The organism is Deinococcus metalli, from assembly GCF_014201805.1.
Classification (GTDB): domain Bacteria; phylum Deinococcota; class Deinococci; order Deinococcales; family Deinococcaceae; genus Deinococcus; species Deinococcus metalli.
Window position 1 is genome coordinate 217,946 of sequence record NZ_JACHFK010000001.1, and the last position, 56,107, is coordinate 274,052.

At 71.0% G+C, this 56,107-nt stretch carries 53 protein-coding genes, 1 tRNA gene and 1 pseudogene (2 of these 55 cut by a window edge); 30 read left to right on the forward strand and 25 right to left on the reverse strand.

The features are described from left to right. Positions 1 to 218, reverse strand: partial view of a hypothetical protein gene (locus HNQ07_RS01125; RefSeq protein WP_184109013.1) — the 5' portion only. The gene continues 40 nt to the left of window position 1, outside the view; 218 of the gene's 258 nt are visible here — the first part of the coding sequence; the start codon lies at positions 216 to 218; its stop codon lies beyond the left edge, outside the window. 83 nt (positions 219 to 301) lie between these two features. Between HNQ07_RS01125 and HNQ07_RS01130 the strand changes: the two genes are divergently transcribed. The 3 genes from HNQ07_RS01130 (at position 302) to HNQ07_RS01140 (ending at position 4,244) form a co-directional block, all read left to right on the forward strand. Next, positions 302 to 1,501 carry a 23S rRNA (cytosine(2499)-C(5))-methyltransferase gene (locus HNQ07_RS01130; protein WP_184109015.1) on the forward strand — a complete coding sequence of 400 codons (1,200 nt, stop codon included), beginning with the start codon at positions 302 to 304 and terminating at the stop codon, positions 1,499 to 1,501. A 91-nt stretch (positions 1,502 to 1,592) separates the two neighbouring features. Beyond that, positions 1,593 to 3,515, forward strand: coding sequence for a S8 family serine peptidase (locus tag HNQ07_RS01135; protein ID WP_184109017.1), 1,923 nt, complete (start codon positions 1,593 to 1,595; stop codon positions 3,513 to 3,515). Positions 3,516 to 3,545: 30 nt separating this feature from the next. Next, positions 3,546 to 4,244, forward strand: coding sequence for an HAD family hydrolase (locus HNQ07_RS01140; protein ID WP_184109019.1), 699 nt, complete (start codon positions 3,546 to 3,548; stop codon positions 4,242 to 4,244). On the opposite strand, the gene HNQ07_RS01145 is transcribed toward HNQ07_RS01140, so the two are convergent. After that, positions 4,224 to 5,252, reverse strand: coding sequence for a phosphotransferase enzyme family protein (locus HNQ07_RS01145; protein ID WP_184109021.1), 1,029 nt, complete (start codon positions 5,250 to 5,252; stop codon positions 4,224 to 4,226). The genes HNQ07_RS01140 and HNQ07_RS01145 overlap by 21 nt on opposite strands. Before the next feature lie 4 nt (positions 5,253 to 5,256). Beyond that, entirely contained in the window at positions 5,257 to 5,679 is a 423-nt protein-coding gene (locus HNQ07_RS01150; RefSeq protein WP_184109023.1) for an EamA family transporter, read from the reverse strand. 67 nt (positions 5,680 to 5,746) lie between these two features. On the opposite strand from HNQ07_RS01150, the gene HNQ07_RS01155 reads away from it, so the two are divergent. After that, on the forward strand, positions 5,747 to 6,235 hold the full coding sequence (locus HNQ07_RS01155; protein WP_184109025.1) for a DinB family protein: 489 nt from the start codon (positions 5,747 to 5,749) through the stop codon (positions 6,233 to 6,235). 44 nt (positions 6,236 to 6,279) lie between these two features. Here HNQ07_RS01155 and pgi read toward each other — a convergent pair whose 3' ends face one another. Together pgi and HNQ07_RS01165 are read right to left on the reverse strand one after the other, a co-directional pair. Further along, on the reverse strand, positions 6,280 to 7,917 hold the full coding sequence (pgi, locus tag HNQ07_RS01160; RefSeq protein ID WP_184109027.1) for a glucose-6-phosphate isomerase: 1,638 nt from the start codon (positions 7,915 to 7,917) through the stop codon (positions 6,280 to 6,282). Positions 7,918 to 8,316: 399 nt separating this feature from the next. Beyond that, complete coding sequence (locus HNQ07_RS01165) at positions 8,317 to 8,967, reverse strand: TetR/AcrR family transcriptional regulator (RefSeq protein WP_184109029.1); 651 nt, start codon at positions 8,965 to 8,967, stop codon at positions 8,317 to 8,319. Positions 8,968 to 9,225: 258 nt separating this feature from the next. Between HNQ07_RS01165 and hpf the strand changes: the two genes are divergently transcribed. From hpf to HNQ07_RS01185, 4 genes are all read left to right on the forward strand, one after another. Beyond that, a complete protein-coding gene (hpf, locus tag HNQ07_RS01170) occupies positions 9,226 to 9,792 on the forward strand; it encodes a ribosome hibernation-promoting factor, HPF/YfiA family (protein WP_184109031.1) in 567 nt (188 codons plus the stop codon). Between the two features lie 105 nt (positions 9,793 to 9,897). After that, on the forward strand, positions 9,898 to 10,980 hold the full coding sequence (locus HNQ07_RS01175; protein ID WP_184109033.1) for a butyrate kinase: 1,083 nt from the start codon (positions 9,898 to 9,900) through the stop codon (positions 10,978 to 10,980). A gap of 1 nt (position 10,981) precedes the next feature. Further along, positions 10,982 to 11,353: a hypothetical protein gene (locus HNQ07_RS01180; RefSeq protein WP_373297939.1), complete on the forward strand. Its 372-nt coding sequence runs from the start codon at positions 10,982 to 10,984 to the stop codon at positions 11,351 to 11,353. Between the two features lie 161 nt (positions 11,354 to 11,514). After that, positions 11,515 to 13,527 carry an elongation factor G gene (locus tag HNQ07_RS01185; RefSeq protein ID WP_184109035.1) on the forward strand — a complete coding sequence of 671 codons (2,013 nt, stop codon included), beginning with the start codon at positions 11,515 to 11,517 and terminating at the stop codon, positions 13,525 to 13,527. A 3-nt stretch (positions 13,528 to 13,530) separates the two neighbouring features. Here HNQ07_RS01185 and HNQ07_RS23910 read toward each other — a convergent pair whose 3' ends face one another. From HNQ07_RS23910 to HNQ07_RS01200, 4 genes are all read right to left on the reverse strand, one after another. Then, positions 13,531 to 13,662, reverse strand: a complete 132-nt coding sequence (locus HNQ07_RS23910; RefSeq protein ID WP_260322696.1) for a hypothetical protein — start codon at positions 13,660 to 13,662, stop codon at positions 13,531 to 13,533. After that, entirely contained in the window at positions 13,643 to 14,656 is a 1,014-nt protein-coding gene (locus HNQ07_RS01190; protein ID WP_184109037.1) for a WD40 repeat domain-containing protein, read from the reverse strand. The genes HNQ07_RS23910 and HNQ07_RS01190 overlap by 20 nt, the downstream gene beginning before the upstream one ends. A gap of 81 nt (positions 14,657 to 14,737) precedes the next feature. Beyond that, positions 14,738 to 16,777 carry an ABC transporter ATP-binding protein gene (locus tag HNQ07_RS01195; RefSeq protein WP_184109039.1) on the reverse strand — a complete coding sequence of 680 codons (2,040 nt, stop codon included), beginning with the start codon at positions 16,775 to 16,777 and terminating at the stop codon, positions 14,738 to 14,740. Then, positions 16,774 to 18,513, reverse strand: coding sequence for an ABC transporter ATP-binding protein (locus tag HNQ07_RS01200; protein ID WP_184109041.1), 1,740 nt, complete (start codon positions 18,511 to 18,513; stop codon positions 16,774 to 16,776). The genes HNQ07_RS01195 and HNQ07_RS01200 overlap by 4 nt, the downstream gene beginning before the upstream one ends. Positions 18,514 to 18,754: 241 nt before the next feature. Between HNQ07_RS01200 and HNQ07_RS01205 the strand changes: the two genes are divergently transcribed. The 5 genes from HNQ07_RS01205 to HNQ07_RS01225 all read left to right on the forward strand — a co-directional run bounded on the left by HNQ07_RS01205 (position 18,755) and on the right by HNQ07_RS01225 (position 23,011). Next, positions 18,755 to 19,768 carry a threonine aldolase family protein gene (locus HNQ07_RS01205; protein WP_184109043.1) on the forward strand — a complete coding sequence of 338 codons (1,014 nt, stop codon included), beginning with the start codon at positions 18,755 to 18,757 and terminating at the stop codon, positions 19,766 to 19,768. A gap of 200 nt (positions 19,769 to 19,968) precedes the next feature. After that, positions 19,969 to 20,982: a CPBP family intramembrane glutamic endopeptidase gene (locus tag HNQ07_RS01210; RefSeq protein ID WP_184109045.1), complete on the forward strand. Its 1,014-nt coding sequence runs from the start codon at positions 19,969 to 19,971 to the stop codon at positions 20,980 to 20,982. Between the two features lie 2 nt (positions 20,983 to 20,984). Next, positions 20,985 to 21,374: a YkvA family protein gene (locus HNQ07_RS01215; protein ID WP_184109047.1), complete on the forward strand. Its 390-nt coding sequence runs from the start codon at positions 20,985 to 20,987 to the stop codon at positions 21,372 to 21,374. A gap of 11 nt (positions 21,375 to 21,385) precedes the next feature. After that, on the forward strand, positions 21,386 to 22,126 hold the full coding sequence (locus tag HNQ07_RS01220) for a hypothetical protein (protein WP_184109049.1): 741 nt from the start codon (positions 21,386 to 21,388) through the stop codon (positions 22,124 to 22,126). Between the two features lie 219 nt (positions 22,127 to 22,345). Further along, positions 22,346 to 23,011: a Type 1 glutamine amidotransferase-like domain-containing protein gene (locus HNQ07_RS01225; RefSeq protein ID WP_184109052.1), complete on the forward strand. Its 666-nt coding sequence runs from the start codon at positions 22,346 to 22,348 to the stop codon at positions 23,009 to 23,011. 97 nt (positions 23,012 to 23,108) lie between these two features. Here the strand turns inward: HNQ07_RS01225 and HNQ07_RS01230 are convergent, their stop codons facing one another. Together HNQ07_RS01230 and HNQ07_RS01235 are read right to left on the reverse strand one after the other, a co-directional pair. After that, on the reverse strand, positions 23,109 to 23,615 hold the full coding sequence (locus tag HNQ07_RS01230) for a DUF456 domain-containing protein (protein ID WP_184109054.1): 507 nt from the start codon (positions 23,613 to 23,615) through the stop codon (positions 23,109 to 23,111). A gap of 91 nt (positions 23,616 to 23,706) precedes the next feature. After that, positions 23,707 to 23,783, reverse strand: a tRNA-Met gene (locus HNQ07_RS01235). A 227-nt stretch (positions 23,784 to 24,010) separates the two neighbouring features. Here HNQ07_RS01235 and fni point away from each other — a divergent pair. Next, entirely contained in the window at positions 24,011 to 25,012 is a 1,002-nt protein-coding gene (gene fni, locus HNQ07_RS01240; protein ID WP_221274713.1) for a type 2 isopentenyl-diphosphate Delta-isomerase, read from the forward strand. Here the strand turns inward: fni and ruvA are convergent. After that, positions 25,009 to 25,608 carry a Holliday junction branch migration protein RuvA gene (gene ruvA, locus HNQ07_RS01245; protein WP_184109058.1) on the reverse strand — a complete coding sequence of 200 codons (600 nt, stop codon included), beginning with the start codon at positions 25,606 to 25,608 and terminating at the stop codon, positions 25,009 to 25,011. The two genes, fni and ruvA, sit on opposite strands and share 4 nt — an antisense overlap. Positions 25,609 to 25,676: 68 nt before the next feature. Here ruvA and HNQ07_RS01250 point away from each other — a divergent pair, with 68 nt between their 5' ends. Next, entirely contained in the window at positions 25,677 to 26,282 is a 606-nt protein-coding gene (locus tag HNQ07_RS01250) for a GNAT family N-acetyltransferase (RefSeq protein ID WP_184109060.1), read from the forward strand. Between the two features lie 90 nt (positions 26,283 to 26,372). Here the strand turns inward: HNQ07_RS01250 and HNQ07_RS01255 are convergent, their stop codons facing one another. Continuing rightward, on the reverse strand, positions 26,373 to 27,581 hold the full coding sequence (locus HNQ07_RS01255) for an MFS transporter (RefSeq protein WP_184109062.1): 1,209 nt from the start codon (positions 27,579 to 27,581) through the stop codon (positions 26,373 to 26,375). Between the two features lie 297 nt (positions 27,582 to 27,878). Between HNQ07_RS01255 and metG the strand changes: the two genes are divergently transcribed. The 5 genes from metG (at position 27,879) to HNQ07_RS01280 (ending at position 33,863) form a co-directional block, all read left to right on the forward strand. Then, positions 27,879 to 29,873, forward strand: a complete 1,995-nt coding sequence (metG, locus tag HNQ07_RS01260; protein WP_184109064.1) for a methionine--tRNA ligase — start codon at positions 27,879 to 27,881, stop codon at positions 29,871 to 29,873. 44 nt (positions 29,874 to 29,917) lie between these two features. Then, entirely contained in the window at positions 29,918 to 30,757 is an 840-nt protein-coding gene (gene rapZ, locus HNQ07_RS01265) for an RNase adapter RapZ (protein ID WP_184109066.1), read from the forward strand. Further along, the gene (locus tag HNQ07_RS01270; protein WP_308430865.1) at positions 30,754 to 32,100 is read left to right on the forward strand and encodes a gluconeogenesis factor YvcK family protein; all 1,347 of its coding nucleotides are present in this window, start codon (positions 30,754 to 30,756) and stop codon (positions 32,098 to 32,100) included. Before rapZ ends, HNQ07_RS01270 begins: the two co-directional genes overlap by 4 nt. A 67-nt stretch (positions 32,101 to 32,167) precedes the next feature. Continuing rightward, complete coding sequence (locus HNQ07_RS01275; RefSeq protein WP_184109068.1) at positions 32,168 to 33,466, forward strand: glutamate-5-semialdehyde dehydrogenase; 1,299 nt, start codon at positions 32,168 to 32,170, stop codon at positions 33,464 to 33,466. 196 nt (positions 33,467 to 33,662) lie between these two features. Then, positions 33,663 to 33,863, forward strand: coding sequence for a hypothetical protein (locus HNQ07_RS01280; protein WP_184109070.1), 201 nt, complete (start codon positions 33,663 to 33,665; stop codon positions 33,861 to 33,863). A 50-nt stretch (positions 33,864 to 33,913) separates the two neighbouring features. Here HNQ07_RS01280 and HNQ07_RS01285 read toward each other — a convergent pair whose 3' ends face one another. The 5 genes from HNQ07_RS01285 to HNQ07_RS01305 all read right to left on the reverse strand — a co-directional run bounded on the left by HNQ07_RS01285 (position 33,914) and on the right by HNQ07_RS01305 (position 39,586). Beyond that, positions 33,914 to 35,128, reverse strand: coding sequence for an acyltransferase family protein (locus HNQ07_RS01285; RefSeq protein WP_184109072.1), 1,215 nt, complete (start codon positions 35,126 to 35,128; stop codon positions 33,914 to 33,916). Positions 35,129 to 35,219: 91 nt separating this feature from the next. Beyond that, positions 35,220 to 37,112: a 1-deoxy-D-xylulose-5-phosphate synthase gene (gene dxs, locus HNQ07_RS01290; protein WP_229831799.1), complete on the reverse strand. Its 1,893-nt coding sequence runs from the start codon at positions 37,110 to 37,112 to the stop codon at positions 35,220 to 35,222. After that, positions 37,109 to 37,801: a hypothetical protein gene (locus HNQ07_RS01295; protein ID WP_184109074.1), complete on the reverse strand. Its 693-nt coding sequence runs from the start codon at positions 37,799 to 37,801 to the stop codon at positions 37,109 to 37,111. The genes dxs and HNQ07_RS01295 overlap by 4 nt, the downstream gene beginning before the upstream one ends. A 128-nt stretch (positions 37,802 to 37,929) precedes the next feature. Continuing rightward, positions 37,930 to 38,607 (reverse strand): PspA/IM30 family protein, encoded by a 678-nt coding sequence (locus HNQ07_RS01300; protein WP_184109076.1) that lies wholly within the window; start codon positions 38,605 to 38,607, stop codon positions 37,930 to 37,932. Positions 38,608 to 38,779: 172 nt separating this feature from the next. Further along, on the reverse strand, positions 38,780 to 39,586 hold the full coding sequence (locus tag HNQ07_RS01305; RefSeq protein ID WP_221274665.1) for a hypothetical protein: 807 nt from the start codon (positions 39,584 to 39,586) through the stop codon (positions 38,780 to 38,782). A gap of 285 nt (positions 39,587 to 39,871) precedes the next feature. Here HNQ07_RS01305 and HNQ07_RS01310 point away from each other — a divergent pair, with 285 nt between their 5' ends. The 4 genes from HNQ07_RS01310 to HNQ07_RS01325 all read left to right on the forward strand — a co-directional run bounded on the left by HNQ07_RS01310 (position 39,872) and on the right by HNQ07_RS01325 (position 42,394). Continuing rightward, entirely contained in the window at positions 39,872 to 40,408 is a 537-nt protein-coding gene (locus tag HNQ07_RS01310; protein ID WP_229831798.1) for a TetR/AcrR family transcriptional regulator, read from the forward strand. 27 nt (positions 40,409 to 40,435) lie between these two features. Next, on the forward strand, positions 40,436 to 41,326 hold the full coding sequence (gene purU / locus HNQ07_RS01315) for a formyltetrahydrofolate deformylase (RefSeq protein ID WP_184109080.1): 891 nt from the start codon (positions 40,436 to 40,438) through the stop codon (positions 41,324 to 41,326). An 88-nt stretch (positions 41,327 to 41,414) separates the two neighbouring features. Continuing rightward, a complete protein-coding gene (locus tag HNQ07_RS01320; RefSeq protein WP_184109082.1) occupies positions 41,415 to 41,882 on the forward strand; it encodes a hypothetical protein in 468 nt (155 codons plus the stop codon). A 68-nt stretch (positions 41,883 to 41,950) separates the two neighbouring features. Beyond that, positions 41,951 to 42,394, forward strand: a complete 444-nt coding sequence (locus HNQ07_RS01325; RefSeq protein WP_184109084.1) for a hypothetical protein — start codon at positions 41,951 to 41,953, stop codon at positions 42,392 to 42,394. Here HNQ07_RS01325 and HNQ07_RS01330 read toward each other — a convergent pair. Together HNQ07_RS01330 and HNQ07_RS01335 are read right to left on the reverse strand one after the other, a co-directional pair. Next, positions 42,384 to 43,511 carry a semialdehyde dehydrogenase gene (locus HNQ07_RS01330; protein WP_184109086.1) on the reverse strand — a complete coding sequence of 376 codons (1,128 nt, stop codon included), beginning with the start codon at positions 43,509 to 43,511 and terminating at the stop codon, positions 42,384 to 42,386. The two genes, HNQ07_RS01325 and HNQ07_RS01330, sit on opposite strands and share 11 nt — an antisense overlap. Before the next feature lie 65 nt (positions 43,512 to 43,576). Beyond that, complete coding sequence (locus HNQ07_RS01335; protein WP_184109088.1) at positions 43,577 to 44,566, reverse strand: NADPH:quinone oxidoreductase family protein; 990 nt, start codon at positions 44,564 to 44,566, stop codon at positions 43,577 to 43,579. Positions 44,567 to 44,711: 145 nt separating this feature from the next. Between HNQ07_RS01335 and HNQ07_RS01340 the strand changes: the two genes are divergently transcribed. Genes HNQ07_RS01340 through tmk form a run of 5 tightly spaced genes read left to right on the forward strand, consistent with a single transcriptional unit; the run spans position 44,712 to position 49,762 of the window. Continuing rightward, positions 44,712 to 46,790 (forward strand): 3-hydroxyacyl-CoA dehydrogenase NAD-binding domain-containing protein, encoded by a 2,079-nt coding sequence (locus tag HNQ07_RS01340; protein WP_184109090.1) that lies wholly within the window; start codon positions 44,712 to 44,714, stop codon positions 46,788 to 46,790. Continuing rightward, a complete protein-coding gene (locus HNQ07_RS01345; RefSeq protein ID WP_184109092.1) occupies positions 46,787 to 47,074 on the forward strand; it encodes a DUF6959 family protein in 288 nt (95 codons plus the stop codon). Before HNQ07_RS01340 ends, HNQ07_RS01345 begins: the two co-directional genes overlap by 4 nt. A gap of 47 nt (positions 47,075 to 47,121) precedes the next feature. Then, a complete protein-coding gene (locus tag HNQ07_RS01350; protein ID WP_184109094.1) occupies positions 47,122 to 48,303 on the forward strand; it encodes an acetyl-CoA C-acyltransferase in 1,182 nt (393 codons plus the stop codon). A gap of 41 nt (positions 48,304 to 48,344) precedes the next feature. Next, on the forward strand, positions 48,345 to 49,139 hold the full coding sequence (locus HNQ07_RS01355; RefSeq protein ID WP_184109100.1) for a Nif3-like dinuclear metal center hexameric protein: 795 nt from the start codon (positions 48,345 to 48,347) through the stop codon (positions 49,137 to 49,139). Beyond that, positions 49,136 to 49,762 (forward strand): dTMP kinase, encoded by a 627-nt coding sequence (gene tmk, locus HNQ07_RS01360; RefSeq protein WP_184109101.1) that lies wholly within the window; start codon positions 49,136 to 49,138, stop codon positions 49,760 to 49,762. Before HNQ07_RS01355 ends, tmk begins: the two co-directional genes overlap by 4 nt. Here tmk and HNQ07_RS01365 read toward each other — a convergent pair. The 5 genes and pseudogenes from HNQ07_RS01365 to gnd form a co-directional block, all read right to left on the reverse strand. Next, positions 49,752 to 50,603 carry a glutaminyl-peptide cyclotransferase gene (locus HNQ07_RS01365; protein WP_229831797.1) on the reverse strand — a complete coding sequence of 284 codons (852 nt, stop codon included), beginning with the start codon at positions 50,601 to 50,603 and terminating at the stop codon, positions 49,752 to 49,754. The genes tmk and HNQ07_RS01365 overlap by 11 nt on opposite strands. 64 nt (positions 50,604 to 50,667) lie before the next feature. Then, positions 50,668 to 51,765, reverse strand: coding sequence for a tRNA epoxyqueuosine(34) reductase QueG (gene queG, locus HNQ07_RS01370; RefSeq protein WP_184109103.1), 1,098 nt, complete (start codon positions 51,763 to 51,765; stop codon positions 50,668 to 50,670). A 57-nt stretch (positions 51,766 to 51,822) separates the two neighbouring features. Then, entirely contained in the window at positions 51,823 to 52,767 is a 945-nt protein-coding gene (locus tag HNQ07_RS01375) for a glucose-6-phosphate dehydrogenase assembly protein OpcA (protein ID WP_184109104.1), read from the reverse strand. A gap of 70 nt (positions 52,768 to 52,837) precedes the next feature. Continuing rightward, a complete protein-coding gene (zwf, locus tag HNQ07_RS01380) occupies positions 52,838 to 54,580 on the reverse strand; it encodes a glucose-6-phosphate dehydrogenase (RefSeq protein ID WP_184109105.1) in 1,743 nt (580 codons plus the stop codon). Further along, positions 54,577 to 55,683: pseudogene (gnd, locus tag HNQ07_RS01385) on the reverse strand (phosphogluconate dehydrogenase (NAD(+)-dependent, decarboxylating)); the annotation flags it as partial. The pseudogene gnd and the gene zwf, both read right to left, overlap by 4 nt. A 149-nt stretch (positions 55,684 to 55,832) precedes the next feature. On the opposite strand from gnd, the gene mqnC reads away from it, so the two are divergent. Continuing rightward, a protein-coding gene (gene mqnC / locus HNQ07_RS01390; protein ID WP_184109107.1) for a cyclic dehypoxanthinyl futalosine synthase crosses the window boundary here: on the forward strand, positions 55,833 to 56,107 show its start. It continues 907 nt past the right edge of the window; the window shows 275 of its 1,182 coding nt (coding positions 1–275); it begins with the start codon at positions 55,833 to 55,835; the stop codon falls past the right edge of the window.

Here is a 56,107-nt window from a genome sequence, read left to right on the forward strand (position 1 = left end):
GACGTCACGTGGAACCGGCGGCGCAGGTCGTCGAGCTTGCGGTGGGCTTCGGCCGTGTGCGCGACCAGGCCGTGCGGCACCTCCGCCGTCTCGTGGGCGAAGGTGACCCCCTCGACCTCCACGCCGGGCGCGCCGCCGTCCAGGGTCACGAACCGTGCCGGCACCTGCCCGCCCGGCACGAGAAGCATGAAGTCGTCCATGCCGGCACTGTCGCGCATCGGGGCGCGGCGCACCACCGCCCGGCTGACGCTTCGCCTTGCGGTGTTCTGAAGGAACGCCCCCGCTGCGCTACCCTGACCGGATGCCGGACGCTTCCCCTCCCCGTTCCCGCCTGCGCCTGCGGGTCTCTCCGGCCGCCGAGGCGCACGTGCGCGCCGGCCACCCGTGGGTGTACGAGTCCAGCGTGCGCGAGCAGAACCGTGAGGGCGACGCCGGAGAGCTGGCTGTGATCTACGACCGCCGCGACCGCTTCCTGGCGATCGGGCTGTACGACCCGGACTCGCCGCTGCGGGTGCGCGTGCTGCACCACGGCTCGCCCGCCACCCTGGACGACGCGTGGTGGGCGGCCCGGCTGGACGCGGCCATCGCCCTGCGCGCGCCCCTGTTCGGTCCGGACACCGACGGCTACCGGGTCGTGAACGGCGAATCCGACGGCTTTCCCGGTCTGGTGCTTGACCGCTACGGCACCACGCTGGTCGTGAAGCTGTACACCGCCGCGTGGTTCCCGCTCCTGGAGCGCGTGCTGGAGCTGCTCGCGGCGCGTTTCCCTTACGCCGTGGTGCTGCGCCTGAGCCGCAACATCCAGGCCGGGGCGGCGCGGGAGGGCCTGTTCGACGGGCAGCTCCTGCGCGGCTCGGTCGGAAACGGCACCGTGGTCTTCCGCGAGACCGGCCTGGCCTTCGAGGCGGACGTGGTGCGCGGTCAGAAGACCGGCTTCTTCCTCGACCAGCGCGAGAACCGCCGCCGGGTGGAGACCCACGCGCGCGGGCGGCGGGTGCTGAACGCGTTCTCGTTCAGCGGGGGCTTCTCGCTGTATGCCGCGCGCGGCGGCGCGGCGGAGGTCGTGAGCCTCGACCTGAGCGCGCACGCCCTGGCGAGCGCCGAGCGGAACTACGCCCTGAACCCCCGCCTGACCGCGCCGCACGACACGGTGCAGGCCGACGTGTTCGAGTGGCTGGCCCACACGGAGCGCACCTTCGATCTGGTGGTCCTCGATCCGCCCTCGCTGGCGCGGCGGGAAGCCGAGCGGGCCGGCGCCATCCGCGCGTACGGGAAGCTCGCGGCGGACGGAATCGCCCGGCTGTCGCGGGGCGGCATCCTGGTCAGCGCGTCGTGCTCCGCGCACGTCAGCGCCGACGAATTCTGGGACGCGGTGAGGGACGCTGCGCAGCGCAGTGGGCGGGCATGGACGGAACTCCTCACGTCGCAGCACGCGCCGGATCACCACGCGGCATTCCCGGAAGCGCAGTACCTCAAGGCGATCTTTCTGCGGCTGGACTGACCGCCGGACCACCACGGATGAAGGCGACCTCAAAGCGTCGGTGCACACGGCGATTTCCGGTGTCTTACCGTGGCGGCATATGGTGCCCCATGTGGTTCCGACCCCCGCAGCGCGCCGCCCCAGTCCGCTCGCGCTGGGTGCGGCCCTGAGCGTGCTCCTGGCCGCATGCGACGGCGGCACCGGGACCACGAACCCCCCGCCGGCCGTGCCGCGGTCCACCATCAGCGGGACCGTCACGCTGCCCGGCGCGGAGGTGGCCGCCCTCCCCACCACCCGCGCCCTGCGGCCCGGCGAGGTTCTCCGCGACGCCTACGGCCAGCCGTGGCGCGTGCAGAGCGCGGCGCACGCGAGTCCGCAGTCCGGCGCGGCGATTCCCGGCGAGTACGTGATCGTGACCCGTCCCGGCCTGTCGGCGCAGGTCCTGACCACGGCCCTCTCAGCGCTGGTCGTGCCGACGGTCGGCCGGCTGGACCTGGCGCGGGTGGGCGGCGCTCCGGCCGTGGGCATCTGGCTGTACCGAGCCGGCCGCGCCCTGGACGCCGCGCAGTCGGCCCAGGTGCTGCGCACGCTGGCCGCGCAGCCGGGCGTCGTGAGCGTCAACCCGAACCGGCGGTTGGAGCCGCTGGCCACCCCAAACGACACGTACTACCCGGCGCAGTGGCACTACCCGGCCATGAACCTGCCCGAGGCGTGGAACCGCACCACCGGCCGGGCCATCACGGTCGCGGTGGTGGACACCGGCATCGTGGCGCACCCGGACCTCGCCGGTCAGGTGCTGCCCGGCATGGACTTCATCAGCGACCCCGCCCAGTCCGGCGACGGCGACGGTATCGACCCAGACCCCACCGATCCTGGCCCCGGTGAGTATCACGGCACGCACGTGGCCGGCACGGTCGCCGCGCGGACGAACAACGGCGTGGGCGTGGCCGGCGTGGACTGGGGCGCGAAGCTGCTGCCGGTGCGCGCCCTGAACAGTGCCGCCGGCAGCCTGTCGGACATCCTGATGGGCGTGCTGTGGGCGGCCGGCGAGACGGTGGACGGCGTGCCCGTGAACCCGAACCCCGCGCGCGTGATCAACCTCAGCGTGGGCGGGGCCGGGGAGTGCACGGCGGCCGAGCAGCAGGTGTTCACGCGGCTCGCGGCGCGCGGGATCGTGACCGTCGTGGCCGCCGGCAACGACAACGTGGACGCCAGCACCGTGTCGCCCGGCAACTGCGCGGACGTGATCACGGTCGGCGCGGCCGGTCCCGACGGCCGCCGTGCGCCGTACTCGAACTACGGCGCGCGGATCGACGTGCTGGCGCCGGGCGGAAACTCCAGTCTGGGCGTGACCGTCGGCGCGGACACCTACCCGGGCGGGGTGCTCAGTACCAGCTTCGACGACGCCACCCGGACCTCCCGCTACGCCTTCCTGGACGGCACCTCCATGGCCGCGCCGCACGTCTCGGGCGCGGTGGCGCTGCTGCTCGGCCAGGAGCCCGACCTGACGGCGGCCCAGGTGCGTGCCCGCCTGAAGGCCACGGCCGCGCCGCTCGGCAGCCGCTGCGATGTCGCGGACGGCTGCGGCGCCGGCCTGGTGGACGCCCGCGCCCTGCTGGTGGGCAGCCCGGCCACGCCCGCGCCGACCCCGACGCCCACCCCGGCCGCGCCCCGCGTGCCGCCCATCGTGGAGGCGCTGTATATCAGGACCGGTACGCCCACCCTGGAGTTCGACTACGCCCGCAGCACCTCGGTCCGGCTGCCCGTGGACACCCTGACGCCCCCGTATACCCTGTCGGGGCTGGAGTCGGGACCGTACGTGGTCGCTGCGTGGCAGGACCTCAACGGCGACGGGCTGGTGAACGAGGGCGAACCCTACGGCGCGTACCCGGACCCCGTGACCGTGACGGGCACGCCGCGCGACCTCACGGAGATCAATCTGACCCTGGGGGCGTACTCCGTGCAGGTGGCGGACGTGAAGGCGCCCGGTGCCCTCAGGGACGCGCTCGAGACGCTGGCCCGCGCCGGCCGCTGACGCCCGGCCGGTCCCGCTACACTCCAGCGCATGACCCCGCCGCAGGCCGTGATCCTCGATCTGGACGACACCCTCTTCGACGACACGCACTGCACGCGCGCTGGCCTGCGCGGCCTGACACGCGCACACGGCCTGACCTGCGACCCGGACGACGTGTTCCGGCGCCATGCCGCGCACTTGCGCGCCATTGACCCGCTGCTGTTCCGGGGCGAGCTGAACGCGCACGGTGCCCGCGTGCTGCGCTTCACCCGGCTGCTGACCGACCTGGGCGTGCCGGGGCCGGACGGTGAGGCCGCCACGGTCACGTACCGCACGGCCTACCGCGCCGCGTGGACGCTGCTGGACGGCGCGGCCGGGGTGCTGCACGCGCTGCGCGCCGCCGGCGTGACCACCGCGATCCTCACCAACTATGTCCGCGAGGTGCAGGTCGAGAAGCTGGCCCACTTCGGCCTGGACACGCTGGTGGACGCCGTGCTGTGCATCGAGGATGTGCCCGCCCCGAAGCCGGACGCGCGCTCGTACCACGCGGCGTGCGCGGCGCTGAGCGTTGCGCCGGCGCAGGCCGTGATGGTCGGGGATTCGTGGACGAACGACGTCGCGGGCGCGCGGGCGGCCGGCCTGCGGGCGGTGTGGCTGAGCCGCACGGCTGCCCCCGCCCCGGAGCCCGGCGTGCCGACGGTCGCTCGCCTGGCTGATCTCCCGGCCGCGCTAGGCCTCGTGATCGCGTGACGCGGTGGCCTCGGCGTCCGCCTCCGCGCGGTGCAGGGCAGGCAGCACGTACCGGGCGATGATCTCCAGCGAGTGCGCGGCCACCTGCGGCGCGGGGTGGTCGTGCAGCAGCCAGCGCACGTCCTCCTCAAGGTCCTCGAGCGGGCGGCGCAGCACGTAGTAGCGCAGCCGGTCCGCGTCCGGCGTGTACGGGCGGCCCAGACCGTATTCGTACGCCGGGAGCAGCGTCGGCAGGTGCGGTCCCAGCATCCACAGGTCGTGTTCCGGTGGGGCCAGCCGCGCCGTCTCCCAGTCGATCAGCCACAGCAGGCCGGCCGCGTCCCGCATCACGTTCCCGCCGTGCGCGTCGGTGTGGCACACCACCTGCGGCGCCGTCCGCTGCCGCAGCGCCGCCGCGAGGGTCACCGTGCGCTCCAGCACGCGGGCCACGGTGTCCAGATGCGGCGCCAGGACGTCGCGCAGCGCCCGCTGTTCCGGCCGCGCGTCCGGCGGCAGGTGGGGGAGGGCGTCGATGGCGGCCCGCAGCCCACCCTCGAAGGGCAGGCCGAAGTCCTCCGGGGGCATCGGCAGGACCGGAACCGCCCGCATCAGCTCGTCGGTGGCGCCGTGCAGGCGGCCCAGCAGCCCGGCGAGGTCCGGCCGCGCCGCGTCCCAGCCGTCCCCCACGGCCGCGCCTTCGATCCAGGCATAGGCGAAAACATGCAAGCCGCCCAGCGCCGCCATCCACCCGCCGTCCAGGGTCGGGAGCGGCATGGGCACGCGCGGCAGCACGCCCGAGGCACGGAGCGCCCGCAGCAGCGGTACCTCGGCCAGTGCCCGCGCCGTGACCCGTGCGCCGTACGGCGAGTCCGGCATCACCTTCAGAAAAAAACGGCCCGCCGGTCCCTGTGCCCGGTAGGCGTGCGCGGTGCCGGTGGGCAGGAACGTCACCGAGTCCACGTCCAGCCCGAAGGCCGAGCTCACCACCGACACGAGGGCGGCGGAGTCCAGGTCCGGCGGCGCGCTCACCGCTTCATCGCCGCGCGATCACCAGCAGGCCCGACACGATCAGGGCCGCGCCCATCAACATGCGCGGTGTGATCTGCTCGCGCAGCAGCCACCACGCCAGCAGCATCGCCACCACCACGCTGCCCTTGTCGATCAGCGCGACCGTCGCCACGTCGCCCACCTTCAGCGCCTTGTAGTAGAAGATCCACGACAGCGCCGTGGTGACGCCGGACGCCCCCAGCCACCACAGGTTCAGCGCCCGCACGCCCGCCACGTCCCGCCACGGCACGAACATCGCCGCGAACAGCAGCACGAACACGAAGACGAACACCGTGCGGATCGTCAGGCCCAGTTCCCCGCTGATCCCCGTCAGTCCCTGCTTGGCGATCACGGACGTGAAGCCCGCGAAGACCATCGACAGCACCGCCCACCCGATCCACTGAGGCATGCGGGCAGTGTAGGCCGGCACGCGCGGCCGGCACCCGTGCCCACCGCCGGGCGCAGTAGCCTGCGTCATGCCCACGCCGGACCTGCTGGACGCCCTGCTCGACTCGTGGGACCGCAATAACCGCATCCTCGTGAATGTGCTGCGCGCCCTGCCATCCGGCGGCCTGGAGGCCCGCGCGCTGCCCGGCCACCCCACCGTTGCGCAGCTGCTCACGCACATGAGCCACGTGCGCCTCGTGCTGGTCGAGGAGAACGCCCCGGAGGCTGCCCGGCCGGTGCCGGCCGACGAGTGGGCCGCGGAGACCGACCCCGCCATCATCGCGCGGGGCCTGGAGGACAGCGCTGCCGCCGTGCGCGGCGCCGTCCGCGGCCGGACCGCACAGGGCCGGATGCTGGACGACCGCTACGATCACCCGCTGCTGCTCCTCCAGCACCTGATCTGGCACGAGGGGTACCACCACGGCCAGATCAAGCTGGCCCTCCAGGCCGCCGGAACGCCGCTCCCGGACGACGTGGCCGGCCCGCTGACGTGGGGCGTGTGGATGCGGCGGCGCTGAACAGGGCCGGGCGTGATCCCCGGCCCTGCTGCGCAGTCCGCTGCTCAGCGCCGCGCGCGGTAGCGGCGGATCAGCGTGTTCGTGCTGCTGTCGTGCTCCAGATCCGGCTCGGTCCCGGTGGCCAGTTCCGGCACGATCTTGCCGGCGAGCACCTTGCCCAGCTCCACACCCCACTGGTCGAAGGAGTTGATGTTCCACACCGCGCCCTGCACGAAGACCTTGTGCTCGTACAGCGCGATCAGGGCGCCCAGGCTGCGCGGCGTCAGGCGGTCCACCAGGATGGTGTTGGTCGGCCGGTTGCCGTCGAACACCCGGTGCGGGGCGAGCCCCGGCGCCACGCCCTCGGCGAGCACCTGCTCCAGGCTCTTGCCGAAGGCCAGCGCCTCGGTCTGCGCGAACACGTTCGCCATCAGCAGGTCGTGGTGCGGCGCGCCGCCCTCCAGCGGCAGCGGGTTCAGCGTCTGGCAGAAGCCGATGAAGTCGCAGGGAATCAGCTTGGTGCCCTGGTGGATCAGCTGGTAGAAGGCGTGCTGCCCGTTCGTCCCCGGCTGGCCCCAGATGACCGGGCCGGTCTGATAGTCCACCGGCTGCCCGTCCAGAGTGATGTGCTTGCCGTTGCTCTCCATGTCGAGCTGTTGCAGGTACGCGGGGAAGTACGCGAGGTACTGGTCGTAGGGCAGCACGGCGTGGCTCTGGGCATCAAAGAAGTTGTTGTACCAGATACCCAGCAGGCCCAGCAGCACCGGCAGGTTCTGCTCCAGCGGCGCGCTGCGGAAGTGCTCGTCCATGTCGTGGAAGCCGGAGAGCAGGTCACGGAAGCCGTCCGGGCCGATGGCGAGCATCACGCTCAGGCCAATGGCGCTGTCCATGGAGTAGCGCCCGCCGACCCAGTCCCAGAAGCCGAACATGTTGGCGGTGTCGATGCCGAAGGTCTGCACCGCCTGTGCGTTGGTCGAGACCGCCACGAAGTGCCGCGCCACGGCCGCGTCGTCCTTCAGCGCGCCGAGCAGCCATGCGCGGGCGCTGCGGGCGTTCGCCATGGTCTCCTGGGTGGTGAAGGTCTTGGAACTCACGATCACCAGCGTCTCGGCCGGGTCGAGGTCACGGGTCTTCTCGACCAGGTCGGTGCCGTCCACGTTCGAGACGAAGCGCAGCGTCAGGTCACGCTGCGCGTAGTGCTTCAGCGCCTCGTAGGCCATGACCGGCCCCAGGTCGCTGCCACCGATGCCGATGTTCACGATGTTCTTCAGGGGCCGGCCGGTGTAGCCCAGCCACGTGCCGGCGCGCACCTGATCCGCGAAGGCCGCCATACGGTTAAGGACTTCATGCACGTCCGGGATCACGTTGTGGCCGTCCACGGTCACGCCCGCGCCGTCCGGGGCGCGCAGGGCGGTGTGCAGCACGGCGCGGCCTTCGGTCACGTTGATCTTCTCGCCGGCGAACATCGCGTCGCGCTTGGCGGCCACGCCGGTTTCGCGCGCCAGGTCGAGCAAAAGCGTCAGCGTCTCGTCGGTTACACGGTTCTTGCTGTAATCCAGGTAAAGGCCGGCTCCCTCGGCGCTCAGGCGCTCCCCGCGCGAGGTGTCCGCGTCGAACAGCGCGCGCAGCGTCAGAGAAGCGGTGTCCTGGGCGTGCTTTTTCAGGGCTTGCCAGGCGGTGGTCGTGGTGAGCGCTGCGGTCATGCGTGAACCTCCTGCGGAGTGTCCGGGCTGGACATACCCCCGAATCCCGTCACGATACCCCCCCGGCGAGGGCCACGGTTTTAATTGTCCACGCGGTGAGAGTGGCGTGTGAGCGCACTTCGTAAGGTGCCTTATGCAAAGGAACCGACCACTTCATCCCTGGGAGTCACGCGGCGCTTCGGCCTCCGCTTACCCTCACCGTCGCCCCGGTCAGTCTGCTCCGCAGCGCAGCACGTACACCCCGCAGACCCTGACCTCCGCCCTGATCGCCGAGGAGCAGCGTCAGGTGTTCGCGATCCTCAACCGCCTGCGTCAGGCCCGCCTGCGCTGAGCCCGGCGCCGTCTCTGCGCCCGCCACCGGACAGCGGCCGGTCGGCGGGCGCGCCGCACCACAGAGCCCTAGTCGCGGTGCTGTGCCGGGACGGGCGTGGGCGCCAGGGCGCCGTACATCAGCAGCGAGAAGCGGTCCTGCCAGTCGCGCTGCACCTCGCGCTGGTCGCGGTGCCCGCCGTGCAACAGCGCCAGCAGGCACGCGTCCACCAGCAGCGCGCTGAGCATGCCCACGTTCGCGCCGGGCCGCAGGCTGCCCTGGTGCTGCATGGCGAGCAGCACCGGTTCCACCAGCGCGCCCAGGGTCAGGGCGGTGCGCAGGCCGTCGCCCGGCAGGGCGCTGCGGGCCTGCGGGCTGTCCGGGGCGTGCGGTGCGCCCAGTACCGCCTGGCCGACCGCGCCCACCAGGTGGCGGTAGCGCACCCCCAGGTCCGCCATCCGCAGCGTGACCTTGTCCCACACCTGCTGCGGGTTCGCGCCGGCGTGCAGGCGCTCCAGGGCGTCGTCGCGGCTCTCGGCCACCGCCTTCTCGAAGTGCGCGAGCAGCATGTGCACCTTGCTGGGAAAGTAGCGGTAGAGGTTCGTGCGGCTCACGAACGCGGCGCGGGCGATGTCCTGCGCGCTGGTGGCCTCCAGGCCGCCGCGCGCGAACAGCTCGAACGCGACCCGCGCGATGCGGTCACGCCGGGCCTGCTCCTGCTCGAGACGGTCGACCTTCACGCGTCCAGCATACCGTCCGCGTCATGAAGGCGTACCCGGGCACCCTGATCAGGTGTTTAGATCGGGTGGGTCGTGCGGCCCTCCCCACGCCGGTCGGCGCGGCCTAGTACGGCCCTGCATTTCCAACCATACCCCCATTTCCCCCGGTTCGCTGTGAGGTCTTTGCCTGACAGCTCACGAACGCGGAGCCTAGAGTGGGCTACCGGCATCCGGAGTCCGCTTCCACAGTGTCCGGGCCGGAAAAGGTGAGGTGAATCCGTGCACATCTACAAGCTGTCTGGCCGGAACGTCGAAGTCACCGATGCGATGCGGGATTACGTGGAGGACAAGCTCATGCGGCTTGACCGCTACAACGATCAGATCACCGACGCGCGCGTCACCCTGACCGTGCGCGACGTCCGTGACGCTGCCCGCCGCAACCGGGTCGAGGTGCAGCTGAACGTCCCGCACGGCATCATCCGGGCCGAGGAGCACCACGCGGACATGTACGCCGCGATCGACAAGGCCAGCGACGTCCTCGAGCGGCAGCTGCGGAAGTTCAAGACCCGCTACATGAAGCAGCGCCACGACGCCGTGCCGCAGCCCGAACCCGGCCCTGCCGAGGCGGACGTGAACGCCGGCTACGACGACGTCAGCGAGTTCCGCGCCGAGATCGTGCGCACCAAGCGCTTCGAGCTGCGCCCCATGAGCCCCGAGGACGCCGTTGCGCAGATGGAAGCGCTCGGCCACGACTTCTACGTGTTCGTGCATATGAAGTCCGGGCACTCGGCGGTCGTGTACCGCCGCAAGGACGGCCATTACGGCCTGATCGAACCCAGCGCCTGACGCGCATGGGTGGGCGGGGGGAGATGGGCGCTGGCCCGTTCCCTCCGCCCTGTGTTTGCAGGCTCCGGGCGGCGCGACGGGCAATCTGCTAGCCTGCGCCACATTGTGATCGCGCACGTGATCAATCCCGGGACCAGTGGCGTGAAGCTCGCCTGCGCAGTCATCGAGCCCAGCGCGAACCCCGCCCTGCCCGGCCAGCTGCGCGTGACCCTGACCCGCGACGAACTGCCGCTGGACGCGCCACCCACCGCCGCCGACATCCCGGGGCTCGCGCAGCGCATCCTGACCCGCACCCAGGACTGGGCGGCGCCGGACGCCATCGTGGGGCGCGGCGGATTGATCGGCAAGGTGAGCGCCGGCACGTATCCGGTCACGCCGGAGCTCGCCGAGTACGCCGTGCAGGGCGAGCGGGCGCAGCTGCCGGGCAACCTGGGCGGGCCGCTGGCGCTGGCGGTCGCGCAGGAGCGCGGCGTGCCCGCGTATATCGTCGATCCGCAGAGCATCGACGAACTGCTGCCCGAAGCGCGCGAGACCGGGCTGCGCGGCCTGCGGCGCGGCGCGCAGTTCCACGCGCTGAACACCCGCGTGGTGGCCCGGCGCGCCGCGCACGAGATCGGCAAGCGCTTCCCGGAATCCCGCATCGTGGTCGCGCACCTCGGGGCCACGACCAGCGTTACGGCCTTCGAGAACGGCCGCGCCATCGACACCAGCGGCACCGGCCCGGACGGCGGCCCCATGGGCGCCCTCCAGAGCGGCCCGCTGCCCGCGCGCATGCTGCTGGCCCTGGTCCGCGAACACGGTGAGGACGGCGCGCTGCATCTGCTGGCGGCCGGGGGCGGCTTCCTGTCGCTGGCGGGCAGCGCGAACCTGAGGGACCTTGAGGCCCGCGCGCCCAGCGACCCGGACGTGCAGGCCGCCGCCGCCGCCTTTGTGCACCAGGTGTGCCGGGCCATCGGGGCGCTGACCGGCGCGCTCAGCGGGCGCCCGGACGCCATCGCCATCACCGGCGGGATCGCCAAGTGGGACGATCTGGTGGACCGCATCGAGCGGCGGCTCGCGTGGATCGCGCCGGTGCTGGTCATTCCCGGCGAGCTGGAACTCGAGGCGCTGGCCGAGGGTGCCGGGCGCGTGCTGCTGGGCCTGGAGGCCGCCCGCGAGTGGAAGGCCCCCGCGCCCGCCGGAAGCTGACGTGGCCCGCCGCACCCCCCGCCCCGCCCCCGCGCCGATTCGCGCGACGTCCATGTGGCGCGTGGATCAGGTGTTCCTGGCCCGGCGGGGCATGCGGGTGGAGGTGACGTGCTCGCTGGTGAACGACCAGGGCGGGCTGCGCAACCTGTCGATCACCGCGCCCACCGACGACCCCACGCAGGCCGTGCGGCACGCGGCGCGCTTCATCGCCGGGAAGGGCAACGTGAGCGGCGCCCGGCAGGCGCGCGTGCGCTGGACGCGCGAGCAGGCGACCACCGAGCAGGACGCCCTGATCCGCGACCGCGCGCTGGAGGACGACTTCCTCGACGAGTTCGAGGAGACCCTGGCGGCGGTGCGCGACCAGCAGCGCTGAGTTCGTCCCCACGACACTCCGGTCACCGATGACGACCGGATGAACGCCACCGCGCTGATGCGGGCGCGGCGCCGGGTGTACACTCGCCTCCACACACCTGACCGACTGCCGGCGTCCGTCCGCCAGCCCTGTCCGCTACCCCAAAAGGATCGGTGGTTCCCGTGCCCGTCCGTATTGTGAGTGTCGCCGCGCACAGCGGCGCCGGCAAAACCACGCTGACCGAAGCCCTGCTGCACCGCAGCGGGGCCATTCCACGTCTGGGCCGGGTCGAGGACGGTACGACCACCAGCGACCACACCGACGCCGAGAAGGCCCACGGCTTTTCCATCACGACCGGCGTGGTGCGCCTGACCCACGCCGGCACCGAGATCACCATCCTGGACACGCCCGGCTACGCAGACTTCGTGCGCGAGATCCGTGGAGCGGTGCGCGCCGCCGACGCCGCGCTGATCGTGGTGAGCGCCGTGAGCGGTGTGGAGGTCGGCACCGAGCGCGTGTGGGCGACCGCCGACCGTTTCGGCATGCCGCGCATCGTCGTCATCAACAAGATGGACCGTGAGCGCGCGGACTTCTTCGCGGTGCTGGCCGACATCAAGGCCAGCCTCAGGGGCGCTCCGGCCGCGCTGTACGTGCCGGTGGGGGAGGGCGCGGACTTCACGGACGTGGTGGAGGTCCTGAGCGGCCGGGCGGCCAGCGGGCAGCCCGCCCCGGACGCCATGCGCACCGTGCTGCGTGAAGCGCGCGAGACCCTGGTGGACGCCATCGTCGAGACCGACGACGATCTGATGACCCGCTACCTGGAGGGCGAGGAGATCGCTGAGGACGAGCTGCGCGCCGCCCTGGTGCGCGCGGTGCACGCGGGCAGCCTCTACCCGGTGCTGCCGGTGAGCGCCGCGACTGGCGTCGGCTTGGACACCCTGGCGGACCTGCTGGTGGACGGTCTGCGCTCGGCCCGGGAACGCGGCCCGGTGACCGGGCTGGACGGCCAGACGCGCGAGCCCAGCCCGGACGCTCCCTTCAGCGCCCGGGTGTGGCGCATGAGCATCGACCCCTTCGTGGGCAAGATCGCGTACGTGCGCGTGTGGAGCGGCACCCTGAAGCCCGGCGACACCGTCCGCAACACCACCCGCGGCGCGGACCTGAAGCCCGCGCACCTGTACGTGATGAACGGCAAGGACCTGACCGAGGTGCCCGAACTGCGCGCCGGCATGATCGGCGTGCTGACCAAGCTGGGTGACCTGCATACCGGCGACACGCTCGCCGATCCGCAGAGCCCCATCGAGTACGACCCGCTGTGGCTGCCGGACCCGGCGCACACCGTCGCGCTCCACCCGGTCACCCGGCAGGACGAGGACAAGATCGGCGCGGCCATCGCCCGCCTGATGGAGGAGGACCCCACCCTGCACTTCACGCGTGAGCCGCAGACGGGCGAGCAGCTCCTGAGCGGCATGGGCGACATGCACACCACCATTGCCATAGAAAAACTCGCCGCGCTGGGCGTGAACGTGACCACCACCGCGCCGCAGATTCCCTACCGCGAGACCATCCACGCCGCCAGCGAGGCGCAGGGCAAGCACAAGAAACAGAGCGGCGGTCACGGCCAGTACGGCGACTGCAGGGTCCGCATCGAGCCCGGCGAGGGCTACGGCTTCCGCTCGGCCGTGGTGGGCGGCGCGATTCCCGGCAAGTACATCCCCAGCATCGAGAAGGGCGTGCAGGACGCCATGGGACGCGGCACGCTGGCCGGTTTTCCCATCCAGGACGTCCACGTCACGGTGCTGGACGGCAGCTACCACGACGTGGACTCCAGCGACATCGCCTTCCGCACCGCCGGCAGCCTGGCCCTGAAAAACGCGCTGGAGGGCGCCCGGCCGGGCCTGCTGGAGCCCGTGATGCTCCTGAGGGTCCGCGCGCCCGCGCAGTTCACGGGCGACCTGATCGGCGACCTGCAGACCCGCCGCGCCCGCGTGCAGGGCATGGAACCCGAGGGCACCGTGATCACCGTCACGGCCGTGGTGCCGCAGGCGGAACTCCAGAACTACTCCGCGGACCTGCGCAGCCTGACCGGCGACCGCGGCGCGTTCTCGGTCAAGGCGCACGGCTACCAGGACGTGCCGGAGCACATTGCCAGGAAGGTGATCGAGGACCGCAGGGCGGCGCTGGCGAACGCGTGAGGGTCAGTCCGGGGACAGGCCGTTCCAGAATGCGCTGAACGGATGCCACTTGACCTCGCCGGTGTCCGCAGTGATTTCGCGCCACACAAAGTGGTCGCCGGCTCCGGGCGTGGCATCAATGATGTCCGCCGGCACGATGACCTCTGGCTGTGGGCGCGTGTACCGGATACGGACGATCTCGCCAAACCGCGTCAGCAGGAGGGTGTCGTTGTCCGGCCACGCGATCCTCAGGAGTGCCGTCGCTTCGGTGTAGGTGACGACTGGGTGAGCAGCGGGCAGTGGAGCACGAGTGATTGGAGAGGGGTGTGGAGCCGACGGCGGCAATTGATACCGAAGGCTGCCCCCCGTGTCCAGTGCGACGCGGAGTCCGTCGCCCTCCGACACCCACCATCCGCACGTCCGTCCCAGCCACACGGAACACCTGCTGTTCCGTTCGGGCGTCGAACACGATCAGTTCGCTACCGTTGTATCTCAGCGCGGCCAGGCGCGGCGCCGTGGGGTGCCAGCGGACGGTATCCCAGGTGTAGAACTGACGGCTGATGGGCAGCCGCCAGATCACTGATCCACCCCCGGAACGAACGATAGCCACAAGATTGTGGTCTCCCGCAGCGGCGATCAGTGCTCCATCTGCGCTCCACGCTGTCGAATACACCGCACAACCGAGATCGGCCCGCCACAGTTCCTCGCCGTCTGCCACGCTGAGCACGAGCAGCGTCTCCGCATGGGTGCCCACCGCGATCCATCCGCCGTCAGGACTGAAGTCCAGCCCCCCCGCCCAGTCGCCAGCGTGATACGTCCAGATGACGGCACCCGATGATGCCTGAAGCATGGTGATATGGCCCTCTTCGCTGCTGGTCAACAGCGTCTGGCTGTCCGGGCTCCACGCGAGCCTGAGCACGGGGTCCTGGTGATGGTGTGCACACCAGCGAGTCCGTCCAGTCCGGATATCGAGGACCCGGATCTGATTCTCTTTTTCCACAATGGCGAGCCAATCACCGTCTGGGCTGACAACAAGCCAGGAGCCGTCCGGGCCGAGGTGGTCAAGCCTCACAGGGTGCTCTTTTGGGAGCTTCCCCGGACACTCCTTGCCCATTAGTTCCCACATCCGGTCGAACAGGGTGATGGTCATGCCCACAGCCTCACAGCAGGTGAGGTCTGGGCATGGGCTGAAGCGACGGAGAAACCAGACGTCTGCTCACAGAGTCCGAGTCTATCCGGTTCGCCCCTGAACCGGCACCCGCTCTGCCGGCGGTGCCTCGCCTCCCGCGCCGCTGAATTGCGCCGCGTACAGCCCGGCGTACAGCCCGTGGCGGGCCAGCAGCTCCTCGTGCGTGCCCTGCTCGACGATCTGGCCATCCTGCATCACCAGGATCAGGTCGGCGTCGCGGATGGTGGACAGCCGGTGGGCGATCACGAAGCTGGTGCGGTCGCTTCTCAGCGCGGCCATCGCCCGCTGCACCAGCAGTTCGGTGCGGGTGTCCACCGAGGACGTCGCCTCGTCGAGGATCAGCAGGTCAGGGTTTTTCAGGAACGCCCGGGCAATCGTGATCAGCTGTTTCTCCCCGGCGCTGATGTTGCCGGCCTCGTCGTCCAGCATGGTGTCGTAGCCGGCGGGCAGCGAGTGCACGAAGCGGTCGACGTACGTGGCCTGCGCGGCGGCCATGATCTCGGCGTCGGTGGCACCGGGGCGGCCGTAGGCGATGTTGTCGCGGATGGTGCCCGCGAACAGCCACGTGTCCTGCAACACCATGCCGATGCGCGAGCGCAGGTCGTGGCGGGGAAGGCGCGCGATGTCCACACCGTCCAGCGTGATGCGCCCGCCGCTGAGTTCGTAGAAGCGCAGGATCAGGTTCACCAGCGTGGTCTTGCCCGCGCCGGTCGGGCCGACGATGGCAACCGTCTGGCCGGGGTGCACCACCAGATTCAGGTGCTCGATCAGCGGGCGGGCCGGGTCGTAGGAGAAGCTGACGTCCTCGAAGCGGATCTCGCCGCGCGCGTCCGGAGTGGACACGGTGGGAACGGCCTGGGCGGCGTCCGGCACCTGTTCGGGCGCGTCGAGCACCTGAAAGACCCGCTCAGCGCTGGCCACGCCGGACTGAAGCAGGTTCGCCATCGACGCCACCTGCGTCAGCGGCTGCGTGAACTGGCGCGAGTACTGGATGAAGGCCTGCACGTCGCCCAGCGACAGCTGCCCGGACGCGACCCGCAGGCCGCCGACCACGGCGATGGCCACGTAATTGAGGTTCCCGAGGAACATCATCGCGGGCATGATGGTGCCGCTGATGAACTGAGCGCCGTAGGCCGCGCTGAACAGCTCCTCGTTCTTCACGCGGAAGGCCTCGTCCGCCTCGCGCTGGCGGCCGTAGAGTTTCACGAGGCTGTGCCCGGTGAAGGTCTCCTCGATCAGGCCGTTCAGTTCCCCGGTGTGCTTCCACTGCCGCACGAACAGGCCCTGGGATCGCTTGGCCACCGCGCCGGTGAGTGCCATGGACAGCGGAATGGTGACCAGCGCGATCAGCGTGAGCAGCCACGACACGCTGAACATCATCCCGATCACGGCCACGACCGTCAGCAGCGACACCAGCAGCTGCCCCAGCGTCTGCTGGAGGCTGGTGCCCACGTTGTCCACGTCGTTCGTGACGCGGCTCAGCAGCTCGCCGCGCGGCTGGCCGTCCACGTACGGCAGCGGCAGGCGGTTGAGTTTGGCGGCGACGTCCGTGCGAAGTCTCGACACGGCGCCCTGCACCACGCCCGCCAGCAGGTACCCGGACAGCCACTGGAGCGCCGCCGAGAGCAGGTACAGCCCCAGTGCGAGCAGCAGCACGCGGCCCAGCGCGCCCATATCGATGCCCTGGCCAGGCGTGAGCGTCATCGAGCCTATGAGGTCGGCCAGACGGCCCTGGCCGCTGTTCCGCAGGCCCTGGAGCGCCGCCTCGGGGGTCGTCCCGGCGGGCAGGCGGGCGCTGATGAACCCGGAGAAGATCAGGTCCGTCGCGCGGCCCAGCACCCGTGGCCCGACCGCTGCGAGGATCACGCCCGCGACCGACAGCAGCACGACCAGCGCCACCTGCGCGCGGTACGGCGCGAGCCGCGCCAGCAGCCGCCGCGCGGACGGCCCGAAGTTCGACGCCTTCTCGCCGGGCACGCCCATCTGCATGTGGGGCGGCCCGCCCCGCCGCGCGCCGGCCGGGCCGCGCCGGGCCTCGGCGGCGCGTTCCTCATCGCTTCTCACTCCCTCGCCGCGGGTCATGCGGCCACCTCGTCCTGGGCGGCCTGCTGGGAGCGGGCGATCTCCTGATACGTGGGGCAGGTGAGCAGCAGCTCGTCGTGGGTGCCCTGACCGACGATGCGGCCGTCGTCCAGCACGATGATCTGGTCGAAGTCCACGATGGTGGACACGCGCTGCGCGACCACGATCACGGTCGCGGCCTGCGTGACGGGGTGCAGGGCGCGCCGCAGCCGGGCGTCGGTGGCGAGGTCGAGGGCGCTGAAGGCATCGTCGAAGACGTACACGTCTGGGCGGCGCACGACCGCGCGGGCGATGGCGAGGCGCTGGCGCTGCCCGCCGGACACGTTCGAGCCGCCCTGGGTGATCTTGGCGTCCAGGCCGCCGTCCATGGCCGCCACGAAGTCCGCGGCCTGCGCGATCCGCAGCGCGTCCCACAGCTCCTCGTCGGTGGCGCCCGGCTTGCCGTAGCGCAGGTTGCTGGCGACCGTGCCGGAGAACAGGAAGGGCCGCTGCGGCACCACGCCGACGTGCGCCCACACGCTGTCCAGGGCCAGGTTGCGGACGTCCACGCCGCCCAGGCGGACGCTGCCGCCGGTCGCGTCGAAGGAGCGGGAGATCAGGTTCAGCAGCGTGGTCTTGCCGGCCCCGGTGCTGCCGATGATGGCGGTCGTCTGCCCCGGCCGCGCGGTGAAGGAGACGTGCTCCAGCACGGGGTGCTGCGCGCCCGGGTACTGGAACGACACGTCCCGCACTTCGACTTCGGCCGCGTGGGGCGGCGCGGTCACGGGGTTCGTGGGCGGCACGACCGACGACTCGGTGTCCAGCACCGCTCCGATCCGCTCGGCCGACACGGACGCGCGCGGAATCATCATGGACATGAAGGTCGCCATCATGACGGCCATCAGGATCTGCATCAGGTAGGCCATGAACGCGGTCAGGGCCCCGACCTGCATCTCGCCGGCCTGCACGCGGCCCGCCCCGAACCACAGCACCGCGACCGTGGACACGTTCAGCACGGTGCTCACGATGGGGAAGATCCACGCCTGGAGGCGGCCCACCGTCAGCGCCGCGTCCGTCAGGGTGGCGTTGGCGACCGCGAAGCGGGCGGTCTCGACGTCCTCGCGCACGAAGGCCCGCACCACCCGGATGCCGGTGATCTGTTCGCGCAGCACGCGGTTCACCGAGTCTATGGCGCCCTGCACGGTCCGGAACTGCGGCAGCATCTGCCGGATCACCGCGCCCACGCCCAGGATCAGCAGCGGCACGGCCACCACGATCAGCCACGACAGGCCGGCGTCCTGACGCAGCGCCATGATGATCCCGCCGATCATGGAGATCGGGGCCGAGACCATCATGGCCAGCGCCATGAACAGCAGCGTCTGCACCTGGGTCACGTCGTTGGTGGTGCGCGAGATCAGGGTGGGCGCCCCGAACAGCGCGACCTCGCGCGCCGAGAAGGTGCCGACCCGGTGGAACACCGCTGCGCGCAGGTCGCGGCCCACGCCCATCGCGGTGCGTGCGCTGAACGACACGGCCCACACGGTCGCGCCGATCTGGAGCACGCTGAACAGCAGCATCCACGCCCCGGTGCGCACGATGAAGCCCGTGTCGCCGGCGGCCACACCCCGGTCGATGATCTCGGCGTTCAGGGTGGGCAGGTACAGCGCGGCGAGCGTGGTGACGAGCTGCAGCGCCAGCACAGCCGCAATGGCCCTCCGGTACGGCCGGGCGTACGTTCGGATCAGGTGGATCAGCATCGGGGCTCCTCGGGCGGCGCTGAGTTCGCGGCGCGCCGCCGTCCTCCGGCATGATGCACCCGCGCCGTCCACGTGGCCTCCGCCGAATGGCCAGTGGTGCCCGGCCGGGTCACGGCGGTACCATAGGGTGAAGAAGACCGTGCCGTGCGGCGCCCAGGGCACCGCCCCGCTGGACATGAATGATGGACTCGGCTGCCGACGGTGTGCCGGGCGCCCGTGCGGGGCGTGTAGCATCGGGCGCATGTCTGCTTCCGTGATCGCTGATCTGCGCTCCGACACCGTCACCCGGCCCACCCCGGCCATGCGCGAGGCCATGGCCCAGGCCGTGGTGGGCGACGACGTGTACGGCGAGGATCCCACCGTGAACGAACTCCAGGCCGAGGTCGCCCGCCTGACCGGCCACGAGGCGGGCCTGTTCATGCCGTCGGGTTCCATGACCAATCAGGTGGGCATCGCCGTGCACACCCGCCGGGGCGAGGAGGTCGTGTGCGCCGAGGGCAGCCACATCTACGAGTGGGAGCTGGGCATGATGGCGGCGTTCTCCGGCGTGGTGCCGCGCTTCGTGCCCGCGCCGCTGGGCGTGCCCGCCCCGCAGGACGTCCGGGCCGCCGTGCGCCACTCGGTGCACCAGTCGCCCACCGGGCTGATCAGCCTGGAGAACACGCACAACAAGGCGGGCGGCACCGTGATCCCGCTGGAGGTGCTGGCGCAGATCCGCGCCGTGGCCGACGACGAGGGCCTGCCCCTGCACCTCGACGGCGCGCGGGTCTTCAACGCCGCCGCCGCGCTGGGTGTGCCCCTGTCGGCGATCACCCGGCACTTCCACACCGTCAGCGTGTGCCTCAGCAAGGGCCTGGGCGCTCCGGTCGGCAGCGTGCTGGTGGGCAGCGCGACGCTCATGAAGGAGGCGCACCGCTACCGCAAGATGCTGGGCGGCGGCATGCGTCAGGCGGGCATCCTGGCCGCCGCCGGCCTGGTCGCGCTGCGTGACGGCCCCGGGTGGCTTGCGGACGACCACCGCCGCGCCCGCACGCTCGCGGAGGCGCTGGTGGGCGCCGGGTACGACGTGAACCTCGCGGCCGTGCAGACGAACATCATCTATGCCACCATCCCGGACGCGGCCGCGCGCAGCGCCGCGTGGGCCGAGCGGGGCGTACTCGCCAACGCGCTGGGGCCGGACTCGGTGCGCTTCGTGCTGCACCACCAGATCGGCGACGACGCCCTGGACGGCGCGATCCGCGTGCTGACCGCCTGAATGGACTCAGATTGAATCCTGCAGAAATGCGGGATTTAACTTGACCTGAGGGAGAAGGAGAAAGTCCGGATTTCGGGAGATGGACGTGCATCCGGTCCTTTCCCAGAGGGACGGGAATCGGACGGAATCCGTATGATCGCCCCCGCGTCTGCCCCCACAGGCGGAGGCTGGGGCCGGGCCGCTTCGGGTAGGCTCTGGGCATGACCTGGCCGGACACTCCCTCCGTTCCCCCCGAGGTTCACCCCGGCGCGAACGTGCCGCACGGCGCGCCCGGCGTCCGGGCCGTGGACGGCAACCGCGCCGCTCTGACCCTGCTGATCGTGCAGAACGTGGTCGCCGCCCTGGGAGTGGGGCTGGACGTGCCCGCCGGCGGCAGAACGGTGCATGTGGGCCTGAACCTGCCGCTGGGGAGCGCGCTGCTGCTGTCCTTCGCGGTGCTGGCGGTGGTGGCCTTCACGGCCTTCCGCCCGGCCATGCGGGCGCTGATGCACGACACCCGCTGGCGCACCCCGCCGTCGTGGGGGCTGGCCCTGGCCGCGTTCGTGCTGGCCTTTCTCGTGTCTCGGGCCTTCGCGCTGGCGTACGTGAGCTTCTTCCCGGATTCGGTCAGTGCCGTGCCGCAGTTCCTCACGACCGGCCCCTCGCTGGTACCCATGCTGCTCGCGGCGGGCGTGCTGGTCCCGCTGGCCGAGGAGGTCGCCTTCCGCGGCCTGATGCTGCGCGGCCAGGAACGCGCTGCCGGGTTCACGGTCGCCGCGCTGGCGACCACGGCCGCGTTCGCCGTGGCGCACGGCGTGCCGGCCAGCGTGGCGGGGATCTTGCCGCTGGCATACGTGCTGGCGCGGCTGGTGCAGCACACCGGCAGCGTGTGGAACTCGGTGATCGTGCACGCGCTGAACAACACGCTCTCGGTCGGGCTGGGGTCGTTCCTGGCCGGCAAGAACCTGGGTGACGCCACCCAGGCGGGCGCGGTGCTGGGCAGCTCCTCGCTGAAAGTCCCGCTGGCGATCGGCTCGCTGCTGTTCGGGGTGGTCGTCCTCGTCGTGCTGCACCTGTGGCTCACGCCCCGCTCAGACCCCCAGGAACGCTCGGCGCCGGGCCCGTGGCTGAGCGGCGCGTACGTGGTGATCGTGCTGTTCGGCGTGGGCGCCATGCTCGCTACCTTCCCGGCCGTCACGCAGCTGTTCGGCTCGCTGCGCGGCGCGACGCCCTGACGGTGCTGGAGCGCCTGAAGGGCCTGGCGCGCACGCTGAAGGCCGACCTGCACGCCCTGGCGCTCGCCGCCCGCGATCCGCGCACGCCGTGGACGGCCCGCGTGGTGGCCGTGCTGGTGCTCGCGTACGCGCTGAGTCCCATCGACCTGATTCCAGATTTCGTGCCGGTGCTGGGCTACCTGGACGACCTGCTGCTGGTGCCGGCCGGACTGTGGCTGGCCCTGCGCCTGATCCCGCCCGACGTGCTGGCCGACGCGCGTGCCCACGCGGCCGCGCAGCCCGCCCGGCTGCCGAGCAGCGCCCTCGGGCTGGCCTTCATGCTGCTGGTGTACGCCGCCCTGATCGCCGTGCTGGTCTCATGGTGGCTGCGCCGCACCCACGCCGCCGGGTAGGATGACCCGGCATGCCCCGAACCCGCCGTGTTCGCCCACCCGACCCGCTGCCCCAGGTCAACGAGCCGCCCGCACCGCTGCCCACCGCCCTGCTGACCGGGCCGCGCGTCTTCGCGCGTGAGCTGGCGCCCACCACCCTGCGCGCGTGGCGCTACCTGGGCGTGGTGGTGCTCAGCTCCGTGCTGTCCGGCGTGGCGTACACGCTGGTGATCCGCCACGCCACGGTCTGGGCCGCGACGACGGCGGGGGCGACGGTGCCCGGCGCGTCCAGCGTCATCATCGACGTGCTGGGCGGCACCTTCCTGGGCCTGCTGACCGCCGTGCTGATGTGGGGCCTGGGCTTTGTCGGAGCGGGCCGGGCCGGCCGCGCGGCGGAGGTGTACGGCGCGAGCTTCGCGCTGCTGGTCCCGCTGTGGGTGCTGGTGATCGTGTGGGCGCTGCTGACCCCGGCCGCCGCGTGGCTGCCCAGTGCGGCGGCGGCCCGGGCGGCGGGCACGGAACTGGCCGATCTCCAGATCGCCGGTCTGCGCGCGGCGGCCGGAACCCAGGCCGGCGCGCTGCTGCTGCTGGTCACGCTGCTGGGCACGGCCGCGCAGTGCGTCCTGACCTTCCCGGCGTTTGCCACGCTGACCGGCAAGCCGGTGCGGGCGGCGCTGGGGAGCGTGCTGCCGCTGCTGCCCGCGCTGCTCGTGCAGTTCGTGGGCGTGGCCCCGCTGGCCGTCGCGGCGCTGTCCCGTCCGCCCGGCAGTTAGACGGGGTGCGTGGAAGGGGCACCGTGACCCTCCGGCCATCGGCGGGGTGACCTGCCTGTACCCCGGCTGAAGTCGCTGGGCAGGCACGGCGGATCACGTTCCTGCTATGTTCTGAGTGAAAGTAGCACACGCGTTACGTTCAGAGCCCATTGCGGCCCGGGACGGAACGAGGCGGGGGTGGCGCTGCACTGCGCCCGACCTCCGGCGAGGAGACGACCCATGAAACTGCTGCTCACGTCCGCAGGCATAAAGAACCCCAGCATCCACCGGGCCCTGGTCGATCTCCTGGGCAAGCCGGTCGCCGACGCCACCGCCCTGTGTATTCCCACGGCGGGGTACGGGCACCCGCACACGAACCCCACCCACGCGTGGCGGTTCATCAGCGGCCGGGAACGCGACACCCCCATGTGCGAACTGGGCTGGAAGTCCGTGGGCGTGCTGGAACTCACGGCGCTGCCCAGCATCGGCCGGGAGCGGTGGGTGCCGTGGGTCGAGCAGGCCGACGTCCTGCTGGTGAACGGCGGCGACGCCCTGTACCTGCACCACTGGATGCAGGAGTCCGGGCTGGCAGAACTCCTGCCGACGCTGCGCGACACGGTCTGGGTGGGCCTGAGTGCCGGGAGCATGGTGATGACCCCCCGGATCGGGCGGGAGTTCATGGGCTGGACGCCTCCCAGTGGCAGCGACGACACGCTCGGCGTGGTCGACTTCTCCATCTTCCCGCACCTGAACAACCCGGAGTTGCCGTCGAACACCCTGCCGGCCGCCGAGCGGTGGGCGGCCGCGCTGGGATCACCGGCCTACGCGGTCGACGACGAGACTGCCTTCAAGGTCACGGACGGGACGGTCGAGGTGATCTCCGAAGGGGAATGGCACCGGCTGTAGACCGGGAACCGGTTCGCCGCTCCTCGCTCGTGGCCTGGGGTCGGTGATTCTGCAAGACCGGGAGCGGGCTCCGGTCACGGGTGCTGGCTCACCGGCCCTACTTCAGGAGGCTGTGCGCGGGATCCCACAGCCGCCACAGTTCGTACACGCCGACCAGCGTGTGCAGCACGACCTTCGCGGCGATGCCCGCCAGCAGGCCGATCAGCGTGCCCCACGCCGAGCGCAGCGAGTCCTGCACGGACTTGCCCACCACCAGCAGTTCCGCCAGGAAGGCCCCGGCGAGCGGCCCCACGATCAGGCCGAAGGGAATCACCGGAAGCAGGCCCACGATGCCGCCGATCAGTGCGCCCCACATCGCCTGCCGGCTCCCCCCGTAGCGCCGCGCGCCCCACGCGGACGCGACATTGTCCACGCTCATGATCAGCACCGTGATCACCGCGAAGGTCAGCAGGAATGGAATGTCCGGCCACGCCTGGAAGCCGTCGAGCAGCGTGGCGGCCACGGTGCCCAGGAAGATGATCAGGGTGGCGGGCATGGCGGGCACGAAGGTGCCGATCATGCCGACGATCCACGCGAGCAGGAAGATCAGGAAGGGGAGGGTCATCTCGGCTTCCGGGTACGCGGCGCGGGGCAGGGGGGTTCCGCACCCCCCGCGTGACCCGGCATGAAAAAGCCCCACCAAGCGGTGGGGGAAGTGGTTGCAGGGACAGGATTTGAACCTGCGACCTCCGGGTTATGAGCCCGACGAGCTACCAGACTGCTCTACCCTGCGATACCGTGCCAAGCACGTTTTCTGTTACATTTCGCGTCCCAGAGGGGCTTTCCTCGGAAGCGCTCAGGAATAGTACCCCTCCATGCCAGAACTGTCAACTGTGCATCAGGTGCCGCTGCGCTTCAGGTGCGGCGGGCCCGACCGGGGGATCGCCCACCACCCCGCCCGCGCCGCGCCGGTACTCTGGGCGGGTGGACGACCAGCCCAGCGGCATCCAGGCCCGCAAGATGCACCACATCGAGGCGTGCTTGCAGCCGCAGAGCCAGTACCAGACAGTCACGACCGGCCTGGACCGCGTGCCGTGGCCGTACCGGGCGCTGCCCGACGTGAACCTGGACGAGGTGGAGCTGGCTACCACGTTCCTGGGCCGCCGGCTGGCCGCGCCCGTGCTGATCGGCGCGATGACCGGGGGCGCCGAGCGCGCGGGAACGATCAACCGCAACCTCGCCGTCGCCGCGCAGCGCCTCGGCCTCGGCATGATGCTCGGCTCGCAGCGCGTGATGCTCGAACGCCCGGAGGTCGCCGGCACCTTCCGCGTGCGGGACGTCGCGCCGGACGTCCTGCTGGTCGGGAACCTGGGCGCCGCGCAGTTCGGCCTGGGCTACGGCGTGCCCGAGGCCCTGCGTGCTGTGCGCGACGTCGGCGCCGACGCGCTGGCGATCCATGCCAATCCGCTCCAAGAGGCCATGCAGGCGGGCGGCGACACGCGCTGGCGGGGTCTGCTGGAGCGGCTGTCGGACGTGATCCCGGCGCTGCCGTTCCCCGCGCTGCTCAAGGAAGTCGGGCACGGCCTGGACGTGACCACCGCCCACGCGGCGGCCGGCGCGGGCTTTGCGGCGCTGGACGTGGCCGGGGCCGGCGGCACGAGCTGGGCGCGGGTGGAGCAGCTCGTGCGGCACGGCGGCGTGCGCTCGCCGGACCTGTGCGAGCTGGGCATCCCGACCGCGCAGGCACTGCGGGAGGTGCACGCGGCGCTGCCCGGCATGCCGCTGGTGGCGTCCGGCGGCATCCGCACCGGCCTGGACGCCGCCCGCGCCCTGGCGCTGGGCGCGCAGGTGGTCGCGGTGGCCCGGCCGCTGCTGGAACCGGCCCTGGACAGCGCGGACGCGGCCGAGGCGTGGCTGTCGGCCTTCCTGCGCGAGCTGGGGGTCGCGCTGTTCGTGGGCGGCCACGGCAGCGTGGACGACCTGCGCCCGGCCCTGGAGCGGCCCCTGAGCGTTTCGCGCTAGCGCAGGCGGCCCAGCGCCCGGCGGATCAGCGCGTCGGCGGACTGCGCGGGGTCGGAGGCCAGCAGTTCGGCCACCGCCGCCCGCACCTGCGCCTCCCGGAAGCCCAGGGCCAGCAGCGCGTCCACCGCGTCGCGCCCAGCGGTGGTGGCGACCGGCGCGGCGCGGCCCCCGCTGCCGGTGGCGGGCGCGGCCAGATGCTCCGGCACCTTGTTCTGGAGTTCCAGCACCAGCCGCTCGGCGGTCTTCTTGCCCACGCCGCTGACGCTGGACAGCAGCTTGACGTCGCCGGAGAGCAGGCCCTGCGCGAGCGCCGAGACCGGTATGGCCGACAGCAGCGCCAGCGCCAGCTTGGGGCCGACGCCGCTCACGCCGGTCAGCAGGTCGAACAGCCGCACGCTGTCGGCGTCCAGGAAGCCGAACAGCAGCTGCGCGTCCTCGCGCACGACGAAGCGGGTGTTCAGTTCGGCCGGCTGGCCCACCGCGAGTTTCGCCAGCGTGCCGGCCGGGCACTGCACCTCGTAGCCCACGCCGCCCGTGACGACCACGGCGCTCGCCTCGCGCACCTCACGCACCACGCCGGACAGGTAGGCAATCATTGCGCCGATTCTAGTGCCGCGCTGCTGCCCGTTCCGGAACGGAGGGCAGATTCCGCCATACTGCCCGCATGCCCACCATCCGCCCCGCCTGCGAGTCCGACCGGGACGCCCTGTACACCATCTGTCTGGAGACCGGCGACAGCGGCGAGGACGCCACCGGCCTGTACGCCGATCCCCTGATCCTGGGCCACGTGTACGCCGGCCCGTACCTGTCGCACGCCCCGGACTACGCCTTCGTGCTGGAAGACGAGCAGGGCGTGGGCGGCTACGTGATCGGTGCGCCGGACTCGCGCGCCTTCGAGGCCACGCTGGAACGCGAGTGGTGGCCGGCCCTGCGCGCCCAGTACCCGGATCCGGCCGGAATTCCCCGCGCCGAGCGCACGCCGGACCAGCGGATCATGGCGATCATCCACGACCGCACCCGCCGGATCGGGGATGTGGCCGACGCGTACCCCGCGCACCTGCACATCGACCTGCTGCCCCGCATGCAGGGCGGCGGCAATGGCCGGGCGCTGATGGAGCGGCTGTTCGCGGCGCTGCGGGACGCGGGCGTGCCCGGCGTGCACCTCGGCGTGGGCGAACGCAATGTCCGCGCGCAGGGCTTCTACCGTCACCTGGGTTTCCGGGAACTGGAACGCCAGGGCGGCGGCATCACCCTGGGCCTGACGCTCTGACGGCGGGCGCGGCGGTGCGCCGTGGCCGTCGTCCCGGCACTGAGCGTGGAGGTGAGGGGAACGTCCCCCCACATCCACGGTCGCCGGCGCCTAGACGGGCCGGATCGCCTGACGGGCGCTGAGCGCCAGCAGGGCGGCGGCCATCACCACAGCCGCGGCGGCGCCCCACACGAAGCCGTGCGCCTCGTGCCCGGCCGGCGACGCGAGCAGCAGCGGGCTGAGGAACTGGCCCATGAACACGGCGCTGCTCATGCCGGCCGTCACCCGGCCCCGCCACGCGGGCGGCGTCAGGTCGGCCAGCCACGTGTACAGGTTCGGGAACACCAGCCCGCCGCCCAGACCAGCCAGGATCAGGCCCACGACCACCGCCGGCAGGGCAGGCGCGGACGCCACGACGGCCCAGCCCCCGGCGACCAGCGCGAAGCCCAGCGCCGCGACGCGCCGGGGATCGAAGCGGCCCGCGGCCCGCGCATACGCCAGCGAGGTCACGGCGGACGTGAGCGCGAAGGTGCCGAGCAGCACCCCGATCATCGCGGGCGCCGCGCCCAGGGTGCGCAGCAGGAAGGGGCCCTGGGCGGGCATCAGGTAGAAGACGACCATGTAGCCCAGCGCCAGCGCGTACACCACCCCGACCGCTCCCCAGCGCGGCGCCGCGCTGCTCCCCTCGGCGGTCTCGACCTCGGCCGGGACGCCGCGCGGCAATCTCCACACCAGCGGCAGCAGCAGCGCGGCCAGCAGGTACAGCCCGAAGGGTGCTCGCCACGACTGCGCGGCGAGCACGCCTCCGATGGGGAACAGCAGCGCGCCGCCGAAGCTGGAGAACGCCGCCTGCTGGCTCAGGAAGCGTCCGCGCGCGGGGCCGCTGAACAGGTCGTTCACCAGCGCGCCGGCAGCCGTCATGGTGCCGGCCACCGCGAGGCCCAGCACCACGCGCCCGACCAGCACGCCGCCCAGCGTCATGGCGACCAGCCCGCTCGCGCCGCCCACGGCGTACAGCGCCAGCGACCACAGCAGCACCGGGCGCCGGCCGTGGCGGTCGGCCAGCGCGCCGCTCAGGGGGGCGCTGATGGCGATAACCAGGCCCACGATGGTCAGCGAGAGCTTGACCAGCAGCGCCGCGTGTGGCGTGCTGGCGAAGTGTGCCTGCATGGCGGGCAGCGCGGGGGCGATGGTCGCGCCGGACATGATGGTCAGCGCGGACAGCAGCAGGATGGTGGCCTGGGTCAGGCGGTCGGGCAGGGGAGCGGTCCGGGCAGAAACCGCCGGGTGATCCGCGAGGGCAGGGGCGCGCGACGTCATGCCGAGCAGGGTAGCTTTGAAAAATCAACCGGAACAGGCCATAAAGCACATGTGTTCCCCGACATCGTCCCGTACACTGGGACCATGACCCGCTCCCCGCACCCGTCCATGCGAATGCCCCGGCACGCCTGAGACTGACCGGTGGGCGGCGGGGCGCATCTCTGGCGGATGCGCTCCTTTCTTTGACCCCTCTCTGCGGTTCAGCGTGTCCCTGACGCCACCCGGCACCCAGTGCGTATCCTGTGGGGGTTGCCGGCGTGCCTCCCATCAGGGCAAGGGCCGGAAAGGACGGACTTCATGAGCGACCAGACCAGCGACTTTTTCATCACCACCGCGATCGACTACGCCAACGGCGCCCCGCACATCGGGCACGTGTACGAGAAGATCCTGGGCGACGCCATCGCCCGCTACCAGCGCCTCGCCGGCCGCGACGTCACGTTTGTGATGGGCACCGACGAGCACGGCGAGAAGATCAGCAAGGCCGCCGCGAAAGCCGGCGTGACGCCCCAGGAACTCGTGGACGACCTCTCGGAGCGCGCGTTCCAGGGGCTGTGGAAGCGGCTGGAGATCAGCCAGGACCACTTCATCCGCACCACCGAAGGGCGCCACAAGAAGTTCGTCCAGCAGATCCTCCAGCGTGTGTACGATAACGGCGACATCTACTTCGACGAGTACGAGGGCCTGTACTCGGTGGGTGCCGAGCGCTACGTGACGGAAAAGGAACTCGTCGAGGGGCCGGACGGCGTGTTCCGCTACCCCGGCGACAAGGACGCCCCGGAACGGCGGCGCGAGGCGAACTACTTCTTCCGCATGGGGAAGTACCAGGACTGGCTGCGGACCTACCTGCTGGACCACCCGGACCTGATCCAGCCCGCCGGCTACCGCAACGAGGTGCTGGAGATGCTGCGCGAGCCCATCGGCGACCTCAGCATCAGCCGGCCCAAGTCGCGCGTGCCGTGGGGCATCGAGCTGCCGTGGGACGCGGACCACGTGACGTACGTGTGGTTCGACGCGCTGCTGAGTTACCTCACGCCGCTGGTCAGCCAGGGCGCCGACCCGGCCACGGTCAGCGGCCGGGCGTGGCACGTGATCGGCAAGGACATCCTCAAGCCGCACGCGGTGTTCTGGCCCACCATGCTGCATGCCGCCGGGCTGCCGGTGTACTCCCGCCTGGTCGTGCACAGCCACATCCTCGCGGAGGACGGCCGCAAGATGGGCAAGTCGCTGGGCAACGCCATCGACCCGGAACAGCTCGTGCGCAGCCACCCGGTAGACGCGGTCCGCTACACCATCCTGCGCGAGGCGTCCCTGAGCGCCGACAGCCCCTACGGCGAGGGCATCCTGGTCGCGCGGCTGAACAGTGACCTCGCCAACGACCTCGGGAACCTGCTGTCGCGGACCGTCAGCATGATCCAGAAATACCGCGGCGGCGTGATTCCCGCTGCGCACGACTTCGCGGACCGCGAACGCGAGATCGAGGCCGCCGCGCTCGCGCTGCCCGGCCAGATCCTGGCGCTGGTGGACGACCTGAAGATCAACATGGCCCTGGAGGCCGCCATGAACTTCGTGCGCGACCTCAACCGCTACATCGCGGAGAGCGCGCCGTGGAACCTGGCCAAGAGCGAGGAGACGCAGCGCCGCCTGGATACCGTGCTGTACACCGCTGCCGAGGGCCTGCGGGTCGCGTCGGTGGCGCTGGAGGCCGTGATTCCGGTCAAGGCGCGCGAACTGCGCGCGCAACTCGGCCTGGGCGGCCAGACCTACGCCCTGCACGGCGCGTGGGGCCTCACGCCCGCCGGCACGAAGGTGCTGGGCGGCGCGATCCTCTTCCCCAAACCCGAGGCGACCGGCGAGGTGCCGGCGCCCGCCACGCCCGCCCCCCGCAAGGAGAGCCCCGCCGTGACCCCACCCGCCGCCACGCCGCCTGCTGCCCCGGTCGCCAGCGCCACGCCCGCAGACACCGGGCCCCTGATTTCCATCGACGAGTTCGCCCGCATTGACCTGCGCGTCGCGGAGGTCGTCGCCGCGGAGGCTGTCGCCAAGGCGGACAAGCTGCTGAAACTCACCGTGAAGCTCGGGGACGAGACGCGCACGGTGGTGAGCGGCATCCGGCAGTGGTTCGAGCCGGAGGCGCTGGTGGGCCGCAAGGTCATTCTGGTCGCCAACCTGAAGCCCGCCAAGCTGCGCGGCATCGAGTCGCAGGGCATGATCCTCGCCGCCGAGGACGACGCCGGGAACCTCGACCTGGTGGGCCTGACGCTCGATCTCCCCAGCGGCACCAAGGTCCGGTGAGCCCCCCTCCGGGCGGGAGCGGGCCGGGAGCGTACACTGGCGCCATGCCATTCGTGGTGGTGTCCGGCCTGTCGGGCAGCGGCAAGAGCACGGTGCTGCGCGCCCTGGAGGACGCCGGATTCTTCACCACGGACAACCTCCCGCCGGAGCTGTGGGGCACCCTGCACGACCTGGCGCGCGCGCGCGGCCTGCGGCGCATCGCCGTGACCACCGACGCCCGCACGCGCGAGTTCCTGAGCGCCCTGGAGGACAGCTACGCCCGGCTGTCGCGCCGCGAGGAAAACCTGCGCGTCCTGTACCTGGAGGCCGAGGCCGAGGTGCTGATCAAGCGCTTCAACTTCACGCGGCGCGAGCACCCGCTGGGCGACACGCTGCTGGTGGACGTCGCCCGCGAACGCGACCTGCTGGCGCCCCTGAGGGCTCTGGCCGACACCGTGATCGACACGACCACGCTGAGCGCGAAGGACCTCCAGGCACGGGTGCTCAGCCTGCTCAAGCTCGACCACGACTTCCGGCTGCGGCTGATGTCCTTCGGGTTCAAGCACGCCCCGCCGCGCGACGTGGACCTGGTGCTGGACGTCCGCACGCTCCCCAATCCCTACTACGACCCCGAGCTGCGCCCGAAGACGGGCCTGGACCCGGCGGTCGCCGCGTACGCCTTCGAGGGCGAGGAGTCCGAGGCCTTCTACGCCAGCCTGCGGGACTTCGTGCGCACCGCGGCCGAACGTGCCCGCGCGGCCGGACGCCACGGCTACAGCGTCGGGATCGGCTGCACCGGCGGGCAGCACCGCAGCGTGGCCGTCGCCGCCCGGCTGACACAGGATCTCGCCGACCTCAACCCACAGGTCACCGACCACCGTGACATGCGCGAGGACCTGACTTGAGCGACCCGCCGGCCAGCCGCGAGAGCGCCTTCCGAGTGGAAGCCCGCGCGCGCGGCGAGCACGTCCGGCGCCGCGCGCGCGTGTGGCTGGCCCCCGGTATCGGCGTCAAGCGCTGGCTGGCGCTGTTCATGATCTGCACCTTCGTGGGCGCGGTGGGCTTCTTGCATTTCACGTGGACCGGCCCGCTGCACTTCATCGCCACGAAGTGGATCCTGTGGCTCAATGCCCTGATCGCGCCGGAGGTGCTGCCGCTGTACGTGGCGGGCATCAGCGTCACGACGCTGGCGCTGCTGGGCGCCCTGTGGAGCATCTTCATGCTCAACCGCAGCATGTTGGGCGGCACCGGCACGCTGCCCGGGCAGGCGGTGGACATGATCCTGGAGCAGCGCAACCTGTCGCGCGGCCCGCGCCTGGTGGCGGTGGGCGGCGGCACCGGGCTGTCGAACCTGCTCAGCGGCCTGCGCAGCTACTCCAGCAACATCACGGCGGTCGTGGCCGTCTCGGACGACGGCGGGTCCAGCGGCCGGCTGCGCGAATCGCTGCAGATGATCGCGCCGGGCGACCTGACCGACTGCTACGCCGCCCTGAGCGACAGCCCGGTCATGGCCAGATTGCTGCTGCACCGTTTCCAGCGCGGCGACGGCATCTCCGGGCACACCTTCGGCAACCTGATGCTCGCTACGCTCTCCGAGGAACAGGGCGGGCTGGGCGAGGCCATGAAGGACATCCACGAGGTGCTGCGCATCCGCGGGCGCGTGTACCCGGCGTCCACCCACCCGACCACGCTGGTCGCCTCGCTCAGCGACGGCCGCGAGATCCGCGGCGAGAGTTCCTTCGCCGCGCAGGTGGGGAACGCCCGCATCACGCGCGTTCGCCTCGACCCGCCGGACCTGCCCGCGCTGCCCGACGTGCTGGACGCCGTCCGCGAGGCCGGGCAGATCGTGCTGGGGCCTGGCAGCCTGTTCACGTCGATCATCCCGGCGCTGCTGGTGCCGGAGATCGCGCATGCCATCCGGCAGTCCGCGGCGCCGCTGGTGTACGTCGCGAGCCTGATGACCGAACCTGGCGAGACCGACAACCTGACCCTGGAGGACCACGTGCAGGCCATCACCGCGCACCTGGGCCGCATGCCGGACCGCGTGCTGGTGAACAGCGAGAGCCCGCCAGACGACGTGATGCGCCGCTACGCCGACGCCGGCGCCCACCTGCTCGACCTGCACGGCGCCAGCCACGACCTGCGCAGCCGGGTCACGCAGCTGCCGCTGCTCCAGCCGGGTCAGGCCCGGCACAACCCGGAAGCGCTGGCCCGCGCGCTGATGGCCCTGCCGTCCCGCGCCACCTGAGCTCTACCGCGGCGCCTGCCTACGCTGGCGCACGGTGTGCCCGCGGGCACGCTGCTACCCTCTGGGCATGACGGCTGTGGACGACCGCCCCACCCATCCCCTCAGCGTCCGGACGCTGGGCGAGCGGGCCCGCGCCGCCGCCCGGGTGCTGCGCTCGCTGCCCACCGAGCGCAAGGCCGCCGCGCTGCGCGCCATCGCACAGACCCTGCATGACCGCCGCGCCGAGATCCTGACCGCCAACGCCCGCGACGTCGAGGCGGCGCTGGCCGGCGGCCTCCCGGAGGCGATGGTGGCCCGCCTGAACCTCGATGGCCGCTCCCTGGACGCCATTGCCTCCGACGTCCTGGCGGTCTCGCGCCTGCCGGACCCGGTGGGGGAGACCACGCCCGAGGTCGCGCAGCCCAGCGGCATCCGCGTGTCCACCCGCCGCGTGCCGCTGGGCGTGCTGGGCGTGATCTACGAGTCGCGCCCGAATGTCACCGTGGACGTCGCGGCCCTCGCCATCATGAGCGGCAACGCCGTGATCCTGCGCGGCGGCAAGGAGACCGTCCACTCCAACGCCGCGCTGGGCGACGCCGTCGCCGCTGCCTTGGCCGACCAGGGCCTGCCCCCGGAGGCCGTGCAGGTGATCCGCGACCCGGCCCGCGAACGCGTGCTGGAACTCCTGAAGCTCGACGATCTGGTCGACGCGATCATTCCGCGCGGCGGCGCGGGCCTGCACCGCTTCTGCGTCGAGAACGCCACGGTGCCCGTCATCGTCGGCGGCATCGGCGTGGTCCACCTGTATCTGGACCAGTCGTTCACCCGTGATTCGCAGGATGTGCAGACCGCCGCACGGATCATCCGCAACGCCAAGGTGCAGAAACCCAGCGCGTGCAACGCCCTGGACACCCTGCTGATCGACCGCGCAGCTTTGGGCGCGCTGCCCGAGATCGCCCGCGCCCTGATCGTGGACGGTGTGGGTCTGCGGGCGGACCTGGAGTCCCGCGCGGTGCTGGACGCGGCGGGCCTGACCGCGCAGCCCGCGCAGGACAGCGATTACGGCACGGAATTTCTCGCCCTGACCGCCAGCGTGAAGGTCGTGTCCGGGCTGGACGAGGCGCTGGATTTCATCGCCGCGCACGGCAACCACACCGACGTGATCCTGTCCCGTGACCCCGCGCAGATCGGGCGCTTCGTGCAGGACGTGGACTCCGCGGCCGTGGTCGTGAACGCCAGCCCGCGCTTCAACGACGGCGGTCAGCTGGGCCTGGGCGCCGAGGTGGCAATATCCACCCAGAAGCTCCATGCGCGCGGCCCCATGGCGCTGCGTGAACTGACCACCACCAAGTGGGTCGTGATGGGAGACGGACAGATCCGGGAATGACCATGGAGCGCACCTTCATGCGCTCCCCCGGCGGTGGCATCACCATATGGCATTCAGATGGAGCCGCGGCCCACGGGGACACCGAGGACCATCGAAACAGGTGACGTTTCTGTTACCTGACGACAGTCAGGCTGGCGCGATGCTGTGGCGCTGGCTATGGAACTCTGTCTAGGGGGGCCTCTTCACTGATCAGGTCTTGCGGTGCATCGCAGGCGATGTCGGTCTGGCGTTCCACGACGCCGCCGGCCGGCTGCTGGAAGAGCAGATCACGGCGCGACATTTCGAGATCGCGTGGACGGCCTCGTTCTCTTTCCTGGCGCCGATGAGGACCGACTCCTGGCGGCGGCGTTCGATCATCACGGACTTTAAAGGTTCCCACGCCGAACTGGAATTCTGATGTCTACGGATGTCTGGGTCAGCGCGGGTGCACTCGGCTGTCCATGGTGTTCAGCCGGCTTCAAGGCCAGGTCGCCGGGACGTCCAGGCCGCCACCCGGTGGCCGAGGCGGATCGAGGGCTGCTCCACCGCCCAGTACACCAGGGTGGCCACGGGCACGGTCAGCGCCAGGCCGATCACGGGCAGGAGCGCCACCGGCAGCCGGCCGTGGAGCAGGTGCAGGGTGGCCAGCATCGTCACCGGATGGGTGAGGTACAGGCTGTACGAGATGCGGCCGAGAAAGGGTGCGGGCTGCACTGCCAGCAGCCGGCCCACGCGATCTGAAGCGAGGGCGAAGACGAGCAGCAGGGTCGCGCCGGGCAAGGCGAGCCACTCCAGGATCATCGGCGTGTCCAGGCCCCACAGTGTCTGGGGCAAACTACTGACGAAGTAGCTGACGACCGCGGCCACGGCCAATACCACGCGCTCAGTCCGTCCGCGCGCCGCGTACCAGCGCTGGACGTCACGCAGATGGAGCGCGAGCAGCGTGCCCACGGTGAAGGGCAGCAGGTAGTGCAGGGTGAGCAGGCTGGTGGCCACGTTCGGGTGCCGTGCAATGGTCAGGTGGTACAGGGGCGTGACGGCCACGCTGAGGAGGCCGGCGGCCACCACGCTCCGTCGCCACCCCAGCTTCAGCACGGCGGCGAGCAGCAGCGGGAACAGAAGCGAGATTCTCATCTCGTGTACCAGGGACCAGATCGCGTAATCGAATTGATCGGTGTTGAAGGGTCCGACGAATCCGACGTGGTTCAGGAGCACGCCCAGCGAGATGGGCAGGTGCCAGAACTGATTGATCCAGAGACCGAACTCCGGCAGCCGACCGTGGTACAGCTCGACATTGAGCGCAGCAGCGATCAGGATCACCGTGATGTAGGGCAGATACAGGCGGGTCACGCGGCGCCACACGTACGGCCCGTACGGCATGCCGCCGCCCCGGGTCAGCATCAGTGTGAGCACGAAGCCGCTCAGGATGAAGAACACGAGGACGGCCTGATGACCGCCGATCAAGACGTTGAGTGGGGTCACACGCAGGAGGTGCACCCATCCGGCTGCACGGTCGAACGGGGTGCCAGCTTCAAAGAGAAGGGCGAAATGCCACAGCACGACGCTGAATGCCGCCAGGCCACGCACGGCATCAAGCTGAGGAAAGCGTTGCGGAGTCGGGCGTTCGCCGACGGAAGTGGTGGTCGGGCGCGTGCCTGCCCTCGCGAAAAGTCCTTGGCCCATGGCGTGACGGTAGATGAGGTTGTCGCCTCATACTTCCTCACCTCCGGCACTGTTACCGGATGCAATCTGCTACGGCTGAGCTGACCGGCGCCTACACCCCCAGCGGGACGTCCACGCCGAGCTCAGCCAGCACCGTGCGGATCGCCTGGGCGTCGATGCCCGCGCGGGCGTGCACGCTCTCGACGGTCGCGTGCTCCTGGAACTCGTCCGGGATACCCAGCACGCGCACTGGGACGGCGAGGTGCTCGGCGTTCAGGAATTCCAGCACGGCGCTGCCGAAGCCGCCCACCACCGTGTTGTCCTCCACGGTGATGATCGCGCGGGCCGTCCTGGCCAGGTCTCGCAGCATGGCCTCGTCGAGCGGTTTCACGAAGCGGGCGTTCACGACGCCCACGCCGCCGAGGTCCCCGGTCGCCTTGAGGGCGTAGTCGAGGGCCTTGCCGCCGGCGAGGATCACCACGTCGTCCCCGCCCTTGACGCGCTCCCACGTGCCCCACTCCAGGGCCGGCCACGTGCCCTCGGGGACGCGCTCGGTGGTGCCGCGGGGGTAGCGGATGGCGTAGGGGCCGTCGTGTTCCTGGGCGTACTTGAGCATGCCGCGCAGTTCGGTGGCGTCCTTCGGCAGGCCGATGCGCACGCCGGGAATCGAGCGCAGGAAGCTCAGGTCGAAGACGCCGTTGTGCGTGGCGCCGTCCGCGCCGACGATGCCCGCGCGGTCGATGGCAAAGGTGACGTTCAGGTGCTCGATGGCGACGTCGTGTAGCACCTGGTCGTAGGCACGCTGCAGGAACGTGGAGTAGATCGCCACGATGGGCCGCAGGCCCTGCAGCGCCATGCCGGCGGCGGCGGTGACCGCGACCTCCTCGGCGATGCCGACGTCCAGGTACCGGTGCGGGTGGGCCTTGCTGTACCCGACCAGGCCGCTGCCCTCGCGCATGGCGGGCGTGATCACGAAGGTGCGCGGGTCGAGCCGGGCGAGTTCCGTCACGGCGTCTCCGAAGGCGTTGCTCCACGAGTACGCGCTGCTGGGCGCGAAGTCGCCGGTGTCCGGGTCAAACTTGCCCGGACCGTGCCAGTAGATGGGATCGGCCTCGGCGTAGCTCAGGCCCTTGCCCTTCTTGGTGACCACGTGCAGGATGGTCGGCCCGTCGAGTTCCACCAGGCGTTCGAGCAGCCACACGAGTTCCTGCACGTTGTGGCCGTCCACCGGCCCCACGTAGCGCACGCCCATGGCCGCGAAGGGGTTCACGCTGGCCGGGTCGAAGAAGTGCCGGGTGCTGCTCTTGGCGCGGCTCATGAAATTCGCCAGTGGCCGGCTGACCGCCTGCACCGCCTTCTTGCCGGCGCCCTCACCTTCCTGGAACCACTTCTGCACCTGCAGGCCGCGCATGAACTTGTTCAGCGCGCCCACGTTCTCGCTGATACTCATCTCGTTGTCGTTCAGGACGATCAGCATCTTGCGCTGCTTGTCCCCGATCGTGTTCAGCGCGGCCAGCGCCATGCCCCCCGTCAGCGAGCCGTCCCCGATCACGGCGGCCACGTGGTAGTCCTGCCCCAGCGCGTCGCGGGCCATCGCCATGCCCAGCGCGTTCGCCAGGGACGTGCTGGCGTGCCCGACCGTGATCGCGTCGTGTTCGGACTCGCTGACCTTGGTGAAGCCAGACAGCCCGCCCTCCTTCTTCACGGTGGGCATGCGGTCGCGGCGGCCGGTGAGCATCTTGTGCGCGTACGCCTGGTGCCCGACGTCGAACAGGATGCGGTCGCGCGGCGAGTTCAGGACGTAGTGCAGCGCCACGATCAGGTCGGTGGCGCCCAGCGACGACGCCAGGTGCAGTCCGCCGACCGAGCACACGCGGACGATCTCGTCCCGCAGTTCCTGGGCGAGCTGCGGGAGCTGGTCGCGCCGCAGGGTCTTCAGGTCGTCGGGCGTGTCGACGGTGTCCAGCAGCCGCTGGGGAACGGGCATGAGGTCGTGGGATGTCATGGTTGGCCTCCGGGGCGGGCGGCAAAGTTGCGGGCGGTGAGCAGCAGGCCCTCGGGCGTGCGCACCTCGCCCACGAACGGCGTGAACCACACCTGCTGCGTGGCGGGGAACAGCCCGCCCAGCGTGTCACTGATCTGACGGGTCACGACCCACACGTCGAAGGTGCCGGCCGGCGTCTGCACCGAGCGCCGGTCCTGCACCAGGTAGCGGTAGGTCAGGGTGCCCTGACCCTGCACGGTGCCGTCGGCGGCGCGGATGGTGACCTGGCTCTGGCCCTCCCAGCTCAGGCCGACCCGCCACGCGTTCTCGGCGGGGTATTCCAGCCACGGGGGCGTGAGCTGCACGTTCACGCCCGGCTTGTTCAGGCCGTACAGGTGCACGCCGGCCGCGTCGTAGGTGCGGTACCACGTCTGCTCGGCGCCGCGCCCGGTCAGCTGCTCGGCCTGCACGGCCTGCGAGCCGTACACCGTGGCCCCCAGGCCGCGCAGCACGTACGGGGGCGCGCCGCCCGCCTCTCCCTCCGGCGCGTACGACCACGTCAGGCCCGCCTCGTGCGGGTAGAAGGACACGCCCGTGACCGGCGTGGAACTCTGGACCGTCGTGGTCGTGGCGCGCGGCGCACAGCTGCCCAGCGCCGGCAGCAGCAGGGCCAGCGCCAGGGCCGCGAGGAGCGGGGGAGGGCCGGACATACGGCACAGCTTAGGGGGCCACATCGCGTTCATTCTGTCAGGAAACATGAAGTCCCCCTGACCGACGGCCACACTCCGGCAGCACACGGCCCCCACCGGCGGGCGGGGGCGTGACAGAACAGCGGTCCTCAGCGGTCGTTCGCCGGCCCCTGCACCTTGGCCTTCAGGGCTGCGAAGGCGTCCTCGATGGCCTGGTCGCGGCCGAGGTCCTTGAGCTGCGCGTCGAAGTCGCCCTCCTTGCGCAGGTCCTGGGACGCGCGGTTGCGGTCTTCCATGCCCGCGACCTTCTGCTCCATCTCCTCGAAGGCGTCCATGGCGCCGCCGGCCTTGTCGAAGCCCGACACGCGGTCCAGGGTGGCACCCGCCTGCGCGGTCTTCTGCCGGGCCGCCAGCAGGGACTTCTTGGATTCCATCTCGTCGATCTTCGCTTCCAGCGCGCGCAGCTGCGTCTTGAGTTGGTCAATGGTCGTGGTCTGCACGGTGCGCTGCTCGTCGAAGCCGGCGGCGAGGTCCTTGCTGTTCTGCGCGCGGCGCAGGGCTTCACGGGCGAGCTCCTCGTTGCCGCCGCGCAGGGCTTCCTCGGCCTTCTTGCTGTATTCGTCGCTCAGGCGGCGGTTGGTGTTCGCCTCACGCTCCAGCTTGCTGGCCTGGGCCATCGCGTCGGCCACCTCGCTGCGCGCCTCGCTGTATGCGGCGCGCATGTCCCGCAGCGCCTGGTCGATGATCTTGGCCGGGTCCTCGGCACGGGAGATCAGGTCGTTTACGTTGGCGCGCAGCAGTCGGGACAGTCGGTCAAGGATGCTCATGGTGGTACCTCCTGGGTGGGCGCGGCGCTCCGGGTCGCCGCCCGTGGTGATGGGCCGCTGCGTGGAAGCGCGGCCTGATCCGGCGTCCATCATTACGCAGGCGCGCACGTGTGGGTTGCGCCGGGCACGCGGCTTCACGCGACCTTAAGGCCTCATGAGGGCGGCCGGGCGCTCAGAACACGATCGGCTTCAGGCCCACGCTGTCCGTGCCGCACGCGACCGTCAGGTCCTTGCCGGCGGGCGTGACGGTGCAGCCCAGGGCGCGCAGCCCCGAGACCGGGAAGATCAGGTTCTTGCCGTCGGTGGCCGGGGCAAGCGGGAGTTCCACCGAGCCGCCCTCGAGCTGCGCCTTGCGCTGACCGACCGTCACGGTCAGGGCGGGCTGGTCCACCACGCTCAGGCGGAACTTGCCGGCGCCCAGGCTGGTCACCTTCACCACGCCCACCAGATCGCTGCCCAGCACGTACGGCTGGCCGCGCGTCACGCCGCTGGGAACGGCGGGGGCGCTGGGGGCAGCCGCCGCGCGGGCCTGCACGGCGTCCACCACCACCAGCGCTTCCTGGTCCGCCAGGGCGCTCAGGAGCACGAAGGCGTTGACCGGATCGCCCACTTTCGCCGTGACGAGCAGCGTGCTGGCCTTGCCGCTGGTCTTCCACTCGCCGGCCGCGCGCGCCGCGAGGCGGCCCTTGATCAGCGGGCGCAGCGTGGACGCGCCCGACTTCACGTACAGACACACGGCGCGTGGGCTGAGCTTCAGGGCCGCCGGGCAGCCCACGATCTGGCCGCGGACCGCCGCGCTGATATCGACGGCCACGGCGCTGACGGCCTGGGTGGTCGCGGCGGACGGGGCCTGGGCCGGCTGGGCGGGCGGCGTGGCGGCCGGGGTGGTCTGCGCGCCGGCGTGGGCGCCCACCGTCAGGGCGCAGGACATCAGTACAGCCAGCAGGCGCGGGGACGAGGCAACTCCGTGGATGGGCATATGTAGCGCATCCTATGCGCCCCGGATGAGGGCCGACTATAAGCGCCGGTGTGGGGAAGGGGTTCCCGCAGGAGCCGGGAATACTACTGTTGAGCTTGCCAGCGCGTGTCCGTGAAGGTCTTCACAGCGGTCCAGACATGACCGCAGATATCGTTTGCACTAATGGCAAGTGCCCCAACCCGCCCCGCCCGCGCACGCAGCGCCGCCGAGAAAACCCAACGCCGAGACGACATCCTTCGGGCTGCCGAACGCCTGTGGAACACGTCCACCTACACTGACCTGAGCATGAACCATGTTGCCCGCGAGGCCCAGCTCGCCAAGGGCACGCTGTACCTGTACTTCGACACCAAGGAGGAGCTGTTCCTGGCCCTGGTGTCCGAGCACCTGCAGACGTGGATCACCGACACCATCCAGCTGTTGCAGGACCGCCGGCCGACCACCCCCTCCGCGGTGGCCGACGCGCTGGTGGACGCCAGTTCCGACGTCGTGCCGCTGCGCCGCCTGATGCTGCTGCTGGGCACCGTACTCGAGCGCAATGTCCGCCCGGAGCTGACCCGCGAGTTCCGCCGTGACATCACGGCCCGCACCCAGTTGCTGGTCACGCACCTGCCGTTCAGCCGCGACGCGAGCCTGCAGATCCTGCGCCACCTGTACGCCCTGGCGATCGGCTGGCAGCACGTCGCAGAGGAATTCGCCGGGTCCAGCGCGACCGACGAGGCCGGCGTGCCCGCGCCGGACCCCTACGCCGCCGAGTTCGAACTGGCGATGCGCGCCGTGATCGACCGCATCGTGGCCGGGCAGCCGGCGCCGCGCCAGGCCTGATCCCCGCGGGCTGCGTATGCTCTGGGGATGACCGGACCGTCCGCTCCCTCCATGCCCGACCCCCTCAACACGGCCACGCTCACGATCACCTGCCCCGACCGGCAGGGCATCGTGGCGGCCGTGTCGCAGTTCCTGTTCGCCCACGGCGCGAACATCATCCACAGTGACCAGCACAGCACCGATCCTGTGGGCGGGACGTTTTTCATGCGCATGGAGTTCCACCTCGACGGCCTGGACCTGGCGCGCGAGCCCTTTGAGCGGGCCTTCGCGCAGGTGGTGGCCGAACCCTTCGCCATGGACTGGACGCTGGGCTACCGCGCGCAGCCCAAGCGCATGGCGATCCTGGTCAGCCGCTACGACCACTGCTTCCTGGACCTGCTGTGGCGCAAACGCCGGGGCGAACTGCACGTCGAGATCCCCGTGATCATCTCCAACCACGACGACCTGCGCCGTGACGCGGAGATGTTCGGCATTCCCTTCCACGTGGTGCCGGTCACCAGGGAGACCAAGGCCGAGGCCGAGGCCGAGCAGGTGCGGCTGATGCACGCGGCCGGCGCGGACTTCGCGGTGCTGGCGCGCTACATGCAGATCCTGTCCGGGGACTTCCTGACGGGCTTCGGGCGGCCCGTGATCAACATCCACCACTCGTTCCTGCCGGCCTTCATCGGCGCCAACCCGTACCGCGCGGCCTTCAACCGCGGCGTGAAACTGATCGGCGCGACCAGCCACTACGTCACCGAGGAGCTGGACGCCGGGCCGATCATCGCGCAGGACGTCATCCCGGTCACGCACCGCGAGACGCCGGACTCGCTGATGCGCATGGGCCGCGACGTCGAGCGACAGGTGCTGGCCCGCGCCGTGAAGGCGCATGTGGATGACCGCGTGCTCGTGTACGGCAACAAGACGGTCGTGTTCTGAGAGCCGGGCGAGTCTCCGTGACGACCGGCCGGCGGCGACGGGAGAACGTCCGGTGCCGCGCCCCGCTGCTCTGGACCCGTCAGACGGGATGACGGGCGACGCCGCACACCGTCAGGCCCTGCTGACCGAGGGCGACCGCGTGGCGCGCGAACTGGCGCAGACGCTGCATGTCACGCTGGACGGTCAGGAGCGCGTGATCCTGCTGGGCCGCTCGCTGGCTGTAAACCTGATCCCGGCTGTGCAGGACACGCTGGAGGTGGTCAGCCGCCGCGCCGGGCAGCCGCTGCGCGCCGTGGCCACCGTGGACGACCGGGGCCGTCCCGCGCTTCAGGTGGTGGATACGGCCGGGGTGATCCGCCGCGTGGTGCCCGCCGACGACGTGATCCGCGACCTGCTGTACGTGCAGGGGCGCCTGGACCAGACGGTGCGCGCTCACCTGCAGGACGGCCTGAGCGGAGACGAGCACCACGCGACCCGCGCCCTGGTGGCGTGCCTGAAAAGCCGGGCGGTCCTGACAGCCCTGCACCGTCTCGTCTCCACGCTGCTGACCGCGTGACGACCACCGCCCTGCCGGGACGGGGCGGATGGCCTCGCCGCGTGGCAGGGCCCCGCTACACTCGGCGCATGGCGACGGTCTATGTGATCCTGCTCACGCTGCACAACATCAACCGCTGGCTGGTGCTCCTCACCGGCGTGTGGACGCTGGTCCGGACGCTGCCCGGCGCGGGGGGCCGCCGGCCCTTCACCGCCGCGGACCGGCGCCCGGTCGTGGCGTTCACGGGTACCGTGCACCTGCAGCTGATCCTGGGCCTGCTGCTGTTCGCGTTCCTGGGCATGCAGCGTGCGCCAGTGTTCGCCGGCGCCCCGAACAGCGGGTTCACGTGGCAGCACGTGGGCCTGGGGGTGCTGGCTGCCGTCACCGCCACCATCGGCTCGGCGCTGAGCCGCCGCGCACCCACGGATCAGGGCAAGTTCCGGGTGGCGACCACGTGGACCGCTGTGACGCTGCTGCTGGTCCTGCTGCTGATTCCGTGGTGGCGTCCTCTGCTGCGGCTGTTCACGGCGTAAGCTCCGCCAGCGGAAACGGCAGCCGGGCGGCACTGGCCGCGCTGTGTCCGGCGTGGGTTCCGGGGCGTGGGGCGTCCTGCTCGAAGCGGCGGGTGAGGTTCACCGGCTCCCCGAAGGAGCGCGGGGCGGCCGGCCCGAAGCCCAGCGCGCCGAAGCGGGCGGCCAGCTCCACCATCAGCTGCGCCTGCCCGGACTGCGGCGGCCCCAGCGTGAAGTGGCCCTCGTGCCCGGCCAGCCCCAGCAGCAGTGTCTCGGCCAGGCACGCGCACGCGCGTGCTGCCCGCCCCCGCGGCGCGCCCGGGCGCCACACGCCCGGCACGGCTGCCACGCCGCCGTCCACCACCCGGACATCCGGGCGGCGCAGCAGCAGGTCCGGCCGCGTCACACGCGGCTGCGAGTCGTCCAACACCAGGGCGTCCGGGCCGAGGTGGTCCGCGCCCAGCGCTGCGCCGTCCAGCAGCACGACCAGCCCGGCGGCGCGCACGTCACGCAGGTCCGCCGTCACCTGGAGCGGCCCGGCGGACACACGTCCAGGCCCGGCACTCACGTCATTCACGGGCGTGTCCACGAGCAGCAGCGGCCACGGGGAGAGGTCCGCAAGCAGCGCGACCACGGCGCGGCCCACCCCCGTATCGGCCCCCACCACCGCGACCGGCGTGCCCGGCGGGACGTGTGCCAGCAGCCGCCGGACCGTCATGACGCACAGGACGGCCCGGAAGGCGCTCCCGGTCGTGATCCCCACGTCGTCCGGCAATTCGCCGCCCAGCAGCGCCGCGCTGCCGCCGCCCAGGCCGACCGTCAGCGCGCCCAGCGCCCGCGCCCGGTCCAGCGCCTGCCACAGGAGCCGCCGGGCGCGGCGCGACCCGGAGCACACCTCGTCCGGCGTGACCGGCAGCGTGATCACCCAGCCGGCCGGGCGCTCGGGGTTGTCCGCTGCGCGCAGCGGTCCGGTCACCCTGGCCCGCAGCGGCAGGCGGCGCAGCCACGCGCCCAGCACCCCGCCCAGTGCCGTAGACGGGCGGCCCAGGTCGCCGGCATGATCCGTCCCCGGACAGGTGACGAACGCGACCGGGTGGCGGGGCCGGTACGCCGGGCTGGAGTGGGGCTCGGTGGTCATGGCGGCAGTGTGCGCGGCGCGCCATGATCGCGCCGTGACTGTTCGGGGGCCGCGCGTGACCGGCCTCAGCGTCCGGGTTCGATGATCACCTTGCCGGTCGTCTTGCGGTCGAGTAGGTCCTGGAATGCGCGGGCGCTGTCCGCCAGGGCGTAGGTCGGCCCGACCTGCGGCGTGACCTGGCCGCTGCCCACCAGCCCAGTCAGCGCCTGCGCGGCCTCGGCAGTCGCGGCGCGGTCGAACATCAGGCTGGTCAGCCACAGGCCCGTCACCGTCAGGTTCCGCTTCATCAGTTCCACCGGGCGCAGGTTCGCCTGTTCGCGGCTGGCGTTCCCGATCACGATGATCCGGCCCCGGCTGGCGGCCATGTCCAGGCTCTCCTGGAAGCGCCGACCGCCCACGACCTCCAGGATCAGGGGCACGCCCTGCCCGCCCGCCGCGTCGCGCACCTTCTGTACGCGCTCCTCGTCGTCCTGGAGCAGTGTGACGTCCGCGCCGAGGTCACGGGCGATGCGGAGCTTGTCCTCGGTGCTCGCCATCGCGACCACGTGCATCCCCATCGCCTTGGCGAGCTGGATGCTGGCCGTGCCGAGCGCTCCGGCCGCCGCCTGCACCAGCACCCACTCGCCGCTCCTCCCGTGCCCCAGGGTCTTCAGGCCGTGGTACGCGGTGAAGTACGACACCGGAAAGGCGGCGGCCTGCGCGCCGCTGAGGCTCTGCGGCACGGGAATCAGCCCGGCGGCGTTCACGACCGCATACTTTGCCAGGGCGCCGCTGCCGCCGAGCGCCGCGACCCGCTGGCCGACCTGCACGCCGCTCACGCCCTCGCCCACGGACTCGACGATGCCCGCGAACTCCATGCCGGGCGTGTACGGCACCTTCGTGCGCGTCAGGTACTCGCCGGCCACCGCGAGCACGTCCGCGAAGTTGATGCCGACGGCCTCGACCTCGATCCGGACCTCGCCGGGACCGGGGACCGGCACGGGCACGTCGCGCAGTTCCATCACGTCGGGCGGGCCGAGCCGCTCCACCACCACCGCCGTCATCGTGTCGGTCATGGGGGCAGCATACCCGCTCGGCCGTAAAGTGGACGCGGACGTACATCATGAACGCGGACGTGTTTGACCGGGTCCAGAAATCGTGGAAAGCTGGGGCCGCTACCGCAACCCAGTTCCCGCCACCCGCCCCCAGGAGGCCCCATCCGTGAGCATCGTTGACCAGTCCCGCGACGGCGATATCCTCGTCCTGACCATCAACAACCCGCCCGTCAACGCCTTCTCGCCCGGCGTGCCCGAGGGCCTGAAAGCCGGCCTGGACGCCGCCGCGGCCGACGACACCGTCAGGGCGGTCGTGATCATCGGCGCTGGACGCACCTTCGTCGCCGGGGCGGACATCAAGACCTTCAACCTGCCCCGTGAGCAGGCCCCGGACCTGCGCGGCACCATCGAGGCGCTCGACGCCTTCCCCAAGCCCACGGTCGCCGCCATCCACGGCACCGCGCTCGGCGGCGGCCTAGAACTCGCCATGGGCTGCACATACCGTGTGGCCGTGCCGGGCGCGCAGCTCGGCCTGCCGGAGGTGAAGCTCGGCGTCCTGCCGGGTGCGGGCGGCACGCAGAGATTGCCCCGCGTGGTCGGCGCGCAGAAGGCGCTGGACATGATGCTGTCGGGCACGCCCATCCGGGCCACCGAGGCGTCTCAGCTCGGCCTGATCGACCGCATCGTCGACGGTGACCTCCTGAGCGGAGCCGTCGAGTTCGCCCGCGAGCTGGCCGACGCCCGCCCCCTGCCGCGCATCAGCGAGCGCGCCGTGCCGGGCGCCAGTCCAGAGGTCTTCGCCGCCGCCCGCGGGGGCATCAAGAAGACGCACCGCGGACAGCTCTCGCCGTCGCTGATCATCGACCTCGCGGAACTGGCCGCCACCGTGCCCTTCCAAGAGGGCTGGGCCGCCGAGGCGGGCCGGTTCATGCAGGCCAAGGACTCGCCGCAATCCCGCGCCCTGCGTCACATCTTCTTCGCGGAACGCGAGAGCGCGAAGATTCCCGGCATCACGAAGGACACACCCACCACCGAGATCCGATCGGCCGGCGTGATCGGGGCCGGCACCATGGGCGGCGGCATCGCCATGAACTTCCTGAACGCCGGCATTCCCGTCACCATCGTGGAGACCACCCAGGACGCGCTCGACCGGGGCCTGGGCGTGATCCGCCGCAACTACGAGGCCACTGCGAAGAAGGGCCGCCTCACCCAGGCGGACGTCGAGACGCGTATGGCACTGCTCACGCCCAGCCTGGACATGACTGCCCTGAAGGACGCGGATATCGTCATCGAGGCCGTGTTCGAGAACATGGACGTCAAGAAGGACATCTTCACGAAGCTCGACGCCATCGCCAAGCCCGGCGCGATCCTGGCGAGCAACACCAGCACGCTCGACGTGAACGAGATCGCCAGCGTCACCCGGCGCCCCGAGAGCGTGATCGGCCTGCACTTCTTCAGCCCGGCGAACGTGATGAAGCTGCTGGAGATCGTGCGCGCGGAGAAGACCAGCGACTCGGTGCTGGCGACCAGCATGGCCCTGGCCCGGCGCATCGGGAAGGTGGGCGTGGTTGTCGGCGTGTGCGACGGCTTCGTGGGCAACCGCATGATCCACCGCTACGGCGACGAGGCCCGCAAGATCGTGGAGGAAGGTGCGCGGCCCGAGGACGTGGACGCCGCCATGAACACGCTTGGCCTGCCCATGGGGCCCTTCCAGATGAGCGACATGGCCGGCCTGGACATCGGCTACGCCATCCGCCAGCACCAGGCCAGGGTCGCCGGGCAGCCTGCCCCCGACGGCTGGCTCGACCGTATTGTCGAGCGGGGCCGCAAGGGCCAGAAGACCGGCGCCGGCATCTACGACTACGACGAGACGAGAAAGCCCAGGCCCAACGCCGACATGCAGCGGCTCATCGAGGACTACCGTGCCGAGAAGGGCATCACGCCCCGCGCCATCACGCCCGAGGAGAGCACGGCCCGCCTCGCGTACTCCCTGGTGAACGAGGGCGCGAAGATCCTCGAGGAGGGCATCGCGCAGCGCGCCGGGGACATCGACGTGATCTACATCTACGGTTACGGCTTCCCCGCCTACCGCGGCGGCCCCATGCAGTACGCCGACGAGGTGGGCCTGAAGACCGTCGTGGCCGACCTGGAGCGCTACGGCCAGACGCCCGCGCCCCTGCTGAAGAAGCTGGCCGACGAGGGGAAGACCTTCGCGGAGTGGGATGCGGAGAAGGGAAGGGGGTGAGCGAACAGGTTGAGGTTGAAGTTCTCTTTCGCAACTCGTTTTCTTGGGTTTTCCAGAGGACGGATCGGGGGAATCCAAGTATTTCAATTCAGGGTGACTCACTTGCCCTACTGCGCATGCGAGTTCGTCGTGCGCTTGAAGCTCTGGAACCCGGAATGCTTGACGAGGATAGTGAGCTTGACCTTGAAATGGCTGCAGACACCCTCGACGGCATGTGGATGATCTACAAACAATATGGCTGGGTTGATGAACCGAGAACATCGAAACGGCAGGACGCTACATAGAAGTTTGTCGAATACTGCAATACAAGCCTTTCCTCAAGGAGTTCTACATGCCCGAAGCAGTCATCGTCTCCACTGCCCGCACGCCCATCGGTAAGGCGTACCGGGGCTTTCTGAACGACACGCACGGCTCCGATCTGGGTGCCCACGCCGTCACGCACGCCGTCCAGCGCGCCGGGGTCGATCCCGCCGAGGTCGAGGACGTGATCATGGGCGCCGGCAATCCGGAAGGCGCGACCGGCAGCAACATCGCGCGGCAGATCGCCCTGCGCGCCGGGTTCCCCGTGACCGTCAGCGGCGTGACCGTGAACCGCTTCTGCTCCAGCGGGCTGAACACCATCGCGCTGGCGGCGAACCACGTAATGGCCGGTCAGGGTGACATCTTCGTGGCGGGCGGCCTGGAGAGCATTACCCTGACGCAGAACGAGCACGCGAACAAGTACCGGCTGCGCGGCGAGTGGCTGATGGAGCACAAGCCCGCGATCTACATGCCCATGCTGGAAACGGCGGAGATCGTGGCGCGGCGCTACGGCATCACGCGCGAGCAGCAGGACGAGTACGCGCTCCAGAGCCAGCAGCGGACGGCGGCGGCGCAGCAGGCCGGCAAGTTCGACCACGAGATCGTGCCCATGACGGCCAGCATGAAGGTGCAGGACAAGGCGACCGGCGAGGTCAGCGATCAGCAGGTCACGCGTACGCTGGACGAGGGCAACCGCCCGGACACCACACTGGAGGGCCTCACCAAGCTCAAGCCCGTATTCGAGGGTGGCGTGATTACCGCCGGCAACGCGTCCCAGCTCAGCGACGGCGCGGCGGCCGTGGTGGTGATGAACGCCGACGTGGCGCGTGAGCGTGGCCTGGAACCCCTGGGGCTGTTCAAGGGCTTTGCCATCGCGGGCTGCGATCCGGACGAGATGGGTATCGGCCCGGTGTTCGCGGTGCCCAAACTGCTGAAGCGCCATGGCCTGAGCGTGGACGACATCGACCTGTGGGAGCTGAACGAGGCCTTCGCGGTGCAGGCGCTGTACTGCCGCGACCGTCTGGGCATCGATCCGGCGAAGTACAACGTCAACGGCGGCAGCATCTCCGTCGGGCACCCGTACGGTATGAGCGGCGCGCGGCTGACCGGCCACGCGCTGCTGGAAGGAAAACGGCGCGGCGCTAAGCACGTCGTCGTGACCATGTGCATCGGCGGCGGCATGGGCGCGGCCGGGCTGTTCGAGGTGCTGTAACCCGCACGCGGCAGCAGTCCGGCGGGGGCGGCGCGGCTACAATGCGCCCCATGTCGGACGCTTCTCCCAACACTCCCGGCGAGGTGCGGCGCGATGACCTCGTGGCGTGGCTCAATGACTATCTCCAGATCGGCGAGTTCAGGGACGTCAGTCTGAACGGCCTCCAGATCGAGGGCACGCCCGTGATCCGCCGGGTCGCGGCCAGCGTGGACACCAGCGTGAAAACGCTCCAGCATGCGGCGGACAGTGGCGCGGACCTCCTGCTGGTGCACCACGGGCTGTTCTGGGGCAAGCCGCTGCCCGTCACCGGGCCGCACCGGGAGCGGCTGCGGATCGCCATTCAGGCCGACCTGAACCTGTACGCGGCGCACCTGCCGCTCGACGCGCACGCGGACGTGGGCAACAACGCCATGATGGCGCGGGCGCTCAGCCTTCAGAACGTCACGCCTTTCGGGGAGTTCGCGGGGAAGAAGATCGGCGTGGCGGGCGAAGTGCCCTTCGAGCTGAGCTTGCAGGATTTCGCGGACCGCGTGCAGAAGCTGACCGGTGAGATCTGCCTGGTGCACGGCGGGGGCGGCCCCACGGTGCAGCGCGTGGGCATCTGCTCGGGCGAGGGCTCGGACCGCATTCCGGAGGCGGCGGCGCTGGGTCTGGACACGCTGCTCACCGGCGAGCCGGCGCACAAGCATTTCAACGACGCCTTCGAGTACGGCATCAACGTGGTCTACGCCGGCCACTACGAGACCGAGGTGTTCGGCGTGCGCGCCCTGGCCGCGAAGCTGGAGGACCAGTTCGGGCTGCCGTGGCAGTTCCTGCACCACCCCACGGGGCTGTGACGGGGCTGTTCGTCACCTTCGAGGGGCCGGAGGGCGCGGGCAAGAGCACGCAACTCGCGCGGCTGGTGGAGCGGCTCTCCGCGCAGGGCACTGCCCACACGGTCACGCGGGAGCCTGGCGGCACGCCCCTGGGCACCCGCGTGCGTGACGTGCTGCTCGACCCGGCGCTGACCATCGACCCGCTGCCGGAGTTCCTGCTGTACTCCGCGAGCCGCGCGCAACTCGTGGCGAACGTCATCCGGCCCGCGCTGGATCGCGGCGACGTCGTGGTGTGTGACCGCTACGCCGATTCCAGCCGGGCGTACCAGGGAGCGGGCCGGGGCCTCGACGGAGCGCTGCTGGATCACATCACGGCCGCCGCGACGGGCGGGCTGACCCCAGACCTGACGGTGCTGCTCGACCTCGACCCGGAAGTGGGGCTGGAACGCGCGGCGCGGCGCGGCCAGCCCGACCGGCTGGAGCGAGCCGACCTCGCGTTCCACCGCCGGGTGCGGCAGGGCTTCCTGCACCTCGCGCAGCGCGACCCGGACCGGTTCGTGGTGCTCGACGCCACCCTGGGGCCGGACGAACTGGAGGCGCGGGTGTGGTCGGCGCTTCAGGACCGCGTGGCGGCTAGCGCCTGACGCGGCCCTGGCCGCCGACGCCGGTCTCGGCCTTCACGCCCGCCACCTTCACCTCGAAGATGGTGCCCCAGCGCTTGCCCGTGATCAGCAGCGTGCCGCGCTCGGGCACGTAGGCAATGCCGTTGGGCACGTCGTCGAAGGTCAAGGGGCGGCCGCTGCGGCTGGCCTGCATGCTGGCCTCGCGCGTGATGTCCGACACGTCGAGCCACGCGGTGACCTTCCCGGACTGCGGGTCGATGCGGGCAATCCGGTCGCTGAGCCACACGTTGGCGTAGACGCTGCCCTGCACGTACTCCAGCTCGTTCAGGTTCTTGATGGGCTGGCCGTCGTCCGTGACGGCCACGGAGCGCGTGACCTTGAAGGTCTTCGGGTCGCGCCACACCAGCGTGGGGCTGCCGTTGCTCATGATCAGCTGCTTGCCGTCGGTGGTCAGGCCCCAGCCCTCGCCCGTGTAGCGGTACTGCCCGGTCTCGCGCAGCGTCTCGGCGTCGAAGGTGAAGGCCACGCCGTCCTGCCACGTCAGGTGGTACGCGGTCGATCCGATCACGGCCACGCCCTCGCCGAACGCGGTCGCCAGCGGCGTGGCGGCCGAGACCTGCACCTTGCCGGTCTTCAGGACGCTGCGGCGCACGCCCGACTGCCCGACGATGCCGGTGCTCTCGGCATACACGCCGCTCCCCAGATACTGGAAGCCCTCGGTGAACGCTGCGCGGTCGTGCGGGTAGCGGGCCACGACCGTGGGCATCAGGACTGGCGTGCGGGTGACCGGGGTGTCGGACTGGCCGCGGGCGGCGGACGCCAGCAGCAGGAAACTCAGGGACAGGGCAGGGGAAACGCGCACGGCCCCATGGTAGGGGCTGGACTCCATGGGCGTGTCACTCGTCTGCTCCGCGTGAAGGTCGGCTTCAGGTCATGAGGGCGCGGTGGGCGGACGCGCGCACAGCCTCATGTGGATCATGCCGCAGTGGGGCCAGGGAGCGGGTCTCGCCCCACTGCCCCAGCGCCCACGCGGCGGCCTCGCGCACCTCCCACGCGGGATCGGCCGCGCCGGCGAGCAGCAGCGGCCAGCCTTGCGGCGCGCGGGTATTGCCCAGCACCGTCAGGGCGTTGCGGGCCATGCCCTTGCGCCGCGGGCGCAGGAACGCCGTGTCCGCGAAGGCCCGCTCAAAGGCGCGTTCACTGCCGCCGAAGAACCGCGTTAGATCGGGGTGGGCCAGCTCCGGGTCGGGCCGCAGCACCCTCGCGAGAGGCCCGGCGTGCTCGCTCCACGGGCAGACCTCGCTGCACACGTCGCAGCCGAACAGCCACTCGCCCACCCCGGCCCGCAGGTCGTGGGGCACCGGCCCGCGGTGCTCGATGGTCAGGTAAGAAACGCAGCGCCGCGCGTCGATGGCCCGGTCGTTCCCGATGGCGTTCGTGGGACACGCAGAGACGCAGCGCAGGCAACGCCCACAGCGGTCGGGGTGCGGCGTGGCCGCGCCGCCACACGGCAGATCGGTCAGCAGCACCGCCAGCGTGACGAAGGCTCCCAGGCGGGTGCTGACCAGCATCCCGGACTTGCCTCGCCACCCCAGGAAGCCCGACGCGGCGTACAGGCGTTCCATCACGGGGCCGTGGTCCACGTAGCCGCGCGCCCGTACGCCCAGCGCGGCGGCCTCGGTCTCCAGCCGGGTCAGGACCGGTTGGAGCTGGTCGTGGTAGTCGGGCGTCCACGCGTACCGCGCGACGCGGCCCACCCGCACGCCGCCGGCCGGTTTCGGGAGTTCCGCGAACGCGTGCGACACGCCCAGCACCAGCACGCTGCCCACACCCTCCAGCCGCGTTGAGGGATCGGCGCGGGCGGGCAGCTGGCGCTCCAGATAGGTCATGCCCGCGTGCCGGCCCGCGTCCAGCCAGCCGGCGTACTCCTCGACCGCGTGGGCCGGCACGGCAGCCGGCGCCCAGCCGACGGCGTCCGCGCCCAGGTGCTGCGCGAGGTCGGCGAGAAGGTCAGCGGCGCCCACGGCCCGGAGTATGCCGTCCGGAGGTGGGCGCCGCTGCTGCGCGGGTGACAGTGCGGGCTACAGGCTGGCCTTGGCGAGCGTCCACGCGTGCTCGAAGACCTCGCCGCGTTCCGGGCGGGCCATCACGCGGCCCAGGCCCTCGGCGAGCGTCATGGCGGGCACGTTCACCTCGGTGGTGCGGCTGATGTCCTCCCACACGGCCTCACACACGGCCATGTCGCCGCCCTGCGCGTTCAGGGTGAAGCGCACGCCGTCGCCGGACAGCTCCACGCCGCACAGGTCGCCGTTCTCCCGGCCGCAGCGGGCGGCCTTGAAGGTCACGTGCCTCAGGTCCTTCCACTTCAGGGTGTCGGCCACGAAGCCGGCGAACAGCCGGGCGGGCAGGTCCTTGCGGCCCGAGTAGCGCACGGTCAGGTGCGTGATGCGCGGCAGCTGCCGGGCGGCGTCGGGCGAGTCGAACACCTGCGCCAGGGCCTCACGCCACGGCGCGCTGCGGCTCCAGCCCAGGTCCGCCAGCGCGTAGTGCCGGGCCGGGGGGATATCCAGCGTCAGGGAATCGCAGATGATCTGGTCGGCCACGTCCGTCAGCTCGTGCATCAGCACGCCGCCCGGCTTGGTGTCTGCGCCCCACCACACGTGATTCACGGTCGCGGGACGCAGCAGCGGCAGGATCGCGCCCTGGAGCTGCTGCGGGTTGGCGTCCAGCGTCAGGCGCTCCACGTACAGCCCGCCGGACTGCGGCACCAGGCTCGCGTGCACCTTGAGGTCGTCGCTGCCGTCCATCACGCCGATGATCTGCCGGCCCGCGAAGCGCCCCTCCAGGCCCGCCAGCGCCTCCTCGACGCGCTTGACGTGCCGGTGCACCGTCAGGGCCACGATGTTCCCCGTGTACGCCCGCGTCTCCACGTTCGTCTGTGTCCACAGCTCGTCCAGCGTCACCTGCGCCTTGCGGACGCTGGTGTCCACCGGCCCCAGGCGCTTGTGGTCCGTCGCGTAGGTCATAGGCCGCCTCCGGCACCGCCGAGAGGAGAGCCAGGCAACGTGTGCCCTGTGCCCCCGGCGGTCTGCGCGCTCACAGCCGTCTCCAGCGGCGGTCGGCGCCGATCAGCTCGTCGGCGGCCTCGGGACCCCACGTGCCGGAGGTGTAGTTCGGGAACTCCGGGGCGCTCACGCCGTCCCACGCTTCCAGGATGCCGCTCACGAGCTGCCACGCGTGGTCGACCTCGTCCTCGCGCGGGAACAGGGTCGCGTCGCCCAGCATGGCGTCGAGCAGCAGCCGCGAGTACGGGCTCTCGAGCTGCGCGCCGAACGCGTCGTAGCGGAAGTCCATCACGACCTCGCGCAGCACCATCTCCTGCCCCGGCGTCTTGCTGCTGAATTTCAGACTCACGCCCTCGTCCGGCTGGATGCGGAACGCGAGCACGTTGCGTTCCAGACCGCCCGGGAAGATGCCCAGCGGGGGCCGCTTGAAGACCACGGCGATCTCCGTGACCTTCTTGGGCAGGCGCTTGCCGGTGCGCAGGAAGAACGGCACGCCCTGCCAGCGCCAGTTGTCCACCTCCAGCTTCACCGCCACGTAGGTGGGCGTGGGGCTGCTGGGCTTCACGTTCGGTTCCTGGCGGTAGCCGGGCACCTTCTCGCCGTCCATGGTGCCGGGGCCGTACTGGCCGCGCACGGCGACACTCTTCACGCGGCCCCGGGGGATCTCCTTCACGGCGCGCAGCACCTTGACCTTCTCGTCGCGGATCGCGTCGGCGTCGAAGGCCGCGGGGGCTTCCATGGCGGTCAGCGCGAACAGCTGCATCAGGTGGTTCTGCAGCATGTCGCGCACCACGCCGGCTTCCTCGTAGTACCCGGCGCGGCCCTCCAGACCCAGGTCCTCGGCGGCCGTGATCTGCACGTGGTCCACGTAGCCGCGGTTCCACAGCGGCTCGAAGATGGCGTTGCCGAAGCGGATCGCCATCAGGTTCTGCACCGTCTCCTTGCCCAGGTAGTGGTCGATGCGGTAGACCTGCGACTCGTCCCACACGGTGTGGATGGCGTCGTTCAGGGCGCGGGCGCTGGCGAGGTCACGCCCGAAGGGCTTCTCGATCACGATGCGCCGCCAGCCCTCGGACTGGTCGGCCAGTCCGAGGCGGCCCAGGCCGCTGGAGATCGGCTCGAACAGGCTGGGCGGGGTCGAAAGGTAGAACAGGGCGTTCTTGCGCCCGCCGTGCGCCTCCTCGGCGCGGTCGAGTTCCCGGCCCACCAGGTCATAGACCTCGTCGCCGCTGAAGTCCCCGTACTCGTAGTACAGCAGTTCGCGGAACTTCTCCAGGTTGCCCGGCAGGATCGCGTCGGTTTCCTTGCTCTCCTTCAGGGCGGCAAGGGCGTAGTCCTTGAACTCCTCGTCGGTCATGGGCTGGCGGCCCACACCGACGATGTTGAAGGCGCTGCCCAGCAGGCCGTCCTGCCACAGGCCGAACACGGCGGGCAGCAGCTTGCGCCGCGCGAGGTCGCCGGTCGCGCCGAAGATCACCAGGGTCGCGGGTTCCGGCGCGCGGGTGCGGCGCATGTGGGTGCGGAAGGGATTGTGGCCGTCACCGCCGGCCACGGCGGGCGGCACGCGCTTGCGGGTACGGCGGGCCGCTGCGGCGGCGGCGCCCGTCTGGGCCACGTCGACGTTCTGCGCGGCGTCCCTGCGCTCCACGGCCTGCTGGACGGCCTCAGTCTTGGGTTTCGCCGTGCGCTTGGGCCTGGGTTGCGCCGCAGACGCCTTGGCGCCGGACTTCGCTGCGCCCTTCTTCGCGGAACTTGGGGCGGTCTTCCGGGTCATTGCTCACCTGTCACGCGCTGCCGGCCGGTCTCCCCGAGCTGTTCCGCCGCAGAGCCGGTGCCGCTGCCGGCGGCCGCAGGAATGTTCTCCGGCGCGGCCACCTTCGGGTGATCCCCGGCCTGCACCTCGGGCACGATGCCCTCCTGCTTGGGCGCTTCCAGCGTCTTGACGGCGTGCCCACCGAAGGCGCGGCGCATCGCGGAGAGCATCTGCCCGGCGTAGCTCACTTCCTGCTGGCTGCGGAAGCGCATCTGGGTGGCGAGCGTGATCACCGGAGTCGGGACCCCCAGCTCGATGGAGTCGATGATGGTCCAGCGGCCCTCGCCGCTGTCGGCCACGTAGTCGGACAGCGAGTCGAAGTCCGCGGAGTTCTTCAGCGCCTCGGCGGTCAGGTCGAGCAGCCAGCTTCTCACGACGCTGCCGTGGCGCCACAGCTCCGCGATCTGGGCCATGTCCAGGTTGAAAGTCTGGTGGGCCTTCATCAGCTCGAAGCCCTCGGCGTAGGCCTGCATCATGCCGTACTCGATGCCGTTGTGCACCATCTTCACGTAGTGCCCGCTGCCCGAGGGACCCATGCGGCCCCAGCCGCGGTCCGGGGCGGGCGCCAGCGTCTCGAACACCGGACGCAGGCGCTCCACGGCTTCCTCGGGGCCGCCGATCATCATGGCGTAGCCCTCCTTCAGGCCCCACACGCCGCCGGACGTGCCCACGTCCACGAAGTGCAGGCCCCTGGCCGCCAGTTCCTCGCCGCGGCGCTGCGTGTCGTGGAAGTTCGAGTTGCCGCCGTCGATCACGATGTCGCCCGGCGCGAGACGCTCGGCCAGGTCGTCGATCACGGCCTGCGTGATCTTGCCGGCCGGCACCATGACCCACACGGCGCGGGACCCGGGCTCGCCCAGCGCGGCGATGAAGTCGTCCATGGAGCGTGTGCCCTGGGCACCGTGTGACTCGATGTTGCGCAGGGCGTCCTCGCTGCGGTCGTAGCCGACCACGTGGTGCCCACCCTGTTGCAGCCGCAACACCATGTTCCCGCCCATCTTGCCCAGGCCGATCATGCCGATCTTCATTCCCGTACCTCCCGGTGTCGGAAGCGCTTCCAGCGCCCGCTCTCTCCACCGGGCATGATACGCGCGCCGGCCCGCACCGCTAGGCCCACGCCTGAAGAAAAGCTAAGCACACGCCGGGCGGGCGGCCGCGTGACGGCGCGGGCAGCGGGACGAATTGCGGGCAGCGCGGGTGGTACCGTGGCGCCATGAGCGTCCCCGCCCCTACCCCGACCGCCGGTCTGCTGGACCGGGCCGCGAGCGGCGAGCGGCTGTCCCACCCCGAGATCGAGGCCCTGTACGCGCTGCCGCTGCCCGACGTGGCCGCGGTCGCCCACGCCCTGCGCGCCGAGCGCCGCGATCCCGCCGTGGTCACCTTCCTGATCGACCGCAACATCAACTACACCAACATCTGCAACGTCGGCTGCAACTTCTGCGCGTTCTACAGAACCAAGCGTCAGAAAGACAGCTACACGCTGGACTA

Bases quoted from the DNA above. Each gene is read 5' to 3' on its own strand.
- HNQ07_RS01130 (WP_184109015.1), top strand. From the start codon at position 302: ATGCCGGACGCTTCCCCTCCCCGTTCCCGCCTGCGCCTGCGGGTCTCT.
- HNQ07_RS01140 (WP_184109019.1), top strand. From the start codon at position 3,546: ATGACCCCGCCGCAGGCCGTGATCCTCGATCTGGACGACACCCTCTTC.
- HNQ07_RS01150 (WP_184109023.1), bottom strand. From the start codon at position 5,679: ATGCCTCAGTGGATCGGGTGGGCGGTGCTGTCGATGGTCTTCGCGGGC.
- HNQ07_RS01155 (WP_184109025.1), top strand. From the start codon at position 5,747: ATGCCCACGCCGGACCTGCTGGACGCCCTGCTCGACTCGTGGGACCGC.
- pgi (WP_184109027.1), bottom strand. From the start codon at position 7,917: ATGACCGCAGCGCTCACCACGACCACCGCCTGGCAAGCCCTGAAAAAG.
- HNQ07_RS01190 (WP_184109037.1), bottom strand. From the start codon at position 14,656: ATGACCATCACCCTGTTCGACCGGATGTGGGAACTAATGGGCAAGGAG.
- HNQ07_RS01195 (WP_184109039.1), bottom strand. From the start codon at position 16,777: ATGACCCGCGGCGAGGGAGTGAGAAGCGATGAGGAACGCGCCGCCGAG.
- HNQ07_RS01200 (WP_184109041.1), bottom strand. From the start codon at position 18,513: ATGCTGATCCACCTGATCCGAACGTACGCCCGGCCGTACCGGAGGGCC.
- HNQ07_RS01205 (WP_184109043.1), top strand. From the start codon at position 18,755: ATGTCTGCTTCCGTGATCGCTGATCTGCGCTCCGACACCGTCACCCGG.
- HNQ07_RS01210 (WP_184109045.1), top strand. From the start codon at position 19,969: ATGACCTGGCCGGACACTCCCTCCGTTCCCCCCGAGGTTCACCCCGGC.
- HNQ07_RS01220 (WP_184109049.1), top strand. From the start codon at position 21,386: ATGCCCCGAACCCGCCGTGTTCGCCCACCCGACCCGCTGCCCCAGGTC.
- HNQ07_RS01225 (WP_184109052.1), top strand. From the start codon at position 22,346: ATGAAACTGCTGCTCACGTCCGCAGGCATAAAGAACCCCAGCATCCAC.
- HNQ07_RS01230 (WP_184109054.1), bottom strand. From the start codon at position 23,615: ATGACCCTCCCCTTCCTGATCTTCCTGCTCGCGTGGATCGTCGGCATG.
- fni (WP_221274713.1), top strand. From the start codon at position 24,011: ATGCACCACATCGAGGCGTGCTTGCAGCCGCAGAGCCAGTACCAGACA.
- ruvA (WP_184109058.1), bottom strand. From the start codon at position 25,608: ATGATTGCCTACCTGTCCGGCGTGGTGCGTGAGGTGCGCGAGGCGAGC.
- HNQ07_RS01250 (WP_184109060.1), top strand. From the start codon at position 25,677: ATGCCCACCATCCGCCCCGCCTGCGAGTCCGACCGGGACGCCCTGTAC.
- HNQ07_RS01255 (WP_184109062.1), bottom strand. From the start codon at position 27,581: ATGACGTCGCGCGCCCCTGCCCTCGCGGATCACCCGGCGGTTTCTGCC.
- metG (WP_184109064.1), top strand. From the start codon at position 27,879: ATGAGCGACCAGACCAGCGACTTTTTCATCACCACCGCGATCGACTAC.
- rapZ (WP_184109066.1), top strand. From the start codon at position 29,918: ATGCCATTCGTGGTGGTGTCCGGCCTGTCGGGCAGCGGCAAGAGCACG.
- HNQ07_RS01275 (WP_184109068.1), top strand. From the start codon at position 32,168: ATGACGGCTGTGGACGACCGCCCCACCCATCCCCTCAGCGTCCGGACG.
- HNQ07_RS01285 (WP_184109072.1), bottom strand. From the start codon at position 35,128: ATGGGCCAAGGACTTTTCGCGAGGGCAGGCACGCGCCCGACCACCACT.
- dxs (WP_229831799.1), bottom strand. From the start codon at position 37,112: ATGACATCCCACGACCTCATGCCCGTTCCCCAGCGGCTGCTGGACACC.
- HNQ07_RS01295 (WP_184109074.1), bottom strand. From the start codon at position 37,801: ATGTCCGGCCCTCCCCCGCTCCTCGCGGCCCTGGCGCTGGCCCTGCTG.
- HNQ07_RS01300 (WP_184109076.1), bottom strand. From the start codon at position 38,607: ATGAGCATCCTTGACCGACTGTCCCGACTGCTGCGCGCCAACGTAAAC.
- HNQ07_RS01305 (WP_221274665.1), bottom strand. From the start codon at position 39,586: ATGCCCATCCACGGAGTTGCCTCGTCCCCGCGCCTGCTGGCTGTACTG.
- HNQ07_RS01310 (WP_229831798.1), top strand. From the start codon at position 39,872: ATGAACCATGTTGCCCGCGAGGCCCAGCTCGCCAAGGGCACGCTGTAC.
- purU (WP_184109080.1), top strand. From the start codon at position 40,436: ATGACCGGACCGTCCGCTCCCTCCATGCCCGACCCCCTCAACACGGCC.
- HNQ07_RS01320 (WP_184109082.1), top strand. From the start codon at position 41,415: ATGACGGGCGACGCCGCACACCGTCAGGCCCTGCTGACCGAGGGCGAC.
- HNQ07_RS01325 (WP_184109084.1), top strand. From the start codon at position 41,951: ATGGCGACGGTCTATGTGATCCTGCTCACGCTGCACAACATCAACCGC.
- HNQ07_RS01330 (WP_184109086.1), bottom strand. From the start codon at position 43,511: ATGACCACCGAGCCCCACTCCAGCCCGGCGTACCGGCCCCGCCACCCG.
- HNQ07_RS01335 (WP_184109088.1), bottom strand. From the start codon at position 44,566: ATGACCGACACGATGACGGCGGTGGTGGTGGAGCGGCTCGGCCCGCCC.
- HNQ07_RS01350 (WP_184109094.1), top strand. From the start codon at position 47,122: ATGCCCGAAGCAGTCATCGTCTCCACTGCCCGCACGCCCATCGGTAAG.
- HNQ07_RS01355 (WP_184109100.1), top strand. From the start codon at position 48,345: ATGCGCCCCATGTCGGACGCTTCTCCCAACACTCCCGGCGAGGTGCGG.
- HNQ07_RS01375 (WP_184109104.1), bottom strand. From the start codon at position 52,767: ATGACCTACGCGACGGACCACAAGCGCCTGGGGCCGGTGGACACCAGC.
- zwf (WP_184109105.1), bottom strand. From the start codon at position 54,580: ATGACCCGGAAGACCGCCCCAAGTTCCGCGAAGAAGGGCGCAGCGAAG.